This is a genomic window from Spirochaetales bacterium, assembly GCA_016930085.1.
Classification (GTDB): domain Bacteria; phylum Spirochaetota; class Spirochaetia; order SZUA-6; family JAFGRV01; genus JAFGHO01.
The window spans coordinates 1-57671 of record JAFGHO010000124.1 but is presented as its reverse complement, the minus strand read 5'-3'; the positions used below and the strand labels follow the sequence as shown (position 1 = coordinate 57671).

Here is a 57671-nt window from a genome sequence, read left to right as displayed (position 1 = left end):
TATGATTCATTGTTTTTATTCCGGACATCCGTTACCCCATTGGTATAGAACAAGAGATAATTCTTGAGCCCTACGAGCGCGGTTCCTTCCTCCAGGGTTGTAACATACTGCTCCTGCCTAACAATACCGCATGCCTGGCCCTCTGTTTTCAATTCCTCATATGTTCCGGTTTTCGGATTATACAGTATCGCGGGCTCATGCCCGCTGTTCGCATACCGGAATACATGTTCACGGGTATTCAGCACCCCGAGAAAAGCGGTGACAAAATTGGTTCTTTTCATTTTGGACATAAGCACATCATTGAGTATTTTCAACATCGTCAACGGGGAGAAAGTAGCGGCATTCGCGCCCCTTATGATAAAATCATGGACGGCGGTCGAAAGGATACTCATCGCCGTACTCAGGTATAGCGCGGACTGTAGTCCCTTGCCCGAGACATCGCCGATGATGAGGAGAAAATTCTCTCTGTCGATCGGAAGGATATCATAGAAATCTCCGCCCACTTCACCGGCCGGGATGGAAACAGCCGCGCTGTCGTAATCCCTGATATATGCGGCTTTTTCGGGAAGCATGAAACGCTGCACGGATGCCGCTATTTCCATTTCTTTATCGATTCTTTCTTTCCGTTTCAATTCATTGATATGTTTTACAATCTCATCCCTTGTCTGTGAAAAGCTTCGTGCCAGATTGCCGAGTTCGTCCGTCCTTGTTATATCGATAGGGGCAAGAAGATTCCCTTCCGAAACCTCTTTGAACGTCACCTGAAGGCTGTTTATCGGTTTTATGATCGAACGGGAAATGAGAAACGAAATGAAAATGGATAACACGATGAAGAGAACAAGAAAAATCATAGCGATAACCGAAATATTTCTCAAATCATCGTTCATCCGCTTTTTGGAGAGTTCGACGCAGGTAAACCCCTTTACTCCGCCGAAAATCGGATAGAGGAAATGGACTACATTTCCCTTTCCGAAATCTTTCCATGTAAAGTCTCTTATCAAGGTATGGACCGAACGGTTTTTTCTCATCCGGTGGTTACTGCTTTCGATAATCATTCCTTTTGTATCTATGACGTGAACCTGCACCACATCCTTTTCCTTACTGATCATTTCGATCGCATCGATAAGATCGAAAAAACTTTCTTCGAGGATCGGTTTTTCCGCAAGATGGGCCGCCTGCTTTGTCAGCAACTCCCCCCTGATCAGAAACTCGTTGAAGGATATCGTGTGTTGATACATTATAAAACTTATCGTTGCGAGTATGATAATCGCGATAAGCGGTAGAACGATAAGGAATATTAGCCATATAAAAAAGCTTTTCTTTGGCCTGTTTTCCATGCCGTTAATCCTTGGTCGTTTCCGTAAGCATTGAAAACTCGAGATGACCGCTGAGATTTAGTTTTTTGATATGAACATTTTTTCTTACCGCGCTGGTCAATATCCGCTGATAGGTAAAGATAAAATAGGCATTATTGTGAATGAACTCGTCCAGTCGTTTAAGCCGTCTTTCGTGTTCGCGGGGATCGGAAACATTGGCCCAGTTGTGCATATTTTCGTACTCCGGATAATTATATGGTGTATGATTGATATGCGAGAGGCTGCTTAAAAGCAGCGTATCGCAATTGAACAACATATCGATAACGGGATTATCGACGATAAAAACCGTGACATCGTACATTGTTGTCGGTTCTGTTCCCAAAATCCTGGCCATGTAAGGTGCCCGCTGATTGTATTCCAACTGTGTGACAATATCAATATCCAGATTGACATTAATATCGGCAAGGTCTTCATTTACCATCCTGATTACCGTCTCGGTGATATCGGTGGCAAATACTTTCAGCGTAAACCCCTCCCCGTAACCGGCGCCGTTCAATAGCTTCCGGGCCTTTTCAGGATCGTATCCATAGGGTTTGAGGTTCTCGTTAAACCCGAACTCACCCGGCCTCCCGATCGACGCCAGTTCGACACCCTTCCCGTATTCCGCATAACGGATAATCCGTTCCATATTCACGGCATAATTGAGCGCCCTTCTCACCCTTACGTCTCTTAACGGTCCCTTGTTTTTAAGGGATATCCATATGGAAGAGAGTACCGGTCTTTCCATAAGATCGGTATTGACATCGGCCTCGATCTTTTTACTGTATTTACCCGGCAGATGCATAATGAAATCAGCCCCGCCGCCGATAATGGTTTCAAGCCATCTGTCGACCGGCATAATTCTGAACACGAGGTTTTCGATTTTCGGAAGAGACGGATTCCAGTAATCAGCGTTTTTCGTCAACACGATCCGCTGTCCTTTATCCCACTTCAGGAATTTATACGGCCCTGTTCCGACAGGATGCTCTTTCAGTTTCTCCACAGGATAATCTTTCGGGATCACGGCACTGAACATATGCATCATATTATAGACGATGCCCGAGACTTCATACAGGACGAAATTCACCGTATACCTGTCTACGACCGCAACCTCCTTGATATGAACAAGATGGCGTGTATTCCAGATAAGGGCGGTTGCCGATTGAACGGCCGGGTCAAGATGCGTGTCGAATGTATGTTTGACGTCATACGCATCGAAAGGCTGTCCGTTATGAAACCTCACCCCCTGCCGGAGTTTGAACTGGTAGATTTTTTCATCGATCTGTTTCCAGGAAACGGCCAGCCCCGGCCTGAGATTTCCATCCGCATCGACATAGCAAAGGGAATCGTATATGATGCTGGAAAAGGTACCGATATCCGGATCATTCGCGTGAACCTGGCTCAGAGCCAGAACATCAGCGGTATAGTTTAATATGACAAAGTTATTGCTGTCCGATGCGGAAAACTCGTCGTCGAGGGTTTCATGGATTACCGTTTCATCTTTTCTTTTTGTCTCGCACGAACATACAAGTACGGTCCAGGCCAGAAGAAGCATTATTATGTTTCCAGCCTTCATCTCCGGTCTCCTTTCAGGAACAATACAGGATAAAAGACTTGCCTTACTAAAATTGTATAAACATTAGAAAAAAAATCCAATTTTTTCGTCTATATTTTACGGAACCTTATCATTTTCTTTACAAAATGTTAAGCCGGACTTTCCCCAAAACGGATTAAGAAAAATCATCCCGAGAAGGCCGCATCTACTGTCATTAACGGGAACCCTGTTCTTATACGTTCAGGACCGAACCCAAACGCTTGAGGTTCTCCGAGGAAGGATCGATAAACCGTATCCCAAAGCCTTTTTTTACGATTCTGTTGAACCTGTTCTTCACAACTTCACTCCTGACGACTTCCGCACGGCATTTTAACACGACGGTATTTTTATATTCTATTTCAATCACAACCGTTCCATTTATTCTGAAAAGCGACAAATCGTCCGTTTTCACAAACGCGCCGCCCAGCGAAATATCGCGGGTGCGAAGATTGACCGTTTTGGTATAACCGCCTGCGATTCGCCGGGTTATCGCGACATCGAGTTCCCGCCTTTTTCTGATGTACCGCCGCTTTTCTCCGCCGTACCTTTTCAGGAAAAATCTCGATTTGAGAAAACGTATCGCTTTCGCAGGTGCATCGGTCTTGAAAAAAAGAAAAGCAATAATTCCGGATAACAAAATGATCGCGGCCGTGACGATAACGGCAACAGCATAAAGGCCGGGCTTTTTCGTCAGTTCCGTTTTCTGAAGGTAGTTGCCTGTCGAAAAATCGATGACATGTTCGCCGGGAACTTCCGCCGTCTCCTCGATTGCTATGTCATCGTAATAGGCGATTCCCGTTGTTAGCTGGCCGTAAAAACCCAGCCGTACGACCACGGGAAGCTCCTCCTGATCCGGCCCGGTTTTTCCGTACACGACAACGTGTTCCCAGTGCGAGCCTGTATCCCTGAGGTCCCTCGAAGTGTTTTTCAGACCGAGTACCGTAATATTCGCCCCCGTCTTGTCTGCGTCCGCCTCGACGATCTTTATCCAGCAGGAAAGCCGGTAAAAGGTATCCGGTTTGACCCCGACCCATTGGATCGCCCTCGAATCATTCGGGAGAATATTGGCGATCGCGAGGCTTCTGTTGCCGGAATGGCTGTCGGCCTCATTGATATAAAACCGGACCGCGTCTTCGGTTTCCAGAAACGCATCGTAACTCCACATCGCGACCGACCCCATATAATCCTCTTCAAAGCCGCCGTTGCGTATGAGGTTGGTACCGGCAACGACGCGGAAGCATAGACACAGGAGTAAAATAAAAAATATCCGATAATACCCTTTTTTACGTATCATTACTATTTATTATATATGTATTCGCTTTTCATGCAAGTTCGGCGTCGATTTCTTTTTGAAGGGATTCATAAATAAATTGGTATATCTTGTCCCTGACGGCGGATTCGATATAGGCGCCGAACATGATAATGTAGACGGGTTCGCGGTCTATCGTATACCGTTTCCCCACGATTTCCCCTTTAAGGGAACAGATTTTCCCTTTCAGGTGAAGCTGAATGTCTTCGAGAAGCTTTTTCCCTTCGAGGTATTCGCTGAGGTCCTTTCCGAAACGGCACGCCATGCCCACCGAACTGATATCATGGAGGACGCCTTTGTGTACCTGTTCCGAGATTTTGAGGCTGACGGAGACGGACGGCATTCCCCTGCAGTCGATCCTTATATATTTTCTCTTCCCTTTCGCCTCGACGGCTTCCAGGGCCTTTATAATGATGTCCTTGCACTGAGCATAACTCGTCCGCAGCCGGATAAATCCGCACTGTATCCTCGCTTCCAGCAGATACTTTTTTGCCATGTCCGCCGTCCCGTAAAAGGTGAGTATCCCTATCCGGACACCGGCCGTTTTTTTGTCGGTCATGAGATTTCTTATATACACTTCCCATTTCTTTTCCGGGAGAACGGCGTCGAGATTGATAAAAAGAACCGACGATCTGTATTTTGCCAGAATCGACGGAAGTTTTTTGTGATCGTTGATGATATAAGCCTGGTATTCGTTTTTAACGATTTCGACAATGAGTTTTTCCTGGATAATATTGTGGGGGTAGAGGAAAAATACCTTGCACTCGTAAACATCCCCGTCGTCTTCTTCAATCGCTTCATCGACATCTTTCCTTTTAATCTCCCTGATAAAAAAATGCTTCTTCAACGAAGGCGAGAGAATGTTCGCGAGTTTCTTTTTCACATTCTGAGAATAAGCGGCATAATCGTTACCGCCGCTCAATTCCACAAAGCGCTTCGCGTATCTGGCCGACTCCATGCCCGTTGTCACATCATCGATCGCTTCTATATTATCGCAAAATGCCGTTCCGACACTCGTGGTAAGACTCATCTCGTATTTCGCGAGTTGGAAGGGGGACTTGATCATTTCGATAAACGCCTGTGTCCTGCCTATAAAATACTCGTCATCGATGACTTCCCGGTTATCCAGCAAATGCACATAGGAAACGATAATAAAATCATTATCGGAACATTGGTACAATTCCTCGCTTTCATATAAATATCCCTGAACCTTCCGTACGATCTGTTTCAAAAGTTCCTGGAGGATCTGGCGGTTGACGATGGTACAGATATCGTCATAACCGTCGATCGAAAAAGAAATGATAAAAAATCTCAATTTCTCTTTTAGCAATGGAATCATGTCCTCGATATTCTTCAGGAGAAGATGCTGGTTCGGCAGACGCGTAAGGCTGTTGAAAAAGAATTTTTTTTCGATCATCACCATGTTTTTGTATTTGTTTTCGTAGTATCCGGCGATATGCGCCTTTTTAGCAAGACACGCGTTTACCGCACCGAGAAGATCCTGCGCGGAAAAGGGTTTTATAATATAATGATCGACACCGATATTCAGACCGCTTCGTATTTCCCTGATATCCGCCTTATCCGTTATCATGACAAAAGGAACAATCTGTTTCATCGGGTGTTTCTTGATTTCCCTGACGAGTTCGTATCCGTCTTTTTTCGCCGGGCGTGTATCGCAGATAATGAGATCATACTCCCTCTCCAACGCCAGCCTGAATCCCTCTTTCCCGTCGGACGCCTCTTCGACCTTATTGCCGCCTTCGGAAAGGACGGTGGCGGCCGTTTTGCGGAGAATTTCATCTGATTCGATTATCAGCAGTTTATTCATGGTATCGGTTACTTTTTATCATAATACATGGACCGCGGCTTTTCAAACAAATATCATGTAAAAGGCCGCCGTCCGTAAAACGGCGGCCTTTTACCGGATTGCCCTTACAGAATACCGATCCGCAGACCGGCCGAAAATTTCGGTTCGACCCCGCCTTCGATATCGGAGGAAAGCACCCACAGATCGAACTCCGTGTAGATGCTGTACGTATTGAACGCCGTCATATCCTCAAAATGGAACTTCGCCACTTCCCACTGAAAGAAAATTGCGCTGATGACGAGTCCCTTGTCCGTAAACGCGATCTCGTCATCGGACATGGTAAAATATGAGAAATTCGCTCCCAGCGCAAAAGACATGGAGAAAAAAGCCCAATCGGGTCCGAATAAATAATCGAACGGGAGTTTGAAAATATTAGCGATCAATTTCGTTCCGATCACCAACCCTGAAAACCGTCCCGGCGGGGCGATCCCCGCCTGAACCTGAAGCCGCACATTCTGGTCGAAAAAGGTAAGACCGAGTCCAGCGTTTACGACAGTGGCGCCGAGTACCTGTGTATCGAAATACATTCCCTGTATGAACTCCGGGATCGAATATCCCGATTTGTCGCCCTTCCTGAGATTGATGGAAATATCCTCAAGACCGTTTTCATCCGAGGCCGTTCCCAGCACACTGATTTTATCATTGAAGCGTTTCCCTTCTTCGGGATTGAGGATGGTGACCGCCGGTGCCAGGTCATCGTTATTGACGATCGCTTTGGTCACAGCAAAGTGGTCACCGCAGGAGGCGCGAACCATAATCCGGACATCCCCGTCGGTAATATTCTGCGTTTCGAGTCTGAACTTCCATTTTTTTGTGCCTGATGCGGATTTGAATGACTTTCCGTTATCGAGACTCACCTCGATGCGGTCGACGGAATTCTTCTTGAGCAGCCGTTGATATTCTTTGTAGGCTTCCCCCGCCTCCTTTTCGACGGGATCGAGAAAATACCCGGCTTCGCCTTCGAGCCACGGCCTGTCGGTGATGAAATCTCCTGTTTTGAGGTTGGTAATCTTTACCCAGACCCCGCTTCTCCCGTATATGAGCTTTTGTTTTCCTGATGAAAGCGAACTTCCGTCCTCGAGGGAGACCGCCGTTTCGATCACATGTTCTCCGTCGGAAAACTCATCGGGAGAACATTCCCGGCTGAAATAACCGTATTCGTCCACATCGATGGACTTAAGAAGAACATCATCGACGAGTAACGAGACAGCTTTAACCGGTTTTTCAGAAATCACCCTGCCGCACAATGTGAAATATCCGGAGACCGATTCTCCGTCCGTCGGGAATATCTGTTCGATCCTGTTTACCACCGTTTTCTGCTGGACCCGTATGTTCCGGGTCAATATACTCACATTCTCGCCCCTGTCAGCGGCCTCGAGCTGAAGATTGTACCACCCCGCTTCGAGATCACTGATATCGATCCATTGTGAAAAAACGCCGTCCGTGGCAAGGCGGAATTCTCTGACCCCGCCGTTTTTCTCCGTTCCCGGCTCCGCATACACCGGAGCTATTTTCAAAGTGAGTGACGCCACAATGATATTGTCGAACACCCTTCCGTCGATCAAACAGGCGTCGTCTGCAATCTGTCCGTCAAACGGCGCGTCAAGGGAGAGAACCGGGGGGGTGTTGTCGACGTTGAGAATAGTCGCGTGAATTCCCTCCGTCCCGGTATTGTCGACCGCCTTTACCAGAATGCGGTGGACCCCATCCGGGAGGAGCGCCGTATTTAACCGGTACGACCATTCTTCACTGCCGTTCATGAGACTGTAGGAATTACCGTTATCGAAGGACAAGGAGACGTTCCTGATGCCATTGGCATCTTCGGATATTCCCTCGAGTTCGATGATTCCACGCGCGGTTACTTCGATATCCGGTTCATTCAATTGTGAAACGGGCTCCGCTTTTGAAACGAAGAATCCCGATTGGACGACATCTCCCTTCAATCCTCCGATATCCTCGGCCTGGACTTCGATCGTATGTTCGTTGTCGGTAATGTCATCGAGGCGGACCGGGATGCTGAAACTGTTCCCGCCGTCGATTCTGGTGAACTCATTGTCATCGATCCGGTATGAGATACCGGCCACCCCGTCGTCATCGAATACCATTCCGGAAATAATGAAATCGCTGCGAAGAACCGCGCCGTTCTCCGGTATCTGTATCTCAACGACGGGCTTGTCCGCTTCGAAATCGATCGACAATTCCGGATTCATCACGGATGTATTGCCTCCTTCATCCGAACTGCGGATAAAGAATTTTTCCGGAATCGTTTCGTAGGAGGCCAGATCGACATTACGGGAAAACACCTTTCCCGTCATTATTTCTTCGAAGGTCTCACTGTTATCACTGAACTCCGTTTTCGTTATTCTTCCCGCATCCTGAACAAGACCGGTGACGGTGAACGTTCCATTCACCTTTTGCGTTATCTCCGGCGTAATAAATGAGATAACCGGCGGTTCCGTATCCTTTTTCAAAAGAACTCGCCGGGTCGCTATGTTATTACCGCCATCCTGCGCCCGGATGACCAGCGAAAAGTCGCCGTCGGCGATTCCCTGAAGCATAATCTCTTCGAAAATGACTACCTCGTCCCCTTCCCGCGTCATAGTGAGAAAGGAAAACGTGGCCCCGCCGTCGGTCGAATATTCGACATTGTCGATACCGGTATTGTCGTGCGCCCTGCCCTTGACAACGAGCCGTTCGCCGACCCAGGTTCCGGCGGCCGGTGTTTCCAGCTCGATTTCGGGGGGATTTGCGTCCGCCAGGAAGATATACGCATCCGAGCGGTACTCCCTGCCGTCCGCCGTCACGACAGTGATTTCGGTTTTCGGGCTTATGCCGTCTTTCTGAGCCTCGACGATAGCGTGATTACCACTCCACCGCGCATTCAGAAAATCCGAAGGGGGGTTCAGAGTCACCGATGCGATCTCCCTCCCGTTGACAAATCCGACAAACGGACGACCCGGCTTCATCGCGACCGATCCGTCATCCGCGATTCCGGAATCGATAAAATATAGCCCTTCCCTGTCGTTGCCCTCACCGCCTGCGGTATCGACGGCAAAAAAGAAGGATTGATGAGCCGCGGCCCCTCCCGCTTTATCGTACACCCGGATTTCGACTTCATTTTTTCCGAACGGGATATCTTTCGGCAGCCCCAAAGAAAAACCGCCACGTGTTTCGCCTTTTTTGACGCTTACGGAAAGCTTTTTAAACTCACCGCCGTTCACCCGGTATTCCCCCTTCACGACGACGGCACTCAATTCGCCTTCGAGTTTCGCTTTACCGTCGGCGCAATAAATCGTCATGCCCGGATAAAAACCGGTTTGTTCCTGTGAGCCGTCGACTCCACTTATCGTAAGCTGGTTCAATTCCTGACTGAAATAAGAAAAATCGGAAACAAAACGAAAAGCAGGAGAATAAAAGACCTCGTCCCTGTCCGTCGTCACCTTGATCTTTGCCTCTCCGTCGAAGCTGCCGGAAGACGGTGTGACGGTAATACTGCCGTTTCGTTCGGAAACCGACAACTCCGGAATGTCGGGTTCAAGGGAAACCGACGCCACCCTGTTGCCGTGAAAAAATGCGTTAAACGGATAGTCGGGAGAAAGAGGTACGCGACCGCCCTCGAGCCCCGCATCCGCGTAATAGATGCCGGGGGGCCCCTGCCGCTTCGCATAATTGGTGAGATAGACGAACGATATGAATTCGGTTTTCCTATCATGGACATCGATCGCGGTAACGGCGAACTTGACGATGCCGTAGGGGAGGTTTTTCGTTACCGGGATTTCAAACTGCTTGAGAAAACCATCCGACGTATTTTTCAGGGAGAGGGATTTTTCCGGTTCGCCTCCGATTCGGTACTGCACCTGTTTGAATCGTTCATAAGCGGTTATGGAGCCGCGGAGAAGGGCATTATCGTATCTGTCGACCGCCATACCGGGCAGAAAATCCGAGGTTTCCCCTTTTGAGACAAGGCTTTCCATAGTAATCGCCGCCGCCGCCCCGGTATGAACAAACTCGACCTTTTCCCGATCTCCCTCGACACCATTGATATCGATACCGTAACAGGTAATCCGGTGTTTTCCCGGCTCGAGATTGTCGAGTGTAAAGGAAAATCCTTCTTTTACCGGTACACTCACCGCTTCACGATTATCGATCACATAGACCAAAGAAGCGCATCCGTCATCGTCATCGGCAAAACCGTAAACCTCCACATTCCCGCTCGTTGTCCCGTCCGGTGTGGGCTGCAGAAGCCTTATCACCGGCTTATCCGCTTCACGGTCGACTGGTATTTTTAGATTGACCGTCCTCGTGTTGCCGGTAATATCGGTCACCGTAAAGGCCACTGCCTCCGTCGCGCCCGTAAATCCGTGAAAAGCGAATTCTTTCGACCAGTAGGGATTTCCCGCCACAAGCCCTATTTCACCCGTCTCATCTCTCCATTTGTAGGTAAGCGACTGTATTCCGACTGAGTCCGTCACTTTTCCGACAATTGTCGTTTCTCCTTTGACTTTCTCCTCGGGGGGCGGATACAATATTTCCAATTCGGGTCCCTCGTTATCCACGAAAAAGAGAAAGGATGCGTAGCCGGTGGAACCAAGGGTATCGACACTCTTCAGCCAAAACACATTCGGTCCCTCTTCCTTTTTTTTCGTGTCGATCGAAAGGCTGAAATAGTATGCGTCTTCCTGCTTGTCGTACCTGAGTTTGAGACGTTCGAAATTCTTTCCATTGTCTTCACTCACATAACATTCTTCGATACCGTTTTTGTCGGTAACATAGCCTTCGAGTGCGGTTTTTCCCGACACGAGGGCGCCGCTTTGTCCTGATGTAAAATAATGTACCGGCCTCGAAGTATCGATATAGAAAGCCCTCGAGAGTTCTTCCCCCTGAGTGCCATTGATATCCGTTCCGCGCACCGTCAGAGTATGTTTACCGTCGGCCAATCCCTCCGTCGAAAGCCTGAACGACCAGAAATCCTTTCCCTCCGCCTCGACAAACTCACCGTCATTGATTTTAACCTCGACTTTTCCCACCCCGTCGTCGTCGACGCAGGTGCCGACAATGTTCAGGTGGCTGCCGCCGACCCGCATACCCGGTGTTGGATTGGTGATCCCGATCTCCGGCAGGTCGGACGAGGGATCGATAAATATATTGATCGGCCCGCCGTAGGTGATATTTCCCGCCCGGTCCTTTCCCTGGACGATGATATTGTACATCCCCTTCTTGAGACCCGACACATCGTATTCATAATCCCAGTTTTCCAGCCCGTTTGCCGTGTTGTATGTGTTGAGGATATTCCCGTCCATCTCCGGAACGGGAGTCGGTGAGATCTCGTCCCCGTCCTGTGCAAACGCGAATGAAGTTGTTATGATCAAAAAAATGCATAGTGATAGTGCTATTCCGTATCTCATCACGACCTCCTCTCTTAATTATTAGGCATGAGTTTGGAATATTCAATATGATTACTCAACCACCCGACAACGGGAAGATCCAGTCCATTGTTCGTGTACTCATCGATATTGGTATGGTTGAATTGTTCCATACCGCCTTTCGGAGGTGTGAAAGCCGGTATCGCCATAATTTCCCAATTTCCCGAATATGCTTCCGATGTTCCGCCGCCGAGAACGCCATGGTCGAGTGAGGCCATGGATGTCGTGGGATAGGCCACCCGTAACGGATATTTTGTTCCATTATACGAATCCGAATAATACGAGAGAAAAGCAATCCCGTCGATAACCGTTATATCCGTCCACGTACCGACAGCGAGATATGCGTCGATCGTGTAGACGGCGACCGCTTTCGTCGCCCAGGTAATCCGCGCGAACTTGAGATTCGCGTTTCCTCCGTCATAATAGGCAAGGTACACATAAGTTCCGTCATTGGTTACAGAGACATACGAACCGCAGAACGGGGTGGAATCGACCACAAGCTGTGTCCATGTCGCGCCGCTATTGGAAAGGTTGCCCGATGTGTGATTCGACGAATACCGAATTTTTAGATTTGAAGCGGTCTGATCGTAATACGCGATCGCGATATCCCCGCCGATCTTTGTCATCGCGGTGTACGCGCTCGAGTTGCCCGATGTTCCAGGAATGGCGAGATTCCCATTGGAGGCAATCCGGTAATCGCGGGTCGGTTCATTGAGGTTGTCCGAGGTATCGCCCGTTGTCTGGAAAGAAAAGAACTGGATCTGTTCACGTGCGGGGTGTGAGTCGTAGTAGCTGATATAGACCTGTGTTGCCGAATCCGTGCCTTCGACGATGATGTTCGGATATTTGAAGCGGTTCAGCTGCCTGCTGTCTCCGGATCCGCCGTTTACCGTGCCGTCCCAGTCGGACCCGGCCAGTTCGATTACGCCATTGACGCCGGCGTATGAATCATCGATCCTGGCACCCCCCTGTTTGTTGTTGTAGTTCAACTGCAGATATCCGATAGCATTCCCGGAAAAGGCGTCTTCCGATGAGACGATGTAGTATGTATTGTCGCTGTTCCGCGCGATCGCCGTCTGCCGCTCGAACCACCTGCCGACGAGAGAGGTAGAAGCGGAATCGCCGGTCGTAATGTAGGTATAGCCGTTATTGTCATTGCAGTAGGAGAATATCGGCTGATCTCCGGCCATGTACATGTCCGGATAATAGAAGGTCTGATTTCCCACACTGCTCATGACTTCGGTCGTGTCCCACACATGGAGATACCGGTCGTCTTTCCACTGCGTCGTCCTCGGCATATTGACCTCGGACTCGAGGTTATTGTCCGTGTCCGCGTTCATGTTATTGAGAGTCGGGACACCGTTGATGAATACGGTCAGGTACCCGGACCGGGTTATCTGTTTCCGGATTCTCAGCTGCGTCTGCGTGGGTGTTCCTGTGATGTTTCCGGTAATATCCAGCCCGGAAGGCGATGTAATGGGCGCGGAGGATATTCTAACATTATTCGGTCCACCAAGATTGTAGCCGGACACGATAAAATAATTGGATGGATTCGAATTGAGGTCGTAATCGATCGAATACTTGCCTGTCGAACTTCGGAGCACATCGATCGAAAGCCCGTATCCGGAGGCGTTCGAGATGCTCGATATATAAGGAACGACATCGTAATCACAGTACGAATTACTGCTGTTCGCATAAGGATCGTTTACAGCGAATGTGGCCCGTATATCCGGACCCGCGGCATTGGTGACCGTAGTGGTATCCCATGTGTACGACCATGTAATCTCATGCCCGTCGGAAGCGGTCAGCGACTGTGTGAGGATCTTAAAATTCTCATCGTCCCTGAAGCCGTCGATATCGAGATCGGCCGGTTGAAGCATGTTTCCCACCCATTCCGCGATAACGAGACCCGAACCTGTTCCGTCAAGGGTAAGGGAAATCGTACTGATCCTGTGGTTGTCCGACGCGCTCCCCGTCATGAGAATGGTACCGCTGACATCGGCATCCTGGGGAGAATTGTCGTAGACGCTGTTTCCGGGAAGTTCGATATGCCCGTCGACGATGTGTTCCGACGGGTCCCCGTCGTCATCCGTATCGAGATCGTCGATAACGATCACCGGATCTTCCTCATCGTCCTTGTCGAATGTGACCCAGACCGTCATGGTCGTGACTTCGATATCGTCATTGTCGGTGATCATGCAGGTAAAATAGGTATCCTGATCCGAATATGAAGAAAGCGAAATATCGAGAACGGGAGACGAGCCGCTCTGAAGCGAGGTTGTTTCATGAAAAAACTCATAATCGGCAATGCCTGGAATCGTTCCTCCCGTATCCTCGGCATCGATCTCAAGGTAGAACCTGTTTCGCGCCTTGAATCTGTTACCGGACGAATAGATCGTGTTGTTATAGGTACTCTGCTCGTCGCCGTCGACCGTGTTGCTGAAATCGACGTCGCTTCCCACGGTAATGCCATTGATCTGGGGCTTGTAATTCTTGATACAGCCGGTAAATGAATAATGGGTACCATTCAGGGCGTTATCGAAAATCACATAATGAATGTCGATTTCCCCGTCCGGGATATTGGCCGATGTAAATGTCGCCCACCAGTTCATCGTCGAACCCGAAAGGGAGAGTGACTCCGGGTACCCGTCGTTGTCCCCGTTCGGTCCCGTATCGTTTCCGAACTCGTTTTTGTCGTCGATCACGATCTTGTAGGTTGTGTTACTCGTATAGGGAACGTTTCCGTTTCCGTCGCCGAAATCGAAGGTCCCGATAGCGGTCGAGCTGTCGTATACCTTCGGATTGAACACCAAGCCGCCCCGAATAAAATAGACATGTATCTCCTTTATGCCGCTGACCGCCCCGGAATCCTCCGCTTCTCCCTGCATGAGTGCGTAAACACTAGAACCGTGAATATCGCTTGACGCCCCCGTATAGGCCGTATTTTCGGGATAACTGTTATCCACATTAAAATCGATCAGCTGCAGTTTCCTGAAACCGGTGTTATCCTCCGCTCGCAGCCTGAGGTAGAGTATGCCGCTTGAATCGTCGAACTCGCCGCTGTTGATTGTTTCGGTGTCAACCGTGATATCGAAGTCGTACGTCGCGAGATAGGGGGTGGCCACCGACGACCAGCTGAGTCCGCCGTCATAGCTGATATCCAGCTTGTCGACCCTCGTGTCGTCGGTCACCCTTCCGGTGAGGTGAAACTCGCCTTTTACATACGAACCGGAGGAATGGTTTAAACTCTCGAAACCGGGTATCGTATCGTCAAAACGGAAGGAAAGCACACGGGCGTTTCCCTTGACCGAAGGAGAAATCCCCCCGTCCTTTGTATCCACGGCGACGACCCTGACCGTTATATCGCCGTTATGGCCGCCCGTGACATGATAGAGCTCGCCGTCCGAGTTGAGTGTCTGTTTCCATGTGATGATCCCGTCTTCGACCGGATACCATTTCGTTTCATCCTCGAACCTGTCGCCGGTATTCCCGATGGGAAGATCGACGATCGTGCCGTCCAGGTACCCGGTATCCAGGTCCCCGTTCAAATCGTACTGATGGGTAAAAAAGCCGTCGTTATCGAGGTCGATACTCATATACACCCCATAAAGGCTGTCATCGTCGAAGGCCGTCCCCGTTACCAGGGTGGAACCCCCGATATTCGCCCCTTCCTGGGGCGAGAGGATGGTCACGTTCGGTTTGTCCATGTCGTTATCGATAAGGAAATAGTAATCGTCTTTGGTCCTGACGTTGCCCGCCTTGTCGGTGACCTGCGCGGTCACATAAAGCCGCCACACCCCCGGCGATCCCGGTTCCTCCTCCGCGTACTCGTCGTCCGCGTAACTCTGGCTGTCGATCTCGTACTCCCAGTTGTATTTGTTCGTCATCGTAAGCTGGCTGGGGCTTTCTCCAATCCGGAGTTTTACGTCCGTGATCTGGGTGTTGTCGGACGAAACCCCCTTGATCAGAACAAGCCCGTTGACCGTACTCGAATACTGCGGATTGAGGAAGGTGATTTCGGGCAGGGTTCTATCCACGATTACCTGGAGATTGTAATATGCCTTTTTCTTTTCGATCGTATCCTCGGTCGCCTTGACCTTGATGAGTATGGATCCTTCATCGGGATCGGTCACGTTATAACTCCAGTCATCCCCGATGAGGGTAGCGAGTTCGTAGGTATCGCCGTCGTCGAGACTGACCTCGACTTGCTCGATCCCCTGAAGATCGACCGCTGTCCCGGAAATTGTGAAGTTACCGTTGATATAGGCGCCCTGTGTCGGCTGCTCCACCGTAATCGTCGGGGCCCCGGAATCGACGATAAAACCGACCGCGGGGTCGGTCGTCCGCTGATTGCCGTTTTCATCTTCCGCCCGCACGCGCAGTGAGTACTGGCCGTCGGCGAGGCCGTCCAGAATATAACTCCAGCTTACCGATTCGGTTCCCGGATTCGTTTCATCGGCCCCTTCCCAATCGACCTCGGGAACGGATTCACCGTCTTTGATGATGTAGATTTCAGTCGATCCAGCCTTTACCCCGTTTTCATCGATGATTTTACCGCTTAATCTCGCGTTACCCGACACGACGTTTTCTTCCGGAATCGAGTCTTCCGACGGGTTATATATTTCTATCGTAGGTTTATCGAGATCCTGATCGAAATTATACGATATGGAGGTCTTGCCTTCGTTAGCGAGGAAATCCTCCATCGTCGGATTCGATACTTCGCCCGAATATATCTTGAAAAGGTCTTCGATCGACATCGCATCCCCGCTGTTTGCCGTCTTGACATCGGCATAATGATAAAAATCAGTCGAGGTATTACCCGCATTGTCTTCTGCGGTGATCGAAAACGAATAACTTCCCTGCGCGGGAACATATGAAATGCTGTCAAAATAATACGACCAGCTGTTTCTTCCGTCCGCGACCTCCTGGGTCAAATCCTGCAGGGTGATCGTGATGTTTTTAATGCCAAAGGTATCAGCCGCCTCCCCTTTAATTGCAACCGTTCCGTAGTAGGAGGCGTCTCCGCCGTAAACAAGCGGAACATTGACCACGATTAAAGGCGGCGTGTTGTCGAAATAGAGAAGTATGTTCTTTTGCGTGGTTTTTCCCGATGAGTCGGTGATAATGAAAACGACATCCTTTTCACCATCGAGATATGCGGTCGTATCGACCTCACAGCTCCACGTTTTCTTTTTATTGTTGAGCGCGGCATCGATAAACGTCACGCCCCCGTCAACGGAAACCTGAACACGCGAGGTTTCTTTGTCTTCCTCGAAGTTTCCGCTCAATGTGACGATTCCGCTGACATACTCACCGTTTGAGTGGCTGGAGACGAACAGAAAAGGCGGATTGATATCCACCTTGTCGCCAAGCCCCGGTTCGAAAAGCTCGCATGAGGTGATGAAAAACATAGCGATAATAATAAAAAAAAGAGAAAGGTAAAATCTATTCATGGTAACCCCCCTTAACTGATGGAAAATCCATCAATCCGTCCTCTTTTTCGCAGGCAGCAAAAAAAAAGTGCATAAGGCTCCTTCCTCTGCACTTTTTCTCAGATTTTTTTTGGTTTATTACTAATCTCTTAGATAAATATAATATCAGAAAATCCGAAATTCAAGTTTTTTATTCAATTTTTACTCCCGGTCCCGCGATTAATGAAGGGATGATTGTGCAATCGGTATATGTTATTATACATTGAAGATGACATCATCCCGCATGATATACCGGCCGGGACAGGAGGATGAATCGGTGGGAAACAGAAAAGAAAGAAAACAATTCACGTTATATATGGTCATTAATGCTGTCTCCTTTTTCCTTCTCAGCGGGAACATCATCACCCTTTTCGCGTTGAAACTCGGGGCGGGAAACATCCTGATCGGCGTTCTCTCATCATTCCTCTATATATCCTATCTTATGCCGTTGATCGGGAGAAAACTGGCCCCGCGCTTCGGCATGATCGGGCTTATGGGGGGATTCATGCTGGTCCGGTATCTTTGCATGATCCCGCTTCTTTTCACACCCCTCGCCGGGGCCTCTGGAAATCCGGCATTGGCACTGATACTGTGCAGTACCGGTGTTTTCACGTTCAATGTAGCCCGAGGCATCGCCGTTACCGCGTACAATCCTATTATCGGGAGTCTGGCCACGGAAAAAGACCGCGGCTCTTTCTTTTCCCGGCTCGCGCTGGCGAACCACCTGGCATCGATCGCCGTCAATATCGCCATCGCCCTTCTTCTCGGCAAGGACGCGTCATTGGGCATGTATACCGTCTTCATCGGGGCCGGCATCGCAACGGGGATTGTTTCTTCCATTATCCTTCTACGCATCCCTGAACCTCGTAATACCCATATCATGCTGAATACCGGTTCGCTGCGCCGGGCATTTTCAAATGCGTTCCGGCGGAAGGATTTCAGAAGGTTTATGGCGTCCCATCTCTCCCTTTTTTTTGTCACCGCCATGATCGGTCCGTTTCTTATCGTTTTTATGAAACACGTCTACAGACAACCGGACAGCGTCATCGTTTATTTCATCGTGGCGGGTTCCCTCGGCGCCATTGTTATGGCTCTTGCCAGCGTCTTTCTCCTTGACCGGCTTGGGGCAAAGCCGCTTTATTTCTTCTATTCGCTGTTTATTACCCTGGTCTCGGGTATTTCATGCGCAGCCCCCGTCCTGCTTCACCCGTTTGTTTTTTCCGCTTATGCGGGCCTTCTTTTTTTCTTCTTCCGGTTCGGTGAATCGGGACTCAATAACGCGGGTCTTGTCTATTTTTTTTCAACGATTACGGAAGACGAACGGCTCGATCTCGGCGCCGTCTACCAGATATCGATGGGCCTTTCCGCCTCTGCCGGATCTGTTTTGGGCGGTCTCCTCCTCGACGGTATCGAGGCTGTTCCAACGATAAGCTCTCCCGATGTGTTCAGAATTTATTTTGGGGGACTGCTTGTCCTTTCCCTTTTAGTGAATATACTGATTCTCCGCCTGGACAGGCAGGGAGCGTATTCGATTAAAGACGCTTTTTCCGTCATTTTCTCACCCAGGGACTGGAATGTCATCGGTATATTGAACCGACTTCAAAAATCGGAAACAATCACCGCGGAACGGGACGCGATAAAGGCCCTTGGCGGAAAACCATCCGGATTGTCGGTGGCCGAACTCCTCCGGCGGCTCGAATCGCCCCGTTTTTCCGTTCGGGCGGAAACACTGAACGCCCTCGGCAGGTTTCCGATTACCGACACCATTGCCGCCGCTTTGATTAAAGAAGTGGCGAGACATGAGTTTACAACGGCGTTTCTGGCAGCGAAAATCCTCGGCAAAAAAATGGTAAAAAAGGCGGTGCCGGTATTGAGAAACTCACTCCGGTCGGGTGATTGTTACCTTTCGGGAAAAGCCATGACGGCGCTGGCCAGACTTGAAGACAGAAAAAGCATCGCGGCCATCGAAACGATAATCACCGAATCGGATAATCCCCGGCTCATCATTCACGGGGCCCTTGCACTCGAACGCTACCGGCACGTTCCCTCAATCGAAGCCCTGCTGAAAAAAATGTGTTCGGGGCTTCGTCCGTTCATACAGGACGAAATCATCCTCGCCGTTTCCGGAATCATCGGATTCGGTTCCTTTTTTTATCCGCTTTACCGGCTGTTTCTCCAGAGCGGGGAAAGGGCCCGTATCCTGCTTTCCGAAACAATCGATAAAAAAGCTGTCCATGATAAACCGTATGATGACGCCCGCATCACCCTGAAACGAATAATCGAAGAGGGATTCGTTCTTACATGCACAGAAGGCCTTTCTCTCGTACTTAAAAACCTGCCTGAAAGCGGAAACGGGCCGTCATTTTATTTTTTGAACGTCCTCAGAAACCATCCCGATCCCCCCAAAAAACTCGTATTTTTGATGGTTGCGTATATCGTATGGCGGTCAAGCGGAGGAGGTACGACCGAATCCGACTGATTCCGGAGGATCACGGTAAAAGCATTAAAAACATCCGTAATACGACAATTGTCGGGTAAACTCGCAATAATGACGCTAACAAGGGCTGAAAAACACGCAGGGCGGCATTTTGAGGAAATAGACGAATAGGTCAATTAATGAGATAATCACGATTAATATGGAAAAACTCATCGTTTCAGTTACCGACAACAGATTCTCTTCATACGGGGAAGAAGAAGCGGTTCTCAAACCGGCGGGCGCCGTTCTGAAAATATACGATTATACTAAAGACGATGAGTTTGCCGGTGAAATTCTTTCATCTCAGGGGCTCCTCGTCAATCTTTGTCCCCTCCGGGAACCCGCGATACGCCGGTTTTCCCAATGCAGGGTTATCTCCCGTTATGGTGTCGGCTATGACAATGTGGACATCGAAGCGGCGGCACGGCGGGGGATCTGGGTCGCGAACGTGCCGGACTACTGCGTGGAGGACACCTCGGATCACACGATCGCCCTTCTCCTTTCAGCTATTCGCCGTATCCCTTACACCGATATGCGGGTAAAATCCGGCGCATGGAACATCCATAAGGAAGTGCGCCTTTTCAGGATAAAGGGAAGAATTTTGGGACTTATCGGTTTCGGCAGGATCGCACGTACCGTTGCACGAAAAATCGGTTTTTTCGGTCTTTCGGAAATTCTCGTATACGACCCCTACGTCGAACCCGGGATTATCAGTAACGGGGGTTGTATTCCCGTTACCCTTGAAGAACTCCTTTCACGGTCGGACTATATATCCATCCATGTCCCGCTTACCGAAGAAACGCGCGGGCTTATCGGTACGGACGAATTCCCGGTAATGAAACAGGGGGCGATTCTCGTCAATACTTCACGTGGCCGTGTGATAGATCAAGACGCGCTGACGGAAGCCCTTCTCTCGGGAAAACTCGGCGGTGCGGGACTGGATGTCTTCCGTGAAGAACCGATACCTCCCGATTCGCCGCTTTTAACACTCGATAACGCGGTCCTTTCCTCACACATGGCCTATTACAGCGAAGAATCCCTCGTCGAATTGAAGCGAAAGGCGGCGGAAAACGTCGCCGCAGTGCTTCGGGGCGGCCGTCCCCTCTATCCGGTAAATGAACCGGATACCGTATTCAGAAAGCGGTAACATCACAGAAAAAACACGAAACATGATGCCGTATAAACCCGGCAAAAACAGTAAAATTCAGCCTGTATTCTGTAACTAATACCGATTCCGAGGATTTTATTAATAAGAAAGGGACAATAACAGTAATGGAAGACCAAAGAGGAATATGAAGCTTAAGGAAACAGGTTATCATTATGAAAAGGAGAAATATGCGTAAAAAAAGCAGAAAGACCTCATCCCGTGATACGATACTCAATATCTATCTCAATGAGATTAATAAAGTGGATCTCATGTCAAAGGAAGAAGAGATGTATCACGCGCAGCGGGCGGTAAAGGGTGATGCGGTTTCCAAGGAAAAGCTTATCAATGCGAATCTGCGGTTCGTCGTTCATGTCGCCAAAAATTATCAGCACATGGGACTCCAACTGGAGGATCTCATCAATGAAGGCAATATCGGACTGATCAAGGCCATCGATAAATATGATGTCAAAAAGGGGTACCGGTTTATCTCCTACGCGGTATGGTGGATCAGGCAGCGGATTCTCAGGGCGCTGCATGAAAAAAGCAGGATGATACGGCTTCCCGTTAATAAAATATGCAACATCGCGCGAATCGAGCGTGTAAAGGAAGAACTCGAAAACAAGGACGGGATCGAAGCTAAAATAGAAGAAATCGCAAAACAGCTGAATCTGGACAAGGAATGCGTGAACGATCTGATTTCGATTTCCCGTGAAATGCTTTCACTCGACTCCCCGGCATTTAACGATGCCGATTCGGAAATTCCGCTTTGTGATTTTATCGAGGACAGCATGACCCAATCGCCGGCGGAAAGCGCCATCGACAGCTCGTTGAAGGACAATATCAGAATAATTCTGGACGATCTCGATCCCCGCGAGGCCGATATCCTGAAGCACCGCTTCGGGATAAACGGGAAAAAGGCCGGATCACTCGAAGAAGTGGGCAACCGTTTCAATATCACAAAGGAACGCGTTCGCCAGATCGTCAAAAGGGCGATCCAGAAGCTGAAAAACGACCCCCGTATCGAACATTTGAGGAATTATCTTTCCTGAGGGAGCCGGAAGCTGTTTTTAAAACCGGACAGCCGGTCCCTTAATCGACGGATTCATTGACCGTCACCGTACAGGTTCCGGGATCGTCATGGAGAAGTTCCGTTTGATATTGATCCGTAAGTGATTTGATATTCATGAAAATCGTCGAAGCGTCGTCAACTCCGATCGCCTTCCAATGGATGACGAGAAGCTCCATATCGGGATCGGGTCCTTTCCCCCCCACATCGAAACCGGCGATTCTTATTTCACCCGGAACCGAAGGATTCGCCGCGGCGAGGAATCCGTCCGCTCCGGCACTCACACCGTTATTTCCCTTATCCGCATCTACCTGCAGGACATCCGGGTCGTAATAGACGTTGATTCCGTATGCGGCTATCTTGTAGTCTTTTGTATCAAGGATTATACCCGTGTCAAACAGGTCTTCCTCGTTCACTATGAGTGTTTCCGGCGCGAACCGGATTTCAACCAGCGGTTTGTTTCCCGTCCTTTGTATCGAGATTGATTTTCCCTGTATCGAGGGTTTGATAAAAACGGCGTCCCCGGTCATGATTCTGTTTACCCTGACCGATATCGCCGTGCTTCCCGAATCTTCCGCATACCACCGCATGGAAAAAAACTCGAGCCTCGACCCGGCCCCGGTCCCGACGGTATTCGTTCCCCTGATAGTGATCGTTCCGTAGTCGTGCGTGATCTCGTCGATGAACCCGTCCCTGCCGAGCATGATCCCGCTTTCTCCTGCCGACTCGTCGATCGTTATTTTCCGGGGATCATAGGTGACGGTGATGTCGTAGTCCGCAAGGATTTTATCTTCCGTGCCGAAATAAAGGGTATTTGAAAAATGTGTTCCTTTTAACACCGCCCCGGCGCCCTCTATCGAAATACTTCCCAATACTTTCAGTATTTTCACCGTATTCGAGAACCCGGAGCGGTATTCGACCGGAAGCCCGTCTGGATTAGTCATCCCCTCGATCGTCAACGACATGTCCGTAATCGCCGTGGCGGTCGCCTTCCATGTCACGGAACACACCTCGAGATAATCGACGGGATCGTAGGCCCCGAGCGCGGACACCTGCACCTGAAGCGCCCCCGGGGTATCGTTCGCACTCACGATAAAATCGCGGCTGAATACACTCTCATATTCCATGACCCCCTGATCATAGCCGATCGTGACGGCCGCTGCATCGACCCCACCCTGCGGCGAAACGAGATAGACGGTCGTACAGAACAGGGCGAACGTGTCATGAAAGATGACTTCATTGTTCGGATAAAAGAAAAATTCCATGGTCGCGAGATCATTGTCTTCGACAATATCACCGTCTCCGGCATGCCTGCATGCCTGGAATACCAGAAGCAGGACCAGTAAGATAATGAAGGGTAATCGTTTCGTCAGGTTGTCATGACCGGTAATCATTTCTTCTTTCGCTCCTTCATGGTTATCCGTCGCTTTCCAGCCATGTGAGGACCCTGTTGAAAAACTCCTCGTGAAAAGAGCTGTTGATCTGGTTCGGATACGGGGTGGTGAATATGAGTCGGTATCCAGAATCCCAGCTCAGGCCCGCCCAGTGGTTTTCATCGGGCTCGTCGCTCGAGTCGAGAATACCGGTCGCCCCATCGAGGATATCGATCTGATCGTCGTCCGCCATGGAGATGAAAAAATCCATACCGTCGAGAAGCCCCCGCCCCAAAAGTTCGTCGTGCGAGAGGGGTGAAGTGAGGTATTCGGCGTGCAGGTAACCGGCTAAAAAATCCGGATCGAATCGCTTCAGGTGCTGCGCGATGTTATTGCCGGAAAGGTAAAGCCTGCCGCCCTTATCGCAATACTCTTCAAGCAGCGTTATCTCGTATTCGGTGAGAATCTCGATCTGTTTTGACGGGTTGTTCTGTGTGTTGCCCGTAAACCAGATCAAAAGGTCATAGGCGTCGATGAGGGATTTCGGCGGCGGTCCGTGATAGGCGGTTTTCCAGAGGGTGAAGGCTTTTCCCATCGAGGTGAGTCGTTCCGCATACAAAGCCTCCGCCGTCAAAAGCGACGCGTCTGCGACCTTTATCGCGTTGACGACCAGCACCATGGGAGTGTCGAACGCAAAGGATGCGGTCTGTTCCCGGCTTTTGGGTGTGATTGAGATAAAGGTTTCTTTGTGAATACCTGCCTGAACCCTTACCCGGTAATCACCCGGGTGTATATGATTGAAAACAATCTGGCCGTTCAAGACGCCTTCGATTCCGCCATAGCTGGTAATCCCCGCCTGTACGATCGTGTTGTCCGCAGTATCTTCCAGGAGGACCTTAATCCCTCCGACCGGTTCGTCCCTGTTCGTAACATTGACGGTGACCGTCCCGTAATTGTTCCGGGCATCGAGGTTAAGGGCATTATAAACACTCACCCTGCCGTAGCCGTATGCCGGACTGAACTCGTCGGGTCCCAGCGGGACCGCACTGTCTTCGATAATCGAACGTAATTCTACCGGGGTGAGTTCCGGCCGGGCCGATAAAAGCAACGCGGCGACTCCCGTAACAAAGGGTGTGGCCATCGACGTTCCGCTTCCGAATACATATTCGGTGTTCGAGGTGTTTTTCAGGGAATAGATGCTTTCCCCCGGCGCCGCAACACTGATATGGTTTCCCCGCGTGGAAAAATAGGCGACCTGATCCCTTCCGTTCGTCGCACCCACGGCAATCACCCCCGGATGCGCGCCCGGGTACTCGATTTTTGCCCTCCCGTCGTTTCCCATGGCCGCGACCAGCACGACGTCCCTGTTCAACGCGTAATTGACCGCGTCGTTGACCGCCATCGAATACAGCATTCCCACGAAACTCATACTGATGACCCGGGCGCCGTGATCGACGGCCCAGACAATGGCTTCGGCGATATGGGCTGTCGTGGTCTGTATATCATTACCGAATATCTTGACCGGCATGAGGGAACAGTCCCATGCGACACCCGCGATTCCCTTTCCGTTATCGCCTTTTGCGCCGATGATGCCCGCGACATGGGAACCGTGGCCGTTGTCGTCGCTGTTCGTCCCTTCCGGGATATCTTCCCCGGTCAACACGTTTCTTCCGGCGATCACCCTTCCTTCGAGCTCCTCATGTTCGCCATTGATTCCCGTATCCAGTACGGCAACGATGATCCCGCCTCCCGGTGACTGGACGGCCTCCCAGGCTTCTTCGCAGCCGGTAATCTGCGGTGAATACTGGCAGGTCGAGTAATAGGGATCGTCGGGAACATATTCACAGAGTGAATACACTGCGTTCTTCTCCGCGTAATTGACAAGTCCGCTCGACATGAGTGCGATTATCACGGTGTCGCACTCATCCCTGTCGAAAAGCCGATACAACAGCATGCGCTGTGACGACCCTTTCGGGGTGACGGTTTTCACGCGGTTGCCCGGGACAAGGACATCGATATCGCCGCAGGCGACTGATTCATCGATAGTGACGATCACCTCCCCCTCGACATACTCCCCGTTCGTTTCTTCTTCGATCAACGTCACGGGCCATGCTGTCCGTTCGCTTTCAATCGAACAGGAAAAAAGAAAGGAGAGTGACCATAATATTGTCAAAAAGGTCCATAATCGCTTCATCTTCTTCTCACTCTTCCGGCTGCACGACCGTAAAATAAAAGGACCCGTTCAGAGACAGATCCGTAAATCCTTTTCCCCCGGGAAAGGAACGGGACAACACATTCGCCCTGGGCGGGGCGTTGTTGTATTCATACAGACTCCTGACATCCCATTCATATTTGTTATTATACTGCAGAGCGGGTAACGTATATTCCAGACCGTCATCGATAAAACTGTAGGCCACAATCGTGGCATCCAGCACATTGGTGACGACAATCCAGTCCGTCCGGCGAGCCCCCTCGATAACAGGTTCGCTTTCCCATGTCAGTGTGGGAGTAATTTCGGTAATGATCGCGTTGTTCGGCGGGCCGGCAAGGGAAATGTGGTATGCCGGCAGAATCCTGACTGAAATGGCGTCCGTCGGGGGCCCCATCCCATACTGGTTGAAATACGCGAGTTTGTAATAAACGGTCATATCCGGCATGAGGGCGGGTGAATAATCGGCAAACTTGTAAAAGAAGGAATCGGTATAGGTTGTCTGGCCGGCAAGCGCGTAAGGCCCTTCCTCCGCTGCTGATTTATATATCACAATGCCATGGTAATACTTCTGAACGGAGAACTCGACGATAATCGAGGTGTCTTCCGGCGCTCGCGTGGCCGGATACGCGGCCCCGCCGATGATTGCCGAAAGCCCCGGCGACCTCGTTATAACCATACTCTTGCCGTAGGTCGTCGCAGTAATATTGTAAAAATCCTCATACGGGGACATTTCCGGGACAACGCCGTTATTCGTTGTAATTGAAAGGGGAATATTGATTTCCGCTCTGTTGTTGTTCGTGTCATAGGCAACCGCCTTTAAAACGACCGGCCCCGCGGGCAGCGTCTGGGTATTCCACCGGTAGTAGAGTGTGTCGGTGGGGCTTTCGGCAACTTCGTAATAACTCATTGAGGTAGTCCCTATTTTTAAATAAATGCTTCGGTGAAACTCGGTCGCGAAGACCGGGCTCGAGCCCTCGATAACGCGGATGTCGACGGGAACGAGCCCGGTATATTCCCCGCCGTGATCGACCCCGCTCACTTCAATGGAGGGGGGGGTGACCGAGCCGATCAGGTAATTGTACTCGCACTGGACGATCTCGACGTCGATATCATCGCCGTCGACATACACCTCCTGAAGCCTGCTTCCGGCCCGTCCTTCTTTCGTGGCCACGATATCATAGACCCCGATAACGATATTTTCGAACCGGAAGAACCCGTCGCTGTCCGTCGTTGTTTCGAGACCCGTCCCCGAAACCTCGACACTGGCACCGCCGACCGGTGCACCCCCGATACTGTCGAGGACGCGCCCGGTGAGGGGGTAAGAAACGGACTCATCTACGTCGATGGTGAAATGTATCGTTTTTTCTGATTCGATCGCCGAACCGTCCGGCGCCGCAAGACCGACGATTTCGGCGGAAATATCGGTCTCACCCTGCGCGGTCGCATCCCAGCCGGCGATCAGTAACCCGATATCCTCACCGCTTTCAAACCATGTTTCATGATTGCCCTGAATGCGCAGCATTCCCGGAGTGACGGTATCGACGGTGATGGAGAGGTTTTCATTGCCCGATTCAACACCATTTTCAATCGGCAGCATCATCGTTTCATCATAGGAAACGATAATATCAAAGGATTTCAGCCGGGAATAATATAGATCCACGGAAAGGCATAGCCTGAAGGGTTTCCCTTCGACAATAAAAGGATCGATGTAATTGGCAAATGCCAGTGAAGCCCGTGGGGTTGTGTCGATGGCGGGGATTTCATCTCCCGGATGGCGGCATGAAAGAACAAGGGTGCATATAACAGCGATAACGATATATATAAAGGAAGTAAAATGATAGAAAAAGCCTTTTTTCATTAAAAAATGACGCCCTTTTTCCTGAAACGTGATAGCTGATTGTATCAGAAAAACCTCATCCTGTCAAGATATGGAGAAATGATGCGGGTATACGTCTTGTTTTCATGCACGCTATTCGATGGTTCGGGAACTCTCCGCGATCTATTCGACCAGGACCATGACATTGAAACCGAAAAGATAATCATACGGGTCTTTACTGTCGATCAGGATGGTACCGGAATGGCTTCCGCTTTCGGAAGACGTGAAGGAGACCTTGAAATTGACGCTATCCGAAACGGCGATCGATTCGATTTCGTAGGGAAGCAACTCAAATCCGTCTCCGGTTATTTCGATCCCGGAAAGGGTGAACTCGGCATCCCCCATATTGGTCATATGGAAAACATATTGCCGGATTTGATCGATCCGTACCGTTCCCAGATCCACGGAGGTGTCTCCGGGTTTTATATTGATATTCTGATAATACACATCGATATCGGGTTCCGCCGGATGTGATTGTACGATGCTTCCCGTTATATAAAATGTAAACGGATTCCGGATACTGTCATTGCTTTTTATCGTAACGGACGCCCTGTACTCTCCGGCGTCATCGCCTTCCGACGTAAAATATATGGTAAATGCCGTTTCCTCTCCCGCTTCAATCGCGAGCGCGGCATTTGTCTGAAGTGAAAAATTTTCTCCTGAAGTATTGACGATAAGCGGCTGCCCTTCGAGGACGAGCCGCGTTTCCCCCAGATTCCGAATGGTAAACTCGATATATTTGCCGTCACCGGCGGCGATGCTTCCGAAATCAAAGCTGTCAAGGCCATTGAGAATCGGGACTTCCCGGTAAAATATGCCGATCCTGGCCGGGACCGGGGGTGTGTCGTCGGCAGGGTCCCTCATGCCTTCGAACATCTCGATAAAGAGATTGCAGCCGGAAAATAATAAAATAAAGGCAACGGTCATTAACACGGTGACGATACGTTTTTGTATATTCATTATGGGTACCCCTTTTTTTCTTTGATCTATATTACTTACGGTTCAGTTTTCCCAATATGGTTATAGTATAACCATAATTGAGCAAAAATTCAAGAAAAATGAGTTGCACAGGAATCGCCGTTACCATTCATTGCGGTTTTACCGCAGACAGCGACGAAACTGAGTTATGTATATATAAAAGAAAAAATAATCCGATGACGACGACATCAGTCTATTAATGCGGGAAAAAACGATTCCTTTTCCCGCGCGGTAATAAAAGGCGAAAAAAAAGAAAGCAGCCCGTTCAGACTGCTTTCCATATTATCTGCAATTATCTGCCGTATCAACAGAACCGGTCGACAAGTCCCACCGCGTATTGCGCGATAAGAAGGGCGTCGACGATCGTGATGTTATTGTCACAGTTGGTATCGGCGTTGTTCACATTGAAGTTCGACGGGTTCAGGCCGACCGAATACTGCGCCACAAGGAGGGCGTCGACGATATTGATGTTACCGTCGCCGTTCACATCCCCCCGGTTTCCCGCCGGCGGGTTGGTGACGGTCGGCGGATTCGTCACGGTCGGCGGCGAGGTGGACGTTCCGCTGAAAATTGAACACTCGCTCGAGGTGGAGCTGAGACCGTTCGAACCGGTAAAAATCGTCCTTCCCCAGTCCGTGGGGCTGCTTCTGTTCCAGCTGTTTACAAGATCGAGGTATTCGACGCCGCCCGAGTTTCCGCACCACGACCACGCTATCCAGCCGACTCCCTGGGACTGCGTATAGGACATGATCGTCGCTTCGTCCGGGTTCCCGTCCGAGTGGTTATGTCCGAACTCTCCGACAATAAGGGGGAGGTTCTTGCTCCTGAATTGATCGATATAGTCCCGTACTTCAGATGCCGTGTCGAAAACCCCGTACATATGAACGGACAGTATCGTGTTCTTTCTCGAATCGGAATCGAATATGGACTGGGCATTGTTTCTCATATTGAACTCCCAGTCCTGTCCCCAGTTGGGGGCGTCGACGACGAGCGTATGGGTAAATCCATTGTTTCTCATGCTCTGGATCGCGCCTTTCGTATCGTTCACCCAGTTGCTCGCGTTGTTGTTTCCGTAGGGTTCGTTTCCTATATTGACAAGGACGTAGGCTTCCTGGCCCTGCAGCGCGCTTTTTACGCCGTTCCAGTAGCTTGCCGCAGCGGAGAGGGTGATCGCGCTTGAGTTTTCGCCATAGCCGGTCGTATCGTGAAGCTCGAGCATCGCGATAAGCTTGTTCGACTTGCAGGTATTGATGATATTGGTGAGATCGCTTGCCGTTGTCCGTGTCCATCCCTCACGGCCGTTCGAGCAGACGACCCTGACGCAGTTCCCGCCGACCGCCTTGATGTCCGCCAGGGCCTGATTCGTCCTGTCCGTATACCAGCAGTGTGCGTGGGCGATACCCCTTATCTTGAAGGTATTCCCGTTTCCGTCCAGAATATTCCTGCCGCTTATTGAAAATCCCTGCGCATCGAGCTGGGCAATTCCCGCGATCAAGAGGATTGCCGCAACCAGATAAAATGTTTTACATGGTTTTTTCATACCTTTCCTCCATTTTTTCGTTTTGCATGTTTTTTTCCATTTTACCACCGGTCTTACCTGCTGTCAAGCTTTTTTTTAAACCGGTTTAGTAAATCGGTTTAAAAAAAGCCGGAAATTTATCGGTTTGAAAAATTTCCGGCCTTTTTACCTTTTGCCGTAAAAATGAAGCGCTTTAACGCCTACTTTGCGATAAATCCGGCGGTCCATGGCGGCCTGGCCGGAGGATCTTCTTCAAGACGCCGCACCCACTCTTCATCATTGAGTCTGTTCCAGTCTTCTTCGATGAACTCATAATGACTCAGGACATAACCCAAAGCGGCTCGGCTTACCGAATCTTCGGGATCGGTATAGATGACGATAATCGGATTGATGTTACCGACACCCTCATGGAGAACACCGCCGGTGATGGAACTCGAGGCGACATCCGCCACAAGCGCGGGATCGTCCTCGGGAAGGTCGGAAGAACTGAAGAAAGAAAGCAGGTCGAGTCCCCACCGTTTTATTCTGTTCTGTTCATCCGCAGACAATGGCGTTCCCGCGATAATTTTCTCCGCATAGCCCGAGAAACTATCCCCCCAGCCCGCAAGAGTCTGAAGGCGCGTTCTGTGTACCTGGAGGTCGATTTCGAAGGCATCCATTACGGAGACGAGGCTCCTGCACATGCGGCTCAACCGCAGATAGAAATCGGGATACGGTTCGACGAGGCCCCTTCCTTCGTTCCAGGGAGAGGGAATCATCGTCTGTTTCGCGTAGAGGATATTGTCATGCCTGAGTTGCGTCCATGAAGCCATCTGGGTATTGAGTTTTTCACGCTGCCAGAGGGATGTCTTCATGCATTCCGGCGCGGCGCCCCCGGGGGTCGCCGAAAGCGACCGCAGTGTATACAGCCAGGCGTTGTAGGTGCTCCTCATCCATTTTTCTTCCGGTATCACGGCAAACTCTTCGATCAGGGTATCTATCGCTTCCTTCAAACCCGGATACGAGATCATTTCACCTTCCATTTCCTCGTAAGCCGCGGGGGAGTTCAAGACCGCGGCGGCGACGTCGAGGCCGCCGGGTAGCGGCCTGTCCGCGACATCCGGGAAACAGGTTCGCTGCATCGCCTCACCGTCGATTACATAGCGTTCGCCCATAAACTGGACATATTTCTTCGGCAGGTCTCCGGGATTGAGAAGCGGCACCGGAATAATTTCCGATTCGGGGTACCGGTCGCTCAAAAGCTCGTCCCTGAGCGCGGCAAGATTTTCATGCCGTTCCAAAAGCATGTATTTCTGCGTCGCGTACTCGTCCCCGAAGCAGTGCCGCATGGCATCGTCGACCATGACCGGGGTAATACTGTCAGCGGCATCGACCAGAAGCGATGTCAGTGTATACAGTTCTTCCCAGAGGGGATGGGCGCCGTTTTTCACATTCATGAGGAGAAATCCCATGATCGCCGCACCCGCGCATTCATACTCGGAATCGCTTACATTTACCGGATCATATACCCTGAAAATACGCCTGCCGAGCCATTTGACGGCCCGGAAGTAGTGTTCGAGTTCGGGGTCTTCCGTGTAATGGCCGCGTGGTTCGTACATCGTGTAATCATCTCCCGGATAATATTCGGTGAGGGTGTGATCGTATATCTTCTGCAGATAGAGATTCGCATCTTCCCGTATCGCTTCCGTCCCGTTTCCGGTGATCGATGTCTCTCCTTTTATAAGCGCCCCGGCAACGGCGAAACAGACCCAGAGCCGCCGCGCGGCTTCGGATAAAAAGGGGCTTTCCTCGAGCCGTCCATATTCCGATGCGATTTCCGTTGTCATAAGGCCGATCAGCTGCTCCATCTTCGGAAGCAGGGCGGTTTTTTCCATTGTCTTCAGAAGGTTGTCATACACCATATGAAATATATGAAGGAGGGCGTCGGTGGTGATCAAGACCGGGACATCGGTATTGAGTCTGAAAAGCGAGAAATAGAGACTCGACAGCCTGTCGTATCCCCTGGAACCGAGGACGACAAAACCATTCGTCAACAACATATCTTCGGCGGCACCGTCAAGCTGTTCGACAGAATTGACCGCTTCCAGATTCACCGGCCGTTGATACGGTGTCGCATTGTCACAGCGAAACCGGAGGGTTTCCACCTCTTCCCCCCAACACATCAGCGTGAAGGAATAATCTCCCGGATCGAGGGCGCCGAGGGAATAGGTATTCGCCGTTGTCGTCATGGCCTGAGTACTCATTCCCGTCCACATCTCGACGTCGCAATCGGCCTTGAAGACGCTTCCGCTTTGAACAGTCTCTCCCCACTCGACGACCCGGTACCCCCCGTGATTGAAGGTGAAGGTGACGGTTACCGATGTTCCTCCCGAACCGGTCACGGCAACGATATCCGTCTGCTCAGCGGCAACCTGATACCGTACCCATTTTTCGGCCGGGAAGCTGTCGATAATCCCGACATAGCGCCGTGCGATCATCAGGGCGTCGACAATATCGATGCTGCCGCTGTCATTCACGTCGGCTGCGGATTCGTAAAACCCCTGAGGCCCCAGACCCACATAGAACTGGGCCACGAGCAGCGCATCGATGATATTAATCGCCGCATCATTGTTCGTATCGCCGACCGCCTGGGCAAAGAGTCCGGACGCAAGACAACAACAGCACAAAAAGACTAAAAAAGTCAATAAGTACGTATTTTTCATATGCTTACTCCTTTTTTTATCCATTTTAAAACAACTTGCCCTCCCCGTAAATAGTAATTATGTCTTTTTTACCATAGAGGAATTCACTGTATATCGTTACGGTAAATTCAATATATTGCCTGTTGATCATGTCATGGTTTTCTCTATGTCCCCGTGGTTACCTGTCACAGCAAAAATGTCAAGATAATATCTTTCTTGATTATCGTTATCGCCGCAGTGTTATAAAAAATGACCTTAAGCCGCGAATTATTCGCCATTTTTCACTGCAGTCATCTTTCGGCTACTGTATCGATGATATCAATGTTTTTGAAACGTTTTAAATGTGTTAAGTTCAGACGGTTTTTATATGCGGTTGTATTCGACGATACGGACATAATTATCCTCTGTAGTGCAGCCGGGATGGTTTTATGGGATATGTGGAGTGGGTGGTATATGTGATTTTAGAGTCGAAGTATCCAAAATGGTGAATAATGACTCGAATATGTGGAAATCAATCTATCTCGACCCGATAGATGCTGAATTATCCTATATAATTGTCGTAAATTCCTTCGATGATTTCGACGCAGGCTTTCCTCCTCTCTATTCCAATGGCTGAATATTTTTTTCAATTTCTGAAAAACTTTTTTCCATATCTCTTCACCAGCACTAAAAACAACTCCAACAATCCCCTCAAAAGCTGCGCGATGCTATAACAATTTAAATCCGCATGAAGGAGCTTTATCTTTCGATATATATCCTCAGGGAAATACACATGCACATGTTCCCTGCTTTCATCAGGATTAAATGATACCGCTTGATACCGGCTCATTCATTGTTTTCCCCATTTCCGTACATCCCCGTTTCTTCTTGACTCACGTTCCACTTTCAAGATAACATCGTTCATCATTCGAACATACGGCCGGCGACAAACGGCCCCGGGGCAAGGATACGCAATACCATATGAGTGACATCGCTATCGGCATTGAAAATGTGACGAAAACATATCATTCCCTCATTGCCGTCAAATCAATCGGTTTCGAGGTGCCGAAGTCGACCTGCTTCGGCCTGCTCGGCCCGAACGGCGCGGGAAAGACGACGATGATGAAGATGCTCTACGGAAAAGCCGGACGCGACCCCGGACCCGAAGGGAAAATAAGCATATTCGGTTTCGATCCGGCAATGGACGAATTGAAAATCAAATACATCTCCGGCATCGTGCCCCAGGAAAACAACCTCGACGACGAACTGAACGTCGAACAGAATCTCTTCATTTATTCGAAATTTTACGGCATGAACAGGAAAGAGGCGGGGAAAAGGATCGACGGGCTTCTCGATTTCATGGAATTGTCGGTGAAAAGGAAAGCGGCCATCGACGAGCTGTCCGGGGGAATGAAAAGACGGCTGATCATCGCAAGGGCGCTGCTCAACAACCCGAAAATTCTCATTCTCGACGAACCGACCACCGGCCTCGACCCCCAGGTCCGTCATATCATCTGGGACAAACTTCGAATTCTTAAAAAGGAAGGCGTCACGATCCTGCTCACCACCCATTACATGGAAGAGGCATTTCAATTATGCGACCGGCTTATCATCATGAACCTGGGAGAAAAGATACTCGAAGGGAGTCCGTCGACCCTTATCAGGAACAATATCGAACCATATGTGCTGGAAATCTATGATACCGATCATGAAGAGACGGACCGGGGGAAAAAAACCTCGGAAACCATTCCCGTCCGCATGGAAAAAACGGCAAGCAGAATCCTTCTCTATTCGGAGAATCTGGGCCGTCTTGAAGAAATTTCCTCCGCATACAAACAGGGTTCGTTCTACCTCAGACAATCCAATCTTGAAGACGTGTTTCTGAAAATTACCGGGAGGGGATTGAATGAATAAGACCGATTATATGGCGCACCATCATGACATTAATATCAACGTCCCGTCATTCCCCGCACGGTGCTTCAGCGTCTGGTACAGACATTTCCGTGTCTACACCCGCCATCTTTTAAGCAACGGCCTGCCTCCGTTTCTGGAACCGCTTTTTTTCCTGCTTGCCATCGGCGTGGGTCTGGGCCTGTATATCGACAACATGCAGGGCCTCCCCTATTTCCAGTTTCTCGCATCCGGTATCATCATCCCGCCCGCCATGTATACCGCCGCGTTCGAAACGACCTTCGGGACATTTATCCGTATGGAATTCGAGAAGGTATACGACGGGATGCTTGCCGCATCGATAGACTGCAAGGATCTCCTCCTGGGGGAAATCCTCTTCTGCGCGACAAAAAGCCTCTTTTTCTCGAGTGCGGTTCTCATCGTCATAACACTGTTCAGCGGGGGAACCTTCCCCGTTTTTCCTGCCGCCCTCCTCGCCCCTTTCGGCGGATTTTTTGTCGGTGTGATGTTCGCCTCTTTTTCGCTTTTCATTACCTCGTTTATAAAGACCATCAACCACTTCAATTTTTATTTTACCGGGCTGCTTACCCCGATGTTCTTTTTTTCGGGAATCGTTTTCCCCCTTCAAAACCTTCCGTATGCCGCACAAATCATAGCGGAATTTCTGCCGCTTACCCACGCGACAAGGATCGTGCGGTCTTTCTGTCTCAACACCTATTCTGCGAATCTTCTGCTTGACTGGATATATATAATCCTCTTTAGCGTCGCGTTTTCCTTTCTCGCGGTGTGGAGGCTGCAGAAACGCCTGATCGATTGACGGCGATTCCGGATTGCTCCAAGTACGCTCGACCTCTTGCGCGGACACGCCGCTCATGCAAGCCAAAATATTTTTGTTTCGTATCAAATGATATTTTTTTTAAAAATATCCTCAAAATGACTACACTTTTTCTTGCAAAACGGCTAAACTTCCCCTACATTAATGACAAGACATACTGATTTGGAGGTTTATATGAAAAAAATCATACTTCTTTCTCTCGTCGTCGTATGTATCCTTCTTGCCGGATGCGCGGGAGACAGCGGCAAGTACGGAGATGTTAAGAAAATAATCAACGATTACATAGGCGCCCATAACAAGTTCGCAACGGATATTGAAAAAGCGAACGATGCCAAGGCCGTTGCGGCAGCGTTGAAAACCTACACAAAAGAAATGAAAAGAATCAGCCCCCTGCTTGAAAGTATTCCCGACAAATACCCTGAACTGGCAGGACCGGAACCACCCGCCGAATTGAAAAACCTTATTACTCAAATGGAAAATGTGGAAGACGTTCTTGAAAAATCCTACAACAAAATAATGGGTTATTCCGCGGATCCGGCAGTAACGGAAGCAATGGAGGAAATGGGTTTCTGATGCAATGGTTACTCTCTTAGTGATATGAGAGAGGCGGTAAAACCGACCCGGTCTTTTCACGAACAGTTTTTTTCTATAGCCGTGTTGCTCCTGTATATTGTGAATGGGATACTCGATACGGAGATATTACAAAAAGTTGTTACTGTAAACAACGTGTTTATAGGTTATCGATTTTGTTCGGGAGAAGTCCGGGTTTATCCTGCCGCCGGGTTCCATGAATCCGGAAAAACAGCATCTTCCGCATGCCGTGCCGCTGATATTATTCAAAACCAATACGTACCCGGCTATTTATAAAAATCGGCAATCAGATCATGAATATGTGTATTGTCAAACTCACCAAAAATGATATTTTCCTCAGACCCCGTGCATAAAACGGGAACCTCTTTCGATGTATGGTAATCTGTGGACCATGAAACATCGGGCAGTACTCCCGGTCCATTGTTCGCCAATACTTTCAGCCCCCCTGTTTCATGGTCCGCCGTCACGATGATAACCGTGTCATCCCTTCCGGACATCCAGGCAAGTGCCGAGTCAATGGCATCTTCAAACTCGATCACTTCAAAGATATTCCTGGCTATATCGTTATCGTGTCCCGCCTGATCGATACGCCCGCCTTCAATCATGAGAAAAAAACCGTTCGGACTTGTCTCAAGCAGTTCCAGTGCCTTCTCCGTCATCATCGACAGCTGAGGATACGTATCCGGATCGTCATACATATAGGGAAGATGATATGTTCCGAATTGCGCCGAATAATAGTCAAAAGAATCCTGAACAAGTCCAATAAATCCCGCCTTATCGGTTACCGTATGGTACCCCGCCGCCTCGCTTTCGACCGGCGAAAGACCGTTTTCTCCGCCGCCGAACAGTATATTCGGCCGCGAGCCGGACAGGTAATCGGCGGCAATTTCACGGACATTAAACCGCGAATCGGTATGGGCGCCGAAACCGGCAGGCGTTGCGTGCGTGATAAAGCAAGTCGTAACGAGACCTGTTTTCTTACCTAAAGCCGAAAGTGTCTCGACTATCGATTCCAGATCATTTCTTTTTCCCGGTATGGCCATACTGATGACGCCATTGGTTACCTTTCTGCCGGTTGCCATGGCAGTGGCGGAAGCCGCAGAATCGGTAACACGGCTGCTGGCCGAATACGTCGTCATTGTGTTCGCAAAATCGAGGGACTCGAATGAAAGCGTACCTTCGCTTCCGTTTTTATACATTCCCGCTGCCTTTATCTGTTCGAAACCCATTCCGTCACCGATGAAAAGAATGAGATTTTCTGGAATCTCGGCGACAACGGTCACGAAACACTCTTTTTCATGCCCCGCAGCCGTCGAGACCGTCACGACCGCATTACCGGGGGAGACTCCAAAAAGGTTGCCTTCGGCATCGGCGGTTATAACGGTTTCATCACTCGATTCCCAGAAAAGCGTTTCTGATTTGATGTCGGTTACCGCATGAAGCCTTTCCGTTTCCCCGGTCATGATTATTTTTCTGTAGGAATCGAGTTCGCAATACTCGACAGGTCTGTAGAAACAGCCGGTTAGAAGAAGACATACTAAAATAATGATGCACAAAACCAATGTTCTCATCATATGCCTCATATAAAAATATATAAAAATACTGCAAATAATTCCACTCTGGTATTTCAACGGCTGGATGTAATAATCGGGTTCTGTATTATTATTTTATAATTTTTATCTGGTTAGCGGTGAATTTCCCTCTTTGTCTGTTTATATCGGAGATGTCAACAACCGGTATCAGTCTCGATATTTATTTTGTTGCCCCAATTTTTAAAATCAGAATAACCGGAAATATTGGATTTCTCTTTATCCTCATTTAAAAGCGGACCGAATTATATAATCCGCGTCGCCATTTTTTCTTCGGAAAATCTGAAATATATAACTGTTTTTACCGTCTCCCGGAAGAAACCCGATTCTTTTCAGGTTTAGCAAAACCGGTCGATCAGCCCCACATAGTATTGGGCGATCACCAATGCATCGACGATATCGATTGTACCGTTACAGTTCGCATCCGCCCGGTTTTGATTAAAATTTGCCGGAGCAAGCCCCACGTAATATTGGGCGACAAGGAGTGCGTCGACGATGTCGATCGTGCCGTTTGAGTTTACATCGCCCGTATTACCGGGCTCGGGTGTCTGAACGGACCCCGATGAGCTAAGCCGGTATGTGAGGGTATACATATTCGACGATGTGCTCCCCGTTGTCCCCGCCTGCACGAACACATTCAGTTCATTCGATGCGCGAAGGGCAAAGTAGTCGATGAGGGGTTCCGAATGGAAAAACCTTCCGTCATCCGCGTTGTCGATAATCCTCCAGTCCGTATAGTTCGATGAGACCGATGCGCCCGCGATCTGAACATGAGGGAGGATGCCGTACACGTTTCCGTCCGCATCGTATGCGATCTTTGAACGGTTGTCCCACACTTTGGTGGGAATCCCCGTATCGATCCTGTGCCACGTTCCGCCGGTATCCCGGTAGTAATGCATCTGGCGGTTCGTGCCGTTGACATCTTCACGAGAAAGAACATGCACCCTGCCCTGCGCGTCGATAATCATTCCCTCCGAATTGATCAGACCGGTCCGCTGGCCGATTGTCCAGACCCTGCAGTCCCTGGACGGACTGACCGGATTGCTTCCCGTCGTCCCGACCACGCTTCCCCCATTGTTTTTCCATGTCGCGCCGTGATCGTCCGAGTAGGCATACATGAGGTCGTGGTTCGTGTTCCCGTCGCTTGTCGCCCTCCAGCACCACGTCATGTGAAGCCTGTTATTGTTGTCGTACATCACACCGTGATGGTACGCGTTCTCGTCCACCCCGTCGATGAACATGCCAAGGCTTGCCCATGAACCATTGGTATTGTAACGCCAGATATAATTGTCCCCGTCGCCGCTTGAACCGATTCTACCGTAAAAGAGGAGGGTGCCATCAGGTGCTGTGACAAAACAGGGATAAGTGAAGTTCGTCACGGTTCCCGAACCGAGACTATTCTCAACAGATCCGAATTGCCGGGCGGCCCACTCAAACGACCGGGGATTCGTTATCAGCCCGCTTACCGATTTTCTGTAATGAAGCGTACTGTTATGATGATCGAATGAAAGGTGGATTCTTCCGTCCGAAGGGGAAATACCCATCGAAATCGCATTGTGGTTATCGTCTGCCGTCTCCCGGTAATCCGAAAGCACGCAATGCTCCCACGGTCCCGACGGCAGTTCGCGGCGCGAAACCGTCACATACCTGTTGGAATTATAGTAAGAGACATACTGCCATCCGTTATAGGTGATGATTGCGTCCTGAATGAAGGCCTGGCAATTGATATACGAATCGCCATAGCGGTCGTCAAAGAATGTCGTTGCGTTCGAGGTAACGAGGTGTTCGCCTTCCTTGACGGCATCGGGTGCCGGATACAGGGGAGACAGTAAAAAAACGGTCATGAAAAACAGAATAAAAAAGTTTATTTTTATTTTCATTCCGACCTGCCTTTTATTTTTTATAATATTCCGTCATAGATTACCACAGAAATACCCCGCTGTCAATCCGAGGCACGCGACGGACAGGCTCTGTTGCCATTCATTTTCACCTTAATCGTAGCACCGTCTCTTTCAGGATATCGCTTTTCCCATGTAAAACCATAATAGATCAAATCGATCCATCAAGGATACACCGGGAAATCCATCACCATAAGAGGACTATTGGCCTATAGCAAATATAGTCGAAAACCCTATTTTTTTTTCAGTGAAGCGGCTTATTGAATCATGGGGAATAAATGTTACCTTATATATAGAAGAATGTAGTTCGACATAAAAAATACTGGTATCACCGGATAAATATAAATAAAAGGAAGAAGTGGTGACATATCTGAATGTGATGTCTTCTGTAACCTGCAAGGTAATAAAATGCGTATATAATCCTTACACTAATAAGGAAGAAACAGTTATAAATTTAAACACAAATAAAGTGAGGAGGAGAAAATGACTAAAATGAAAGTCTGGATAATCGTCCTTGTCGTGGGATTAATAGCCGCGGAGGCATTCGCGCAGAACTATAATGAAGCCCTTGCGAAAGCTATCTATTTCTATGAATGCCAGCAGGCCGGACCGCTTCCATCATGGAATCGTGTCGAATGGCGCGGGGACGCCACCCTGGATGATGCCGTTCAGGGCGGATGGTACGATGCCGGTGATCATGTAAAATTCAACCTGCCTATGGCATATACCGCCTCGGTACTCGGATGGGGCGCCTATGAATACGGATCAAATACCGATCTCAACAACAACCTCAAGTTTGTGCTCGATTACCTGGCCGCATGCTGGAACGGAAGCACCTATATTTATCAGATTGGCGACGGCGGCGCGGATCATGCGTGGTGGGGTCCCGTTGAAGTGATCCACAAGGAAACACAGGCCGGAAACAGACCGGCGGCTTCTGCTTCGAGCGGCCTTTCCGCCGTGATGGCACAGACCGCCGCGGCCCTGGCGATCGGAAACATACTCTACGGCAACAGTACATACCTCAGCAAGGCGCAATCGCTTTATTCACGGGCGAACTCGGACAGAAGCGACTCTAATTATACCGCCGCAAGCGGGTATTATCAGTCCCACAGCGGCCCGATCGACGAAATCATGTGGGCTGCCATCTGGCTGTACCTCGCGACAAACTCATCCACGTACCTTTCCAACGCGGAAGCGCTTGTCGATGAATTGAACAGGCAGGGCCAGTCTGACGACGTCGAATACCAGTGGGGCCATTGCTGGGACGATTCTCACTACGGCGGCATGCTCATGCTTGCTAAAATAACGGGAAAACAGGTATACAAGGATTTTGTCCACCAGCACCTCGACTGGTGGGTGGCCGGCGCAAAAGGGAAAACACCCGGCGGACTTTCATGGCTCGATTCATGGGGATGTCTCCGATACGCGTCGGCGGCGGCTTTTGTCGCGTTTGTCTACGCCGACTGGAGCGGCGCCGATTCTTCGAAGGCCACCTCATATTCCTCATGGGCAAAAAAACAGATCGATTACTGCCTCGGCTCGAACGAACGAAACGGCAGCTATGTCGTCGGATTAGGATCGAACGCACCGCAGCATCCTCACCACAGAACCGCCCACGGTTCATGGGCCGACAGCCAGAACGTCCCGCCGAATCACCGGCACACCCTCTACGGCGCGCTGGTCGGGGGACCAGATCAGGGCGGAAGCTATAACGATTCAATAAGCGATTATGTCTGTAATGAAGTAGCCTGCGATTATAACGCGGGACTCGTGGCAAGTCTTCTGCGGCTGGGAAGCGCCGGATCTGCATCCTTCAATCCCCCGGCGGAAACAAAGGACGACGAGTTCTTTGTCGAGGCAAGGATCAACGCGCAGGGAACCAATTTCACTGAAATCAAGGCGCTTTGCAACAACAGATCCGGATGGCCGGCACGGTTGATCAAGGATCTCCGCTTCAGGTATTTCATCGACCTTTCCGAGGTTTTTGCCGCGGGATATTCGACGAGCGACGTCACCCTGACCACGAATTACGTCGAGTTTCCGGCGACGATTACACTCAATCAGTACAGCGGCGACATCTATTACGTCCAGGTCGCCTTCAGCGACGGAACGAGCATTTATCCCGGCGGCCAGTCGGAGTACGCGGCAGAGATTCAGGTGAGAATAGCGGCGCCCAATAATACGAGTTTCTGGGATCCTTCGAACGATTTCTCCTACGATGGTCTGTCGTCGAGTTCGGAAGTGAAAACGGAACGGATACCGGTCTATGACGGGAACACACTCCTCTACGGCGTTGAACCGGGAGGCGGGTCGACCTCGCCACCCACCGTTACCAACCCGCCCACAGTGACGAATCCCCCTGCGACCAACCCGCCGACGGTGACGAATCCCCCGACAGTGACCAACCCGCCTGCCGTCACTATCGGCGACGTCAATTCGAGCGGCGGGATCGACATTGTGGACGCGCTTCTCGTGGCCCAGTACTACGTGGGACTCGAACCCTCCAATTTCAATCTGCAGGCCGCGGACGCGAACTGCAACGGAACGGTCGATATCGTCGATGCCTTAAGAATCGCCCAGTATTACGTGGGGCTGATCAGCCAGCTTTGTTAGTGCGATACGGCAACCCCTTTCCAGGGGTTGGAGAATGAGAATAACGGCCCGGACGGCGCCGACGCCCGTCCGGGTCTTTTTTTTATCATGAAAAATCTTGAATTATCCCTGTTTTTTTTCTTTCCGATTGCCTTACGGCGCTAGTATATTAACCATGGAGGGCATAATACCATGAAACACACCATTGCACTCATTATAATAAGTATAGTCTGTCTTTCCTGCAGGGGTGTTTTATTCGACGAGGAACTTTCCCTGACCGTCTCCTTTATCTCGAAACTCGATCAAAAGGCAACGGCCGGCCCCATCCATGATCTCAACCAGTGTTATGACGGCGAAAAAGATTCGATATTTTTTATTCCGGACAAGGGATATTATAAACAGGGTTTTATCGTCAAGCATCATGATACGCACTTTGAAATCTGGTACCTCGACGCAAACGGGAATATTTATGGCTCTGATCATTTTGAAATAACGGATTCAAACGAACATGAACCGAATTATCTCTTTGATACCATAGCAGGATATCCCGGACGGCTTTTATGCGTCAATTATGACGGAAACACCACGCGATTTAATGTCGCCGTTTACGATTATGATTACATCTACTGGTATTTCGGATACGAACAGGAACTGAGCTATCTCATATCTGAATATTATAATAGTTTCCTGGGACTTGACAATAACCCTTCCATAAACGGCGTGTATCTGAGTCCCGTCGACGGGAGGGTATATATTCTTTTTTCAAGCGATAATGAATATTACGGGACGATCAGGTATTTCGAAGCAAGCTTCTCCCTCTCTTACGGGACGGATTTAATCGATCCCCAATGCACACATTCGGGACCATTGGATTATATCTCCCTTCCCGATCCGGTCTGGCAGGATGTCTTTTACTCGCACGATGCGGGTGAAAATCGCAGCCTCATGAGTTATTATTATGGTTCATCTTATAAAACATATACATGGCTCGACAGGCAGTCGCCCCAGAAAATTTCCATGAGCAGACCCGGAAAACATCTGCTCAGCTCGGGGGATATCTTTACGTATCAGAACGGTATCGCGCGGGGATATTCGCTCTCCGGGAAGGAACTCTTTGTCACGGGGATGGGGGAGGTGAGGTTCTGCTACGAATACGAGGACGGGAACGGTACGTACCAGTCGCTTTTTTCCTATACGACGGTAAAACAGGAAGATTATGACTGCTCGATCGATTCCGCGACCGTGTATGTCTATTCGATACCTTCGGAGGATATCGCGGATCTTTAAACGCCGTCACGCATGACGGACGTGAAATCACTAACGGGCGGCGATATTATTCCTGAAGAGGGCGACTTCCCCCTTGCATGCATTGTAGTCGGTGCTGTATCCGACAAAGGCGTCGAGATCGCAATCGTTATCGATATCGAAAAAGCTTATCGCGGCATCGGGTCCCACATTCTTCAAACCGAAGGGATTTGTTTCATATCCGTTGAAAAGGGGTTCCTCTCTTGTACCGTAATTCCTGAAATAATGGATATTGCCGTTCGAATCGCTGATGAAGAGGTCGTAGCGATCCTCCATCCAGACAAAACAGGGTACCGTATAGTTCCATTCATCTTCCACTATTATACCGAAGGGGCTTTCATCATCGACCTTTTCAAAAAAAGGATCTTCTTCCTCCCCCGTATTTTTATAATAATAAATTCTTCCATCATCCGAACCGAGAAAGGCGTCGAGTGAACCATTGTTGTCGATATCGACCATAAATGGTGAGATTGCCGTCGGATAATTTTCACCCTCGGCAAAATCCAAACGGGGGCACAAACCGATGTCGCATCCGTATACAATATTTTCGATATTGGGGATAATGCCCGGATCATCCGTAAAAAACTCGATTTCCCCGTATATGAGATAACCATTCCATATTCCCGCCATAAGACCGAGATTGCATGAATCGAAAAGATTCGCCTTCGAGGCCGAACGGAACGGGAATATTGTCGTCACCCCTGGGCCATATTTTTCAATCGACCCGTCCTCACCGTGATATATATACAACATCAACGATATTTCCGGCTCTTCCCTTCCCGTGACCTGATTCAACTTCAATTTCCAGGAAATAATGCCGATACCCGTTTTCGGCGTGTCGGACTCCGGGAAATTCTCGAATATGGTAAAAGGATCAAGGCCCGTCGTATCGTCACCGAAATCGAGTATTTCGGGTTCGCCGAAAGAAAAACCCGGCTCGACACACGGTACCGCCGTGGGCGCGCATGTGGGGGGAGGGGGCGGCAAGCTCGGACGGGGCGGGCATGAGAAAAAAGAAAGCAATAAAATCAGGAAGGCACACACCGTGCCGGTTTTTTTAAAAGCATATTCTTTCATTGTTATTCCTTTTAAAGCTTATTTTATTTTTATTATGCCTGTTTAAGACAATTATAATATCACCTCATAAAGGCTTTGTCAACCGCTTTTTCACTGTCCAAGCAAACGGTGAATCAGCCGGTCGCAGGAGGGTCCCTGCATGGTACGGGCGACAGCCCCTATGGCTTCCCGGAATTGATGCGTCTGTCGAGCTCATTCATACCCGCCAGCCCGTCACAAAACGAATAAAGATACACGCCGCCCGAGATAATGAAAGCGAAAAGTTTCAACGCCTGGAACACCTCCATGGTCGCATAGGCGGATCCGGCCAAGTTATCGCGGCCGGCGTTCTGAAGCCCGACATATTCGCTATAGAAATATTCTTCGCAATAAAACGAGCCGCACCCGGCGATGAGAAAAACCAAAAAAGACGACAAAACGATCAAACCCTTGCGCGGTTCCTGGTTATGGAATTGGGCGGCGGCAGGGACAAAACACAACGGCCATATGGGCTTGTATGCTTTCGAACCGATATCGACGATTTTATTGTCCGCCGGATTAAGGTACAGATGTTCGCCATGGAACACAAAGGTTCTATTCGCGTCCGGAACATCGAGAAAAAACTCGACGCCATAATCCCCGGGAAGAAGATGTTCGAACAGGTGGGGCAACACGTATCCCGTCCCGTTCTCGATGCGTCCTTTTATCGCCCCGTTCACGCCCGCAAGCTCAATTGTTCCGGTCACCTTGAAATTACGTAGAATATCCTCCCCGGTGACGGTCGAAATCGTTTCCTCAGCGACCGCGACTTCCTTCCCCGCCCTGTCTGTTGTTGTCAGTTTTATCCGGTAAGTATTCCCCGCATACAGGGTCCCCGTAAACGGCGTTTTACCCGCCGGTTGTCCGTTTATGTAGACATGAGATTCGACTTCAGCGTTTAATTCGCATCGAACGAATACCTTGAGGAAAAGTCGGTTTCTTTCCGTTTCGCCCGCGTAAATCGGTCCGTCATATACCGTATATTCTTCGTTTCCTCCATCGCAGACGGCCTTCAGGCCGTGCCTGCCTGCGGAAAGATAGATTTCGGCCGGTGTCTTCCCCACATAGCGGTCGTCGATGTAAAGGATACACGGCCCTTCCGCCTCGATCGAATACGAAACGTATCCGGAGGTTACCTCGATAAAGTCGTTTTTCATTACCTCAATCAATTCGTCGAGGGTTTCGAACATCGAAAGACCGCCTTTTCCGTAATCCTCCCGTTTGTAGATGATTTTGTGCTGAACAATATCGAACACCTCGAAATCAATCGAAATAAAATCGGCGGCAACCGAATACCCCCCGCGGATAATGTAGTCCGCATCGAGTGCCGCTCCTGCCGCGATAAGGGCATCGATGTTCCTGTGCTCGCCGGCTTCGCGTCCCGTATCCTTCAACAGGGCGTAATAACGTACCAATGGGACCGCGAGAAAATCTCCCGAATCCGAGAGATTGTCGATGAACGAATTGGGGATGAGTTCCTTCAGGTAATCGTATTTTTTCTCGTCCCTGTTTTCAAACGGCACGATCAACACCTTTTTGACGTCCGGAAGTCCGTAGACTCCGGCCGCGCCGAAGAAAAAACAGAGAAGCAGTACCGGCAGGTTTTTATTCCCGTTCGGCGCTTTTCCTTTTCCATTGCCTTTCATCCGTCGTCCTCCCGTGCCGTCAATAGGAAATATTCCCGTAGAATAAAGTTCTGCCGAGAATACCGTCACTGTATCCGAGGTAGAGGTCCATGTCGCCGTCTTCATCGATATCGTAAAAAAAAGGCGAGGCAAACGACGCGGCGGACTCGATACCGAAGGGATTCGGCTCCGGTTCGGAAAACACGGGTGTTACTCGATCTCCGGTATTCTCGAAATAGACGACGTCCCCGGAAACGACGCCCACGAAAAGATCATAATCATGATCCTCGTCGATATCCGCGAAGGCGGGAACCGAATACCGGCCCGCGTTGACGATATTGAACGGGTTCGTTGCATAATTCGCGAAATCGGGCTTTTTCCGAGTCCCGACATTTTCGAAGAAAAAAATATTTCCGTGATCCGACCCGACGAAGGCGTCGAAGTCCTCATCATCGTCTATATCGACAAAGGCGAGTGTGGGGGCTCCATTGGAATCACCGGCCGTCAGGTTGAAGGCATTGCCCCCGGTATTAATATCCGAAATGTCCGCAAAAGTCCGGATAAAATATACATCGCCGTATGTTTCGTAATTTCCGTCCCCGTCGGCATCATTCCCCCATACCGAAAGAAAGGCATTGTTTCTGCCTTCCCCTCCCCCCAGAATATCCACGGCTATAAAATCCCTTACGGCGTCAATACCGGTGATCGGTACCGTCAAACGGACGGTCATATAATCGAAAAGATTGTATTTTTCGCTTTTATTGATATAATATATGAACTCCCTGTTCGCAACCCCAAAAACATCGACGGTGTTATTGTTCGTATCCACGACATACGACCCGACCCGTATCATATAATATTGCTGATTCCCCAGATATTCATCCTCACGTGTTTCGATCCCGAAAGGATCCCCGACCGCCGTATCGAACCGCGGTGTCACCGGGTACTGCGGCGTATACAGGCAGGAAAAACACAGTTGTGTGAATATTGCAGAGAACAAAACACACAGCGCCGTCTTTCCCGGAAGAGCCACGTTCCCCCGTACCGGGCCGTTCGTACCGCCAATCTTTTCAATATGATAATAAACCGAATGCTCCATACGCTGTCCTTTCCGTTTATTAACCGGTTGCACCTCTCTACGCCCTTTCCCGAATTCTCATTTCCGCACCGGTATTGCCCGACCGTCCGCCCCGTTTCCGTAAAAAAGTCCATGAATCCGGTCCATGGTTTTCCATCCGTCGATACAGGAGACGGTATACCACACACCGGCCATAAATATACCGCAATAGTAAAGGCCTTTAAAAAAATTTGCGCTTTGTCTGAGATGGTCCGCGAGGTGCTCTTTTACGCCCGCTTCACGCCTCCGCGTGTATTCATCGTAAAATCCGGCTGCAAACATCCCCGTGGCCGCGGTAAAGGCCGCGGAAGAAAGAAATCCCGAAAGCACCAGATTCCCTTTCCCCGGTTCACGGTTATAATACTGCGCGGCCGAGGGGACAAGGCACAATCCCCACCGGTAATCGAAATCGATATCCTCAACATCGATTTTTCCGGTTTCGCCGGCCGAGAGTTCCACATACTCCTCATGGAAACACCATTCGCTGTTGTCGAGCGGGTCTGAAAGAAGCACGCGGACATGGTAATTACCGGGGAGGATATGATTCAGGGCCGCGGGCAGTATGGCGGTGGTCTCACCGTTGATTTCCGCACGAAGGCGGTTATCCCCACCGCTAATCCGTATGCTTGCGGTCACATTAATATAAACGGAAATATCATCTCGCTCGGATGCGACGATTCTTTCATTCACCACAGTTTCATTCCCCGTTTCATCGCGATACACGGCCCTCAACGCGTGGTCCCGGCCGGCTGTGATCGTTCCCGTATAGTCACCCGTTCCGATATACCTGCCGTCGAGAAACACCATGCATTCCCGTTCGGCCGTTATGTCGATATTCACCAGCACTTTTTTTTCGATTATCCTGTTTTCACCGGGCGACAGATCGACGAACTCCTCCCACACGATACCGCCCGCCGTCCCGTAATCATAAACAAGTTTCATCGCGTGCGGACCGGCCGGAAAACAAAGGGAAAACGGGGTAAGACCGATTTCTTCGTCATCGACGACAACGGCGCACGGGTGTTCGGTGATGAACGTGAAATAACCGTATTCCACCTCGTATGGGGGAATGTTCAGTACGGATGCGAAACCGCGGACGATTTTAACGATCATTTCAGACATGGAAGCCCCCGCTTCACCGCCGCCAAGCCCCCGGCTCCTGCTCCGGTAGACGACTTTATTCGCCGATATGTCGACCACCTCGATACTTATTTCACTATAATCGGTCTCTATCCTGAATTTTCCCCTCACAATGAAATCGGCTGAAAAATCCGCCGCGATCGTGTACAACGTATCGTTTTTCCAGAAATCGTCATGTTCGTATCCCCGCAGGCGGATATATTCACGCACGATACCGGGAGAAACGGATGCGTACGACGAGCCGTTTTTCATAAACAAATCCATGATCCCGGGAATAAGACGACAAAAACGGTCGTCTTTGCCGTCGCCATTATTGAGAAAAGGGAGAAACAGAATGGTTTCCTTGCGTGAACGGGTTTCATTTGCGAAAAGATTCACGATAACAAGAAAAATACACAAGGAAATAACTGTCTTTTTCATACATTCAGCCGGCGGCCTCAAACGCCCCCCGGTTCGACGTGCCGAAGCATCGGTCTTTCCATATTTTTATCATCCGGGAAAATAACTCCTTTTTTAACGGAAAATCATACCATATTATATCAGAAAAATCAAGTAAGACCGGACGATCCGGCCCAATATCATTCCCCCGGCATACCGGTGGAGCACTCGATGCCGCCCCGGCCGCTTGCAATGACGGTCGTTCCGTGATATGATAGGTAAATATACGTTCGTAAAGCGGACGATAATAGTAGCGTCTCATCCGGGACGTTCAGGGGGTAACAAGCTTATGTCAGGTTCTACCGCAATAAAAAGAAAAATCAAGCAAAAAAGCCGGGCGTCTTTGATGCGAACGTTACTGTTATCGAGCGCCGTAACAACCCTGTTCTTAATATCCGGCTGTACCGACACCGGAAAGGCACCGGCGGCCGCCGGAAGACTCACGGAAAGCAATGGCTGTAAAACCTTTGATGAAAAGACGGAACCCGAAACGGTATCGTCCGGCGCTGACTGCATCGTCTATCGGTACGATGGCGAAAGCAACACGCTTGCCCTTACCCATGCGAACGCGTGTTTCAACTGCTGTCCGGGTAAAATCGTTTCCGAAGTAACGATCGAGAATAACGGCATCATCATAACGGAAGCGGAAACCGAGGGATACTGCGACTGTCTCTGTCTGTTCGACACCGATTATGAAATAACGGACCTCTCTCCGGGAGTATATCACATAACAATCAAGGGACTCTATGTCCGGGACGACCCCCTCGAAGCAAGCATCGACTGCGGCATATCTCAAACCGGAATGTATTGCCTCAAGCGGGATTACTATCCCTGGGGGCTGTAACGCGCCGCCGGGAACCGCTATCCCCCATCGGCGAACGATTCGGTTTCATGCAGGAGATGTTATTTACAGCCTGGGTATTGTTTTTTTTCAAAACGAGTTATATTGAAAAAAGGATTACCACAATCCTTTTTCAACAGGAAGGACCCGGGCAGCCAGTTTCAGCGGCGCCCGGGAGACGAGAGGGCAGAGGAAGAGGAAATAATTTCTTTCTCTGTGTTCTCTGCGGGCCCTGTGTGAGACCTTTAATAAATATTGTTTCACACAGAGTTCACAGGGCACACAGAGAAGGCTTTTATGGTGACTGAGGATGAACGGACGGAAGCGCGGTTCTATTGTTGGACTGCCGCAGGCGCGACACGGAGGGCGGTAGGAAGAGAAGAATTTTTACGGGAGTGACGGGGTTAATTCAGATAGCTTTCATTAATGCATTATCGGCGTCATTCATTTTCATGCAGAGAAAGCAGTTTTCGTAATAAACGATATCATTTTTTACGTTTATTTGCGGATACTGAATTAATTTCCTGTATGCATGGTATATAGTCAGGATAGATTTGAAAGAATGGAATAAAGGGTGAAATTCTTGATGAGTCCCGAGTATAAGTTGTTTTTCGGATTGTTTGAATTGGTGTATCCTCAAATGGAGTCTATTGTGTATGACATATATGATTGTGTATTCTGTTCGGCCGGGTTTTGCCATAGATTCAACAGAGCGTTGACTGCTTCGGGCGTAGAATAACCCTCCGCCCGGATTTCCCACGCTTCACTCCGGTGTCAAGCTACAGGACGTTATGCGTCATTCTATTGCCAAATTTTGTGGTAATATAATAAAGTTCAATAAAGGTGACTCGTGATGAAAATCGGCGTCCCGTACATTGAATTACGAACATTGATCGACACTGCCCTTGCAAATCGGATCGTTTTATTCTATCATTTTTTTATGACAGGAGGAACTGAATCATGAAACGATTATCTAACTCTCTCGCCGGATCGGCTATTGGATGTTCAGCCATATTGTTTGCATTGATAATTATCTCATTTATTATACTACCCGGCGGCTGCAATTCGATTCAACGAATAAAAGCCGATACAGAACCGGAAAAAAACACCGTTCCGGTTCTTTTGGATGAATCGTTTGAATCAGGAAAAATCCCCACAACCATACAGTCTTGGCAGTCGGATTCGGATTATAAACCGCAAGCCATTGATGACAACGGCAATATGGTTTTAAAATTAATATCTTCATCGGATATTTTCATTCCGGAAGAAAATCACCCGCATTATTCGGGTTTTAGTTTTCATGGCGGCCCCAATGAAAGACCATTGAGAACGGATTGGGAATATGAATTGGACTATAGGTTGAAACTGGTTGAATATGCGGAAGGGTGGACTGCTTTGACTTTTCGTTACTATGGAAACTCATTCGACGACAGATCGACCTTCGGTATTTCACCCGGTTTGAAAGCACACATAGAAAGCCAAACACAGGGAGAGGACATTGATTTAAATGTAATTCTCACCGCCGATCAATGGTATAGGGTAAAGGTAATTTTGAGAAAACATAACTATTCAGTTTATGTCGATGATACGTTGGTTTTTTATGAAGACGGCAGTCCTACAGAAACCACAAATGCGGTTTGTGAAGTTGCCGGGGGTATGACGGTCTATATCGATGATGTAAGCTGGTCAGGACGGATATTTAAAAGACGCCCCGGTTAAATGATGAAGTGTAACATAGACTTCCAGGCTTCGCCGCAAGGCTGGGAAAACATAACCAGCCATTTGAATATTATTAGCAATTACATTAAAAAGGAGCAACAATGTTACCAAAAATAGTCTATCACATTGAAAGCAGTATCGACGGGAGGATTGACTGGCTAAAACCGGATGATTTTCTGTATTACAGAATCATATCGGACCGGAAATTCGACGCGATGATCTCCGGCAGCACTACGATGCTGAAGGCGGAAATGTCTCCGGAAAAAGATATCAAGAAAATGGACGATCAATATTTAATTGTCGTGGATAGTAACGGCAAAATAAAGAACTGGGATATAATAAAAAATCAGGCGTGGTGGAACAGCACTCCTATCGTCCTGTGTTCCGAAACCACACCGGCTGCATATGTAAAACTGCTGGAAAAAGAAAATATTAATTTCATAATCTCCGGCAAAACGAAAGTGGATTTAAAACACGCACTGGAAGAGATATATAATAAATTTAATATTAATACGATCAGAATCGACAGCGGCGGTATTCTGGCCGGTGTCTTATTGAGACAACGGCTCGTCGAGGAGTTAAGTATTGTTGTTGCGCCTCAATTGACGGGCGGCGAATCTCCGAAAACTATATTTACGGCTGAGGATTTGACATCTTTCGAAGACGTTATCAACCTGGAACTCATTAAAACGGAGATGTTGGAAAACAATTATATCTGGATCAGATATAAAATCAAAAACGGCAAACAGCAGTAATGAAAACCGAATCGGAATTATAAATGAAGACAAAAACCGAAAAAGAAATGTTTACCTTGATAATGGATTTTGCAGGTTCAGATGCAAAAATACGCGTCGTCATATTGAACGGGTCGAGGGCGAATCCGGATGCCGAAAAAGACATTTTTCAGGATTATGATGTTTCATGTTATGTGACTGATATCGAGCCATTCGGGAATGAAAATGACATTGTATTCCGGTTTGGCGAAATGATGGTAGTCGAACAGCCCAATACGGGACCCTGGCCGCCGGCTGAAGCCGACGGCAGTTGCCACAATTACAATATACAATTATTGGATGGAAACCGGCTGGATCTTTCATTCTTTCATATTGATACATTGAAGAATCATGTAAACGACAGTTTGACCCTTGTTCTTCTCGACAAGGACGGTCTCTGCAAGCATCTTCCTCCGCCGAGTGAAAAAAGCTACTTCATTTCACCTCCGACAAAGGATCTTTATTCCGGCTGCTGTAATGCTTTTTATTTTGCTTTGGGGTCACACATTCCGAAAACGATATGGAGAAAAAAACTGCCGTTGCTGAAATTTTATATAGAGGGGTGGCTGCGTGAACCGGTCGTGATGATGTTGTCCTGGGAAATCGGGATCAAGACCGGATTTGAAAAGTCAATCGGATCAAAAGGCAAGTATATTCAGCGATTTCTCGAACCGGAGAAATGGGAAGCATATGTAGGAACATATGCCGGTTCCGATTATGACGATCTATGGGATTCGTTATTCGTCTTCCATGATTTTTTCAAACAAACCGCCGGGTTCGTCGCCCGAGAATATAATTTTGATTTTCCTGCAGAAAAAAACTCAAAAGTGCTGTCTTTTTTGAATCATGTCAGAAATCTGCCGGAAAATGCGAAGAGCATCTATTGACGTATATAAGGAGTATATAGATACGTAAAGCGTATTTATCGATAATTTTACATTATGAGAAGAAAAGACAAACAAATAACGGACCAAAGATTATTAGAAGATATCCTGAAAAAAAATTCGATTTGCAGAATAGCTTTTGTCGACGGTGAACGGCCTTATATTATTCCCATGAACTATGGTTATGAGGGAAATGAGATTTTCGTGCATTCTGCATTGGAAGGAAAGAAAATCGACTTGTTGCACGTTAATAACAACGTATGCGTTGAAATTACGGATTCGATAGATGTTGTCACATCGGAAAAAGCGTGTGATTCCGGCACGAAGTTCAGGTCGGTCATTTGTCAAGGAACAATTCATAATGTCATTGAGAACGAAAAAAAGATCGAGGGACTAAAAATCATTATGAGGCAGATTACGGAAAATACGAATTGGGATATTCCTGAAGCCGCCGTCGAAAAAGTCGCGGTTCTCAAAGTCAAAATTGAAACAATGACAGGAAAAATATCAGGCTCATAGATTTCCGTAACAGCGGTTGCCCGCGGATATACGGTTTCACCCGGCGACACCCATGGACTGGCCTCCGGAGAACACCGCGTCCCCGCGAACCATCAGGCGCGATATCAAGCCCATAAAATATATTGAGAAACCCAAACCTTTGATTGGGGGCGTTAATGAAATACCTCGATATAAAATTTATCATTGTGATTCCGGACTACCCCGGGCCGAATCACGGTAAAAATACTTTTCAAGACAATTCACAAGGTGATATAATGACACGGGGAGATACAATCATGAAACATCTTGTATATTTTATTATCTTCACCGTCTTGTTCTCTTCATGCGCCAAACCGGCGGGCGGGAAAATCGATACGGGAAAAACATCCATAGAAAAGCGTATATCCGATTACGCTCAACACGCTTTTATACATAATCATGACGATGAAATAAAGGATATATTTACCCTTGATATAAAAAATTTTAATGCTGAAAATAAAGAAGCATTACCTGAAGACGGCATATACAAAAAAGACTATTTTCAGATCTTCGTTCCCGCATCGATGTATGTGATCGCTTCGGAGGTACGGGACGGCGTCATTCTCAAACACAAGGAAAAACCGGCATATATTTACCTTTTGTCTCCCCTATGGTCGGCGTCGTCGGTCTATCTGTGTTTTGACTTCAACAATAGTGAATTCAAGCATATATCGGGCTACAGGGATGTTACAATGAATTTCAGCGGAAAAAAGCTTGTCTGTGAATATATTTTTCCCGAAATACGGGACAAATATACGCGTTACGTGAAAATAAACAAGCACTATGATTACGGCATGACGGTACTGGTACTCATATATAGAGAACCCGATGTCTCATTGGAGGAAATGAAATCGATTTCTGAAGCCATTATGAGTAAATACGGGGTATTCGCGGATCATTAATCCGCATTTATCGGAGTTGTACCGGCTCTTTGCGGTACTTTTTAAGTATTCTCCGGACGGTAACTAATCAATAAAAAGGGGTTAATATAATTAATGAAAGGATACATACATGAACAATCCATCACCTGACGACAATAAACGGAAATATTTTTCCTTATTGTGGCCGGACGGACGAAGCCGCGATTCGGATACTTTCACGATAACCCCCCAGACATTCAATGACCTCGATCTTCCCCGCATTATTTCCGAATTAGCCGTCATTCCCCAACATCGGAACGAAATTGAAGCCGTTTTTAAACACATCTGTCTCGATAACCATGTCATCGAATACCGGCTGGATATTCTGGATGATTTGCTGCGAAATCCGTCCTTTGTTGCGGTCATTATGGAACTCCTCCCGATGCTCGATGTGTTTGCCGGGAGGAAACCGGTGGTTCAGGCCGATAAAAAAAACGTCGAATTGTACTCTCTGACATCCCGGTTGAGCGAACTTGAAGGATACATATTCTGTGTGCGGAAATTCCATGACACATTCACCTCACTCGAACACGCTTTTACGTCCGCGGGGCTCGCCGCATTGCAGACCTATATAAACGATATCGTCGACGATGAAGTATACAAGAACCTGCTGCGGGAATTACCCGGAATTCTTTCGGATATCAGGGGGGTTCGGAGTTTTTCCATCGGTGTCAACCTGAACAACGATCTGCTTCCCGTCGAAGCGACATTGCTCTCGATCAATCAAAAAAGATATACAGGGAATAAAAGTATTTTCAAAAAACTCTTCGGATCGAGTGTCGATGAATACGAAGGAATCGCGCAGCTGCACACCCCTCCCAGAAAACACATTCATTGGGACGGGAAGACAATGTTCGTCAACCCAGAGCTGCACGGTTACCAGGTCAATCCGACACTCGTTCCGCTTTTCCGCGATATATCGGTCTTGATAAAAAAGATCAGTATTCCGATCGTAAAATCGTTGAGAAAATTCGTGTCGATACGGGGCGATCAGTTTGCCGGATTGAAAAAAGAGTTTTTCTTTTATCTGGGGGCGGTTAATCTCATACAAAGAATGAAGGAAGCCGGTCTGCCGATGTGCAGGCCCGTAATTTTCGAAAAAGACGAAAAGAAATGCGTCATCAATGAGAGTTATAATATGGGATTGGCGCTTGGTTTTCCCGTTAATAGCGGGAAGACCGATTTGAAATCCTCCGTTATTACAAATGACGTTTCATTCGGCCCGGACGGGCGCATCATCATACTGACGGGCCCGAACCGGGGCGGAAAAACGACCTACACGCAGGGGATCGGGATAGCCCAGGTGTTCGCCCAGACCGGCCTGTACGTGCCCGGAACGCGGGCGGAGATTAGTCCCGTCGAAAGCATTTATACGCACTTCCCGATCGAGGAAAAGGTGGACAAGGGGACGGGGAGGCTCGGCGATGAAGCCAAACGCTTTTATGAAATTGTATCCGGCGTGACGGGATACAGCCTGCTCCTGTTGAACGAATCTTTTTCGAGCACGAACGCGGGAGAGAGTTTTTTTATCGCCCGCGATATCGTCAGGATATTGAGAGTCCTGGGAGCTCATGTCGTCTACGCGACCCATCTTCACGAACTCGGAATCGCCGCGGAAGAGATCAATAATTCCATAGAAGGGAAAAGCAACGTCGTGAGCATGATCGCCGTCGCCGAAAAAAAGGAAGCGAATAACATCTTACGAACATTCAAGATCGTGAAGGGACCCCCCGAAGGCAGCAGCTACGCCATGGAAATAGCCTCGAAGTACGGAATAGGATTCGATCAGCTGAAGGAGCTTTTTGTCAGGCGCGGGATATTGGACGATACAGCGGCGGACGGTAGGATGGAAACGGATTGAGGGGGTGGTGGGATGAAATGACGAGACGGTTACTATGGAAAAGTTCGGGGGTATGGTATTTATTCGAGGATTCGCAGCTCCATTTGAATATTTTAAAGTAAAGTTGTCCTCATTATATATCTACGCGGAATGCGACGATATTTCATGCCCATGGTATTCAAGTCTCCCATTTTTCAATTTATGTACCCACTCGGGGTTTAACGATTCCCGCTTTTAAACTCAAGCTTTTGTGTAAATTTTCAATCCACGCGCCCACACGGGGCGCGACTACCGTATTTTTGTTGAGCGCATCCGTCATGTCGTTGTTTCAATCCACGCGCCCACACGGGGCGCGACCGAATCGTATAGGATATAGGTACGAAGAGCACCTGTTTCAATCCACGCGCCCACACGGGGCGCGACATATGCCGATCGGTTTTCCTCCTCCATCGCCGGAGTTTCAATCCACGCGCCCACACGGGGCGCGACAGCCGGGAGTGTATCGCTTGCGCCCTGATTATCGGTTTCAATCCACGCGCCCACACGGGGCGCGACCACGTCAAAGCTGTTAATCGTGTCCTGCAAGTTGTTGTTTCAATCCACGCGCCCACACGGGGCGCGACAAAAACGATTTTTACATGGAGGTTGTGATGCAGATGTTTCAATCCACGCGCCCACACGGGGCGCGACCGGTAGCTTGGGAGATTTACCAGCGAATTTTTCAGGTTTCAATCCACGCGCCCACACGGGGCGCGACGGGGCGGTGGGCGGGGCCCGGGCCGCCACTACTTTTGTTTCAATCCACGCGCCCACACGGGGCGCGACGAGATAGAAGAGCGGACGGATGATGCCGGCATTGTTTCAATCCACGCGCCCACACGGGGCGCGACAAATATCATCCCGATGTAAAATGGAATAATCCCGAGTTTCAATCCACGCGCCCACACGGGGCGCGACGATGCCGACAAAAATCATGTCCGCACAATAACGCTGTTTCAATCCACGCGCCCACACGGGGCGCGACAAGAGTTCTCCCGTCGACCGATCTTTCGCTATCCGTGTTTCAATCCACGCGCCCACACGGGGCGCGACCCGGCCAGCTTCTCACAGGCTTTTATGATCGTCTGTTTCAATCCACGCGCCCACACGGGGCGCGACACGAGCAGAGGACATGGGTGCGCCGCACAGGCGGGTTTCAATCCACGCGCCCACACGGGGCGCGACCTTATAAGTGACAAATATCCATCCCCTGTTATAGGTTTCAATCCACGCGCCCACACGGGGCGCGACCCGGCCAGGATACAGGGGATAATCAGTTTTTCCGGGTTTCAATCCACGCGCCCACACGGGGCGCGACAGGTCTTCTGTTTTCCGTATCTTCAGACTATCGATGTTTCAATCCACGCGCCCACACGGGGCGCGACCTGAAATGGACAGCCCATTTCAGGACTTTCTCCCCGTTTCAATCCACGCGCCCACACGGGGCGCGACGGGATTGTTTGCCGAATGTGGCAGGTGGGAGTCTGTTTCAATCCACGCGCCCACACGGGGCGCGACACAAAGAACATTAAAGTTTTGCCTGACGCAATCCCGTTTCAATCCACGCGCCCACACGGGGCGCGACGAAGATAGGGTTGTATGTTGACGATTTCGGATCAGGGTTTCAATCCACGCGCCCACACGGGGCGCGAC

33 protein-coding genes and 1 CRISPR repeat array (1 of these 34 running past the window's edge) are annotated in these 57671 nt (G+C 49.2%); of the genes, 15 read left to right on the top strand and 18 right to left on the bottom strand.

Annotated features, from left to right (window positions below; translation table 11 throughout):
• The 6 genes from JW881_20745 to JW881_20720 form a co-directional block, all read right to left on the bottom strand.
• A protein-coding gene (locus JW881_20745) for a SpoIIE family protein phosphatase (protein ID MBN1699950.1) crosses the window boundary here: on the bottom strand, window positions 1-1337 show its 5' portion. The gene continues 154 nt to the left of window position 1, outside the view; only the first 1337 of its 1491 coding nucleotides appear in the window; its start codon is at window positions 1335-1337; its stop codon lies beyond the left edge, outside the window.
• A 4-nt stretch (window positions 1338-1341) separates the two neighbouring features.
• On the bottom strand, window positions 1342-2931 hold the full coding sequence (locus JW881_20740; GenBank protein MBN1699949.1) for an ABC transporter substrate-binding protein: 1590 nt from the start codon (window positions 2929-2931) through the stop codon (window positions 1342-1344).
• 211 nt (window positions 2932-3142) lie between these two features.
• Window positions 3143-4243: a PilZ domain-containing protein gene (locus JW881_20735; protein MBN1699948.1), complete on the bottom strand. Its 1101-nt coding sequence runs from the start codon at window positions 4241-4243 to the stop codon at window positions 3143-3145.
• A gap of 28 nt (window positions 4244-4271) precedes the next feature.
• A complete protein-coding gene (locus JW881_20730; protein ID MBN1699947.1) occupies window positions 4272-6086 on the bottom strand; it encodes a response regulator in 1815 nt (604 codons plus the stop codon).
• A 104-nt stretch (window positions 6087-6190) separates the two neighbouring features.
• Entirely contained in the window at window positions 6191-11530 is a 5340-nt protein-coding gene (locus JW881_20725) for a hypothetical protein (GenBank protein MBN1699946.1), read from the bottom strand.
• A gap of 14 nt (window positions 11531-11544) precedes the next feature.
• Window positions 11545-17001: an Ig-like domain repeat protein gene (locus JW881_20720; protein MBN1699945.1), complete on the bottom strand. Its 5457-nt coding sequence runs from the start codon at window positions 16999-17001 to the stop codon at window positions 11545-11547.
• Between the two features lie 295 nt (window positions 17002-17296).
• Here JW881_20720 and JW881_20715 point away from each other — a divergent pair, with 295 nt between their 5' ends.
• The 3 genes from JW881_20715 (at window position 17297) to JW881_20705 (ending at window position 21691) form a co-directional block, all read left to right on the top strand.
• Window positions 17297-19498: a hypothetical protein gene (locus tag JW881_20715; protein MBN1699944.1), complete on the top strand. Its 2202-nt coding sequence runs from the start codon at window positions 17297-17299 to the stop codon at window positions 19496-19498.
• A 157-nt stretch (window positions 19499-19655) separates the two neighbouring features.
• Window positions 19656-20642, top strand: coding sequence for a C-terminal binding protein (locus JW881_20710; GenBank protein MBN1699943.1), 987 nt, complete (start codon window positions 19656-19658; stop codon window positions 20640-20642).
• 173 nt (window positions 20643-20815) lie between these two features.
• Window positions 20816-21691, top strand: a complete 876-nt coding sequence (locus JW881_20705) for an RNA polymerase sigma factor RpoD/SigA (protein MBN1699942.1) — start codon at window positions 20816-20818, stop codon at window positions 21689-21691.
• A gap of 40 nt (window positions 21692-21731) precedes the next feature.
• On the opposite strand, the gene JW881_20700 is transcribed toward JW881_20705, so the two are convergent.
• The 6 genes from JW881_20700 to JW881_20675 form a co-directional block, all read right to left on the bottom strand.
• Complete coding sequence (locus tag JW881_20700) at window positions 21732-23102, bottom strand: hypothetical protein (GenBank protein MBN1699941.1); 1371 nt, start codon at window positions 23100-23102, stop codon at window positions 21732-21734.
• A gap of 22 nt (window positions 23103-23124) precedes the next feature.
• On the bottom strand, window positions 23125-25275 hold the full coding sequence (locus tag JW881_20695; protein MBN1699940.1) for a peptidase S8: 2151 nt from the start codon (window positions 25273-25275) through the stop codon (window positions 23125-23127).
• 7 nt (window positions 25276-25282) lie between these two features.
• Window positions 25283-27151 carry a carboxypeptidase regulatory-like domain-containing protein gene (locus JW881_20690; protein ID MBN1699939.1) on the bottom strand — a complete coding sequence of 623 codons (1869 nt, stop codon included), beginning with the start codon at window positions 27149-27151 and terminating at the stop codon, window positions 25283-25285.
• 141 nt (window positions 27152-27292) lie between these two features.
• Window positions 27293-28129, bottom strand: coding sequence for a choice-of-anchor D domain-containing protein (locus tag JW881_20685; protein ID MBN1699938.1), 837 nt, complete (start codon window positions 28127-28129; stop codon window positions 27293-27295).
• Window positions 28130-28451: 322 nt separating this feature from the next.
• Window positions 28452-29687 carry a cellulase family glycosylhydrolase gene (locus JW881_20680; protein MBN1699937.1) on the bottom strand — a complete coding sequence of 412 codons (1236 nt, stop codon included), beginning with the start codon at window positions 29685-29687 and terminating at the stop codon, window positions 28452-28454.
• Window positions 29688-29866: 179 nt separating this feature from the next.
• Entirely contained in the window at window positions 29867-32368 is a 2502-nt protein-coding gene (locus tag JW881_20675) for a DUF3160 domain-containing protein (GenBank protein ID MBN1699936.1), read from the bottom strand.
• Window positions 32369-33307: 939 nt separating this feature from the next.
• Between JW881_20675 and JW881_20670 the strand changes: the two genes are divergently transcribed.
• The 3 genes from JW881_20670 to JW881_20660 all read left to right on the top strand — a co-directional run bounded on the left by JW881_20670 (window position 33308) and on the right by JW881_20660 (window position 35645).
• On the top strand, window positions 33308-34240 hold the full coding sequence (locus tag JW881_20670) for an ATP-binding cassette domain-containing protein (protein ID MBN1699935.1): 933 nt from the start codon (window positions 33308-33310) through the stop codon (window positions 34238-34240).
• On the top strand, window positions 34233-35054 hold the full coding sequence (locus JW881_20665) for an ABC transporter permease (GenBank protein ID MBN1699934.1): 822 nt from the start codon (window positions 34233-34235) through the stop codon (window positions 35052-35054). The genes JW881_20670 and JW881_20665 overlap by 8 nt, the downstream gene beginning before the upstream one ends.
• Before the next feature lie 192 nt (window positions 35055-35246).
• Window positions 35247-35645 carry a hypothetical protein gene (locus JW881_20660; protein MBN1699933.1) on the top strand — a complete coding sequence of 133 codons (399 nt, stop codon included), beginning with the start codon at window positions 35247-35249 and terminating at the stop codon, window positions 35643-35645.
• A gap of 284 nt (window positions 35646-35929) precedes the next feature.
• On the opposite strand, the gene JW881_20655 is transcribed toward JW881_20660, so the two are convergent.
• Entirely contained in the window at window positions 35930-37237 is a 1308-nt protein-coding gene (locus JW881_20655) for an alkaline phosphatase (protein ID MBN1699932.1), read from the bottom strand.
• 353 nt (window positions 37238-37590) lie between these two features.
• Window positions 37591-39132: a BNR-4 repeat-containing protein gene (locus tag JW881_20650; GenBank protein ID MBN1699931.1), complete on the bottom strand. Its 1542-nt coding sequence runs from the start codon at window positions 39130-39132 to the stop codon at window positions 37591-37593.
• Window positions 39133-39633: 501 nt separating this feature from the next.
• Between JW881_20650 and JW881_20645 the strand changes: the two genes are divergently transcribed.
• Both JW881_20645 and JW881_20640 read left to right on the top strand, forming a co-directional pair.
• Window positions 39634-41766 carry a glycoside hydrolase family 9 protein gene (locus tag JW881_20645; GenBank protein MBN1699930.1) on the top strand — a complete coding sequence of 711 codons (2133 nt, stop codon included), beginning with the start codon at window positions 39634-39636 and terminating at the stop codon, window positions 41764-41766.
• A gap of 171 nt (window positions 41767-41937) precedes the next feature.
• Window positions 41938-43032: a hypothetical protein gene (locus JW881_20640; GenBank protein ID MBN1699929.1), complete on the top strand. Its 1095-nt coding sequence runs from the start codon at window positions 41938-41940 to the stop codon at window positions 43030-43032.
• A gap of 30 nt (window positions 43033-43062) precedes the next feature.
• Here the strand turns inward: JW881_20640 and JW881_20635 are convergent, their stop codons facing one another.
• The 4 genes from JW881_20635 to JW881_20620 all read right to left on the bottom strand — a co-directional run bounded on the left by JW881_20635 (window position 43063) and on the right by JW881_20620 (window position 48447).
• The gene (locus JW881_20635; GenBank protein ID MBN1699928.1) at window positions 43063-44127 is read right to left on the bottom strand and encodes a hypothetical protein; all 1065 of its coding nucleotides are present in this window, start codon (window positions 44125-44127) and stop codon (window positions 43063-43065) included.
• A 158-nt stretch (window positions 44128-44285) separates the two neighbouring features.
• Window positions 44286-45791: a hypothetical protein gene (locus tag JW881_20630; GenBank protein MBN1699927.1), complete on the bottom strand. Its 1506-nt coding sequence runs from the start codon at window positions 45789-45791 to the stop codon at window positions 44286-44288.
• A gap of 19 nt (window positions 45792-45810) precedes the next feature.
• A complete protein-coding gene (locus tag JW881_20625; GenBank protein ID MBN1699926.1) occupies window positions 45811-46869 on the bottom strand; it encodes a hypothetical protein in 1059 nt (352 codons plus the stop codon).
• Between the two features lie 57 nt (window positions 46870-46926).
• Window positions 46927-48447 carry a hypothetical protein gene (locus JW881_20620; protein ID MBN1699925.1) on the bottom strand — a complete coding sequence of 507 codons (1521 nt, stop codon included), beginning with the start codon at window positions 48445-48447 and terminating at the stop codon, window positions 46927-46929.
• A 364-nt stretch (window positions 48448-48811) separates the two neighbouring features.
• On the opposite strand from JW881_20620, the gene JW881_20615 reads away from it, so the two are divergent.
• From JW881_20615 to JW881_20585, 7 genes are all read left to right on the top strand, one after another.
• A complete protein-coding gene (locus JW881_20615) occupies window positions 48812-49309 on the top strand; it encodes a hypothetical protein (protein ID MBN1699924.1) in 498 nt (165 codons plus the stop codon).
• Window positions 49310-50266: 957 nt separating this feature from the next.
• Window positions 50267-51025, top strand: coding sequence for a hypothetical protein (locus JW881_20610; protein MBN1699923.1), 759 nt, complete (start codon window positions 50267-50269; stop codon window positions 51023-51025).
• A 101-nt stretch (window positions 51026-51126) separates the two neighbouring features.
• Complete coding sequence (locus JW881_20605; GenBank protein ID MBN1699922.1) at window positions 51127-51780, top strand: RibD family protein; 654 nt, start codon at window positions 51127-51129, stop codon at window positions 51778-51780.
• A 23-nt stretch (window positions 51781-51803) separates the two neighbouring features.
• The gene (locus JW881_20600; protein ID MBN1699921.1) at window positions 51804-52685 is read left to right on the top strand and encodes an aminoglycoside 6-adenylyltransferase; all 882 of its coding nucleotides are present in this window, start codon (window positions 51804-51806) and stop codon (window positions 52683-52685) included.
• 54 nt (window positions 52686-52739) lie between these two features.
• Window positions 52740-53201 (top strand): pyridoxamine 5'-phosphate oxidase family protein, encoded by a 462-nt coding sequence (locus JW881_20595; GenBank protein MBN1699920.1) that lies wholly within the window; start codon window positions 52740-52742, stop codon window positions 53199-53201.
• A 275-nt stretch (window positions 53202-53476) separates the two neighbouring features.
• The gene (locus JW881_20590) at window positions 53477-54121 is read left to right on the top strand and encodes a hypothetical protein (GenBank protein MBN1699919.1); all 645 of its coding nucleotides are present in this window, start codon (window positions 53477-53479) and stop codon (window positions 54119-54121) included.
• A 109-nt stretch (window positions 54122-54230) separates the two neighbouring features.
• Entirely contained in the window at window positions 54231-56000 is a 1770-nt protein-coding gene (locus JW881_20585; protein ID MBN1699918.1) for a hypothetical protein, read from the top strand.
• Between the two features lie 236 nt (window positions 56001-56236).
• Window positions 56237-57671: direct repeats of the CRISPR family, unit length 32 nt; unit sequence GTTTCAATCCACGCGCCCACACGGGGCGCGAC.

Coding starts and splice junctions, on each gene's coding strand:
- JW881_20740 (MBN1699949.1), bottom strand. CDS start 2,931: ATGAAGGCTGGAAACATAATAATGCTTCTTCTGGCCTGGACCGTACTT.
- JW881_20735 (MBN1699948.1), bottom strand. CDS start 4,243: ATGATACGTAAAAAAGGGTATTATCGGATATTTTTTATTTTACTCCTG.
- JW881_20730 (MBN1699947.1), bottom strand. CDS start 6,086: ATGAATAAACTGCTGATAATCGAATCAGATGAAATTCTCCGCAAAACG.
- JW881_20725 (MBN1699946.1), bottom strand. CDS start 11,530: ATGAGATACGGAATAGCACTATCACTATGCATTTTTTTGATCATAACA.
- JW881_20720 (MBN1699945.1), bottom strand. CDS start 17,001: ATGAATAGATTTTACCTTTCTCTTTTTTTTATTATTATCGCTATGTTT.
- JW881_20710 (MBN1699943.1), top strand. CDS start 19,656: ATGGAAAAACTCATCGTTTCAGTTACCGACAACAGATTCTCTTCATAC.
- JW881_20705 (MBN1699942.1), top strand. CDS start 20,816: ATGAAAAGGAGAAATATGCGTAAAAAAAGCAGAAAGACCTCATCCCGT.
- JW881_20700 (MBN1699941.1), bottom strand. CDS start 23,102: ATGATTACCGGTCATGACAACCTGACGAAACGATTACCCTTCATTATC.
- JW881_20695 (MBN1699940.1), bottom strand. CDS start 25,275: ATGAAGCGATTATGGACCTTTTTGACAATATTATGGTCACTCTCCTTT.
- JW881_20690 (MBN1699939.1), bottom strand. CDS start 27,151: ATGAAAAAAGGCTTTTTCTATCATTTTACTTCCTTTATATATATCGTT.
- JW881_20685 (MBN1699938.1), bottom strand. CDS start 28,129: ATGAATATACAAAAACGTATCGTCACCGTGTTAATGACCGTTGCCTTT.
- JW881_20680 (MBN1699937.1), bottom strand. CDS start 29,687: ATGAAAAAACCATGTAAAACATTTTATCTGGTTGCGGCAATCCTCTTG.
- JW881_20675 (MBN1699936.1), bottom strand. CDS start 32,368: ATGAAAAATACGTACTTATTGACTTTTTTAGTCTTTTTGTGCTGTTGT.
- JW881_20670 (MBN1699935.1), top strand. CDS start 33,308: ATGAGTGACATCGCTATCGGCATTGAAAATGTGACGAAAACATATCAT.
- JW881_20665 (MBN1699934.1), top strand. CDS start 34,233: ATGAATAAGACCGATTATATGGCGCACCATCATGACATTAATATCAAC.
- JW881_20660 (MBN1699933.1), top strand. CDS start 35,247: ATGAAAAAAATCATACTTCTTTCTCTCGTCGTCGTATGTATCCTTCTT.
- JW881_20655 (MBN1699932.1), bottom strand. CDS start 37,237: ATGATGAGAACATTGGTTTTGTGCATCATTATTTTAGTATGTCTTCTT.
- JW881_20650 (MBN1699931.1), bottom strand. CDS start 39,132: ATGAAAATAAAAATAAACTTTTTTATTCTGTTTTTCATGACCGTTTTT.
- JW881_20645 (MBN1699930.1), top strand. CDS start 39,634: ATGACTAAAATGAAAGTCTGGATAATCGTCCTTGTCGTGGGATTAATA.
- JW881_20640 (MBN1699929.1), top strand. CDS start 41,938: ATGAAACACACCATTGCACTCATTATAATAAGTATAGTCTGTCTTTCC.
- JW881_20635 (MBN1699928.1), bottom strand. CDS start 44,127: ATGAAAGAATATGCTTTTAAAAAAACCGGCACGGTGTGTGCCTTCCTG.
- JW881_20630 (MBN1699927.1), bottom strand. CDS start 45,791: ATGAAAGGCAATGGAAAAGGAAAAGCGCCGAACGGGAATAAAAACCTG.
- JW881_20625 (MBN1699926.1), bottom strand. CDS start 46,869: ATGGAGCATTCGGTTTATTATCATATTGAAAAGATTGGCGGTACGAAC.
- JW881_20620 (MBN1699925.1), bottom strand. CDS start 48,447: ATGAAAAAGACAGTTATTTCCTTGTGTATTTTTCTTGTTATCGTGAAT.
- JW881_20615 (MBN1699924.1), top strand. CDS start 48,812: ATGCGAACGTTACTGTTATCGAGCGCCGTAACAACCCTGTTCTTAATA.
- JW881_20610 (MBN1699923.1), top strand. CDS start 50,267: ATGAAACGATTATCTAACTCTCTCGCCGGATCGGCTATTGGATGTTCA.
- JW881_20605 (MBN1699922.1), top strand. CDS start 51,127: ATGTTACCAAAAATAGTCTATCACATTGAAAGCAGTATCGACGGGAGG.
- JW881_20600 (MBN1699921.1), top strand. CDS start 51,804: ATGAAGACAAAAACCGAAAAAGAAATGTTTACCTTGATAATGGATTTT.
- JW881_20595 (MBN1699920.1), top strand. CDS start 52,740: ATGAGAAGAAAAGACAAACAAATAACGGACCAAAGATTATTAGAAGAT.
- JW881_20590 (MBN1699919.1), top strand. CDS start 53,477: ATGAAACATCTTGTATATTTTATTATCTTCACCGTCTTGTTCTCTTCA.
- JW881_20585 (MBN1699918.1), top strand. CDS start 54,231: ATGAACAATCCATCACCTGACGACAATAAACGGAAATATTTTTCCTTA.